The organism is Enterococcus sp. DIV1307a, from assembly GCF_050537425.1.
In the GTDB taxonomy this organism is placed as follows: domain Bacteria; phylum Bacillota; class Bacilli; order Lactobacillales; family Enterococcaceae; genus Enterococcus; species Enterococcus faecalis.
This window is the reverse complement of the sequence record NZ_CP172914.1, coordinates 115,344-173,014: the sequence shown is the minus strand read 5'-3', so window position 1 is coordinate 173,014 and position 57,671 is coordinate 115,344. Positions and strand designations below refer to the sequence as shown.

The following is a 57,671-nucleotide window of genomic DNA, read 5'->3' as shown; positions in this document are numbered from 1 at the left end:
CACCGCGCATTTTTCCGCGGAATTCACGACGGTGTTTTACACGTTTAGGTACTAACATGATTATTTCCCTCCTTTCTCAGTGTTTTTTTTCGTTGGAAGAATTTCTCCACGATAGATCCACACTTTAACTCCTAGTTTTCCGTAAGTAGTGTCCGCTTCTTCCCATGCGTAATCAATGTCCGCACGTAATGTGTGAAGTGGTACAGTTCCTTCTGAGTATCCTTCTGAACGAGCGATATCCGCACCGTTTAGACGACCTGATACTTGAGTTTTGATTCCTTTAGCGCCAGCACGCATTGCGCGTTGGATGGCTTGTTTTTGAGCACGACGGAAAGCAACACGGTTTTCTAATTGACGTGCAATTCCTTCGCCTACTAATTTTGCATCTAAATCTGGTTTTTTGATTTCAACGATGTTGATGTGAACTCGTTTGCCAGTTAATTTGTTTAATTCTTTTCTTAGGTTTTCGACTTCAGATCCGCCTTTACCGATAACCATACCTGGTTTAGCTGTGTGAATTGAAATGTTAACACGGTTTGCAGCGCGTTCGATTTCAATTGTAGATACAGCAGCATCAGCAAGTTTTGTTGCGATAAATTTACGGATTCTTAAATCTTCGTGTAAGAATTCAGCATACTCTTTTTCAGCATACCATTTCGCATCCCAGTCGCGGATGATGCCTACACGCATTCCAATTGGATGTACTTTTTGACCCACTGATTGTCCCTCCTCTTAAATGTTTAAGCTCTGTTTTCATAAAGAAAACAGTCTATTTCATGAGACTTATTTCTCTGTTACAACTACTGTGATGTGACTAGTACGTTTGTTGATTGGTGAAGCTGAACCTTTTGCACGAGGACGGAAACGTTTCATTGTTGGTCCTTCGTTAACAAATGCTTCAGATACGACTAAGCTTTCAACGTCTAAGTCAAAGTTGTTTTCTGCGTTAGCAACTGCTGACATTAAAACTTTTTCAATGATTCCAGCAGACTTGTTCGGTGTGAATTTCAAGATTGAAATTGCATCCGCAACGCTTTTCCCTCTGATAAGATCGATTACTAAACGTGCTTTACGAGGTGAAGTGCGAACTGTTTTTGCAGTTGCTTTAGCTGATGTAATTTGTTCTGACATTTGCATATCCTCCCCTCAAAATTAGCGTTTAGTTTTTTTATCGTCAGCAACGTGGCCACGATAAGTTCTAGTTGGTGCAAATTCACCTAATTTATGTCCTACCATGTCTTCTTGAATGTAAACAGGGACATGTTTCCGTCCATCATATACAGCGATTGTGAAACCTACGAATGATGGAAAAATTGTAGAGCGGCGAGACCAAGTTTTAATTACTTTTTTCTTTTCGGCACCTTGTTGTGCTTCGACCTTTTTCATCAAATGATCATCGACGAAAGGTCCTTTTTTTAAACTACGACCCATGGTGAACCTCCTCTCAAAATGTACGACACATGGTCAAAAAAATTATTTAGTACGACGACGAACGATAAGTTTGTCTGATTTAGCTTTTTTATTACGTGTTTTGTATCCAATTGCTGGTTGACCCCATGGAGATACTGGCGCTTTACGTCCAATTGGTGTTTTACCTTCACCACCACCGTGTGGGTGATCGTTAGGGTTCATTACGCTACCACGAACAGTTGGGCGTTTACGCATCCAACGAGAGCGGCCAGCTTTACCAATGTTGATTAATTCGTGTTGTTCGTTACCAACTGAACCGATTGTTGCACGGCAAGTTGCTAAGATCATACGAACTTCGCCAGAGTTTAAGCGGATTAATACGTATTTGCCTTCTTTACCAAGTACTTGCGCGCTTGTTCCAGCCGAACGGATTAATTGTCCACCTTTACCAGGTTTCATTTCAATGTTGTGGATAACTGTACCAACTGGAATGTTTTCCAATGGTAATGCGTTACCTACTTTAATATCTGCTTCTGGACCAGATACTAGGCGCATGCCTACTTCTAATCCTTTTGGTGCTAAGATGTATGCCTTAACCCCGTCTTCGTAATGAACTAACGCGATGTTAGCAGAACGGTTTGGATCGTACTCGATCGTTTTAACAACCGCTGCGACGTTATCTTTATTACGTTTGAAGTCAATCACACGGTATTGACGTTTGTGACCGCCACCTTGGTGACGAACCGTAATGCGACCGTTGTTGTTACGACCGGCATTGTTTTTTAATGGCTGTAACAATGATTTTTCTGGTGTTGAAGTTGTGATTTCAGCGAAATCAGAACTTGTCATGTTACGACGGCCATTTGTGGTAGGTTTGTACTTTTTAATCGCCACGTCTTATTTCCCTCCTACGTTGATATTGTTCAGGACTGCTTATTCAGCAGCTTCGAATAATTGAATTTCTTTTGAATCTTCAGTTAATGTAACGATCGCTTTGCGACGTTTTTTTGTATAACCTGCATATTTACCCATGCGTTTGAATTTTGGACGCACGTTTAAGATGTTTACGTTTGCTACTTTAACATCGAATGCTGATTCAACAGCTTGTTTTACTAAAGTTTTGTTTGCGCGAGTGTCCACTTCGAAAGTATATTTCTTTTCGTCCATAGCTAACATGGATTTTTCAGTGATCACTGGGCGTTTGATTACGTCTAGTAATTCCATTATGCAAGCACCTCCTCAATTTGAGTAAGAGCTGTTTGTGTTGCCAAGACTTTGTTAGCTGACACAACATCTAACACACTAACGTTATCAGAAGTTACTACAGAAACGTTTGGTAAGTTACGAGCTGATAAAGCTGCAAAGTCGTTACCATTTTCTAAAACAACTAATACTTTAGTATCGATAGACAAGTTAGCAAGAACTTGTTTGAATTCTTTTGTTTTTGGTGCATCGAAGCTTAAACCTTCTACTGCTACCAAGTTATTTTCAGCAACTTTGTCTGATAATACAGATTTCATTGCTAAGCGACGAACTTTTTTAGGAAGTTTGTAGCTGTATGAACGCGGTGTTGGTCCAAAGACTACGCCACCTCCACGCCATTGTGGTGAACGGATTGAACCTTGACGAGCACGACCAGTTCCTTTTTGACGCCATGGTTTGCGGCCACCGCCACGAACAGCGCTACGGTTTTTAACTGCGTGTGTTCCTTGTCTTAATGAAGCACGTTGCATGATGATTGCATCATAGACAACACTTTCATTAGGTTCGATTCCGAAGATTTCTTCATTTAAAGTGATTTCACCGTTTTGAGTTCCATCTTGTTTGAATAATGCTACATTCGGCATTCCTTAGTTCCTCCTTTCCCTACACTTATTTAGCTTTCACAGCTGATTTGATTGTGATTAAAGATTTTTTCGCTCCAGGAATGTTTCCTTTGATTAAGATAACATTTCTTTCTACGTCCACTTTAACAACTTCAAGGTTTTGAATTGTTACGCGGTCGCCACCCATACGGCCGGCTAGTCGTTTATTTTTAAATACACGGTTAGGCGCTACTGGACCCATTGACCCAGGACGACGGTGATAACGAGAACCATGAGACATAGGTCCGCGGCTTTGGCCGTGACGTTTGATTGCCCCTTGGAATCCTTTACCTTTCGTAGTACCTGTAACATCAACAACGTCTCCTGCTTGGAAAACATCTACTTTGATTTCTTTACCTACTTCATATTCTCCTAGCTCAACATTCTTGAATTCTTTAATGAAGCGCTTAGGAGCCGTGTTTGCTTTTGCAACATGACCTTTCGCAGGTTTGTTTGATAAAACTTCACGTTTGTCTTGGTAACCAACTTGGATAGCTTCGTATCCGTCAGTTTCAACAGTTTTTACTTGTAAAACTACGTTTGGCGTAGCTTCAACTACTGTTACTGGAATTAATTCACCAGACTCAGTAAAGATTTGTGTCATTCCCACTTTTTTCCCTAAGATTCCTTTGGTCATGAGTACACCTCCATCTTAATTTTATAGTTTGATTTCAATATTAACACCAGACGGTAAGTCAAGCTTCATTAGAGCGTCAACTGTTTTTGGTGTTGGGTTCACAATGTCAATTAGACGTTTGTGAGTACGCATTTCGAATTGTTCGCGAGAATCTTTGTATTTATGAGTCGCACGAATAACTGTGTAAAGTGAGCGTTCTGTTGGTAATGGAATCGGACCTGATACGTCAGCTCCAGTTCTTTTTGCTGTTTCCACAATTTTATCCGCTGATTGATCTAAAATACGGTGTTCATACGCTTTTAAACGGATACGAATTTTTTGTTTTGCCATCTTGTTCCCTCCTTCGCCTATTTTAAAAGTAGACATAGCTCCACGAAAATTTATCCGGCATGCTCGTTCATGGCAAAGCGTCCGAGCGTGTCGCAACCTCTCGCTTCACAGCCGGCAAATCAAATCGTTGATCTACCAATGCTTTTTACACTCCTGTAAACAGCACCTTTTTGATTATACTATGAAAGGATAGTGTTAGCAAGGATTTTCTGCGTTTTTTTGAAAGAATTTTTTCTTGTTTTGAAAAGCATTTGTTTTGTTTTTCAATTCTTTTCATTCTATTTTTATAAAAAAAGAATTTGAGATTCTTTTTTTTACCAGAATCTCAAATTCTTTCTTTTTTATTCTATTAACCAATCCGGCGCATTGGAATATCATTGTTATCTGGATGAACCAATAAATATTGAATAACATCAATATTGCTTGCTTGGAATGAGGCTGCACATGCTTGCAAATATAAGTCCCACATTCGATAGAAGCGCTCGCCTTTTTCGTCAACAATTTCTGCTTCTATATTATGGAAGTTTTTTGTCCAATGTTCCAGCGTCAATTGATAATCTCTGCGCAAACTTTCCAAGTCAATCACTTGCAAGTCGTTTTCTGTCATATGGCCGACTAGCTCAGTGACACCAGGAATATAGCCACCTGGGAAAATATAACGATTAATCCAAGCATTTTTAGCCCCACCTTGTTGGCGACTGATCCCATGAATCAACGCCGTACCTTTAGGCGCTAAATTCCGCTGAACGACATCAAAATATTCATGTAGATTTTCCGCACCGACATGTTCAAACATCCCGACACTCGTAATATGGTCAAAAGACTCTCCTTTTAAATCACGATAATCCATCAATTTGACAGTCATTCGATCTTGTAGACCTTCTTTTTCTATAATATGGCGAATATGATGAAATTGCTCTTCACTTAATGTAATCCCAGTTGCTTTGGCTCCATATTCTTTCACCACAGTTAAAATTAACGTGCCCCAGCCGCAGCCAATATCCAGTAAAGTGTCGCCCTCTTTGATAAACAATTTATCTAAAATATGATGAACTTTATTCACTTGCGCTTGTTCTAATGTATCTTCAGGCGTTTTAAAATAAGCACATGAATACGTCATTGTTTGGTCAAGCCATTTTTTGTAAAAATCATTTCCTAGATCGTAATGGCTGTGAATATCCTCTTGCGAACGTTTTTTTGAATGACTTTCTTTAGGAAGCCATTTAATAAATTTAGCATTGTGTAAAAAGCTATCCTTTTGGTTATACACATCATAAATCAGCGCTTGGATATCGCCTTCGATTTCAATTTTGCGATCCATGTAGGCTTCCCCTAAAGTTAACGAAGCGTTATTCAGTAAATCCTTCACAGGAATTTTTTCATTGAATACAATTTTAAAAACCGGATCCCCCGACCCTTGCCCATACTCTTTGACGGTACCATCCCAGTATGTGACTTGTGTCTTTTTTGAAAAAGACCATTTAAACAGTTGACTGTACGTTTCTTTTTCTAACATTGCATTCCCTCCATTAAATACCATTTGAAGCCAAAACAAAAAGAAGTCGCTTTCCGATAGTTCGTCAAAACAAACACCACAGTCCGTTCTAAACTGAAGCACAGAAAAGTTAACATCCCTTCTATGTTCCGCTTCTTTTTTGCAATTACAGTTCTATTCTACTCCTCTTTTAAAAATTTGAACATTCTTTTAACGTAATACCTACTATTGTTATTCTTTATCACAAAAAAACTAGAGCCAGTCCTTGACAGACTCCTCTAGTTCTAAACATTATGCTTCCTTACGCATCCGTTGTTCCGCATGGGTGTATGCACCATGCCACACGTGCCCCACATAAGGATTAACTTGAATACCGTGTTTAATCGCCGCTGCTACAAATTTTTTTGCTAACGTTACTGCTTCTAACACCGAATAACCTTTCGCCAAACCAGCTGTGATCGCCGCTGAAAAAGTACAACCTGCACCATGATTATAATCAGTAGGATATAATTCATTTTCCAAAAGATGCGCGGTGTGACCATCGTAAAACAAGTCCAGTGCTTTTTCACCAGCTAAGCGATGTCCCCCTTTAACCACGACATGTTTGGCTCCCATTTGTACAATTCGTTTTGCCGCTTCTTCCATCTCCGCCACGGAAGAAATTTCGCCTAAACCAGATAAGATGCCCGCTTCAATTAAATTAGGCGTAGCAACTAATGCTAATGGCAGTAAATCGTTTTTTAGGCCTTCCACACTTTTGGGTTGCAGAATTTGTGCCGTTCCCTTACAAGCAATGACTGGGTCAATCACGACTTTTTGAATTTTTTCTTGTTTAATGTATTTGCTAGCCATTTTAATATTTTGTTCATTGCCCATCATCCCTGTTTTCAAGGCCGCTACTGGACCGCCTGCAAAAACCGAAATCAATTGTTTTTCTAAGAGCGTTTCTGGCAATTCAGTTACTTCATGTGACCAGCCTGTCGTAGGATCCATCGTCACAATCGAGGTTAAACTTGAAAATCCAAAAACTCCATACTCTTCAAATGTTTTTAAATCTGCTTGAATCCCTGCCCCTCCAGTTGAATCGGAGCCTGCAATCGTCAATACTTTTTCCATTAAATCACCTAACCTTTTTCTCCAAGTATACGGAAGAAACAAGTCTGCTAAAACAGCCAATTGGCTTATTTTTTAGCCAGCCAATTTCTAAACAAAAAAAGACCAGAGAATAAATTCTCTGGCCTTACGTCCGAATACCCCAGTTTTTTACGCTGGTTAAAGCTATAGTTAAAAAGTTAATTATTTAACGATTTCAGTAACAACGCCTGAACCTACAGTACGTCCGCCTTCACGAATAGAGAAACGAGTTCCGTCTTCGATAGCGATTGGGTGAATTAATTCAACGTCCATAGCAACGTTATCACCAGGCATTACCATTTCAGTACCTTCTGGCAATTCTACAACACCAGTAACGTCTGTTGTACGGAAGTAGAATTGAGGACGGTAGTTAGTGAAGAATGGAGTGTGACGTCCGCCTTCTTCTTTTGATAATACGTATACTTCAGCTTTGAATTTTGTGTGTGGAGTGATTGTAGCTGGTTTAGCTAATACTTGTCCACGTTCGATATCTTCACGTGCTACACCACGTAATAAAGCACCGATGTTGTCGCCTGCTTCAGCGTAGTCTAATAATTTACGGAACATTTCAACACCTGTAACAGTTGTTTTAGATGTTTCGTCTTTAATACCAACGATTTCAACTTCGTCACCAACGCGAACTTCACCACGTTCAACACGGCCTGTAGCAACAGTACCACGTCCAGTGATTGAGAATACGTCTTCGACTGGCATCATGAATGGTTTGTCAGTATCACGTTCTGGAGTTGGGATATATTCGTCAACTGCAGCCATTAATTCTAAGATTTTTTCTTCATAAGACTCGTCGCCTTCTAAAGCTTTCAAAGCAGAACCTGCGATAACTGGAACATCATCGCCTGGGAAATCGTATTCTGATAATAAGTCACGAACTTCCATTTCTACTAATTCTAATAATTCTTCGTCATCAACCATATCCATTTTGTTTAAGAATACAACGATGTATGGTACACCAACGTTACGTGATAATAAGATATGTTCACGTGTTTGAGGCATAGGACCATCAGCAGCAGAAACTACTAAGATAGCTCCGTCCATTTGAGCAGCACCAGTGATCATGTTTTTAACGTAGTCCGCGTGTCCTGGGCAGTCAACGTGTGCATAGTGACGAGTTTCAGTTTCATATTCGATATGAGAAGTGTTGATTGTGATTCCACGTTCTTTTTCTTCTGGAGCGTTATCGATAGAATCGTAGCTTTGTGCTTCCCCGCCACCGTGTTTTGATAATACAGTAGCAATTGCAGCTGTTAATGTAGTTTTACCATGGTCAACGTGTCCGATAGTACCAATGTTAACATGGGATTTAGAACGGTCAAATTTTTCTTTTGCCATTTTGAATGTTCCTCCTAAAAATATAAATTTTATTGTTTGTTTTATATGTGATAGACGCTACTAAAAATCGTCTGATCATCATAAGCTATTTTACACGAAATCTTGAAAAAAGGATAGTTCTAAAAACAAACCTTTTATTCTCAAGGAAAATTATGCGTTGCCGCCGTTTTTCTTGATGATTTCTTCTTGAACAGACTTAGGTACGTCTTCATAGTGGTCAAATACCATCATAAATGTACCGCGTCCTTGTGTTGCTGAACGTAATGTTGTAGCATAACCAAACATTTCAGCTAAAGGTACCATCGCATTAACGATTTGAGAGTTACCGTGTGCTTCCATACCTTCAACACGTCCACGACGACTTGTTACGTGTCCCATGATATCACCTAAGTAATCTTCAGGAACAGTAATTGTAACTTTCATCATTGGTTCTAAAATAACTGGGTTTGCATTTTTAGCCGCAGCTTTCAATGCCATAGAAGCAGCTACACGGAAGGCCGTTTCATTTGAATCGACATCGTGGTATGAACCATCGTAAAGTTTTGCTTTGATATCAACTAATGGATAACCAGCAAGAACACCGTTGTTCATAGAGTCTTCTAACCCTTTTTCAACTGCTGGGATGTATTCACGAGGAACCACACCACCGACAATTGCGTTTTCAAACTCGAAGCCTTTACCTTCTTCATTTGGTGTAAATTCAACCCATACGTGACCGTATTGTCCTTTACCACCAGACTGACGAACGAATTTACCTTCTGCTTTAGTCGCAGCACGGAATGTTTCGCGGTAAGATACTTGAGGAGCACCTACGTTAGCTTCAACTTTGAATTCACGTTTCATACGGTCTACTAAAACGTCTAAGTGCAATTCACCCATACCAGAGATAACTGTTTCACCAGTTTCAACGTTTGTTTCAACGCGGAATGATGGATCTTCTTCAGCAAGTTTTTGTAGAGCCACGCCCATTTTATCTTGGTCAGCTTTTGATTTAGGTTCAACAGCGACTTGGATAACTGGGTCAGGGAATTCAATAGATTCAAGAATAACTGGTGCATCTAATGCACATAATGTATCACCAGTTGTTGTGTCTTTTAGACCAACAGCAGCAGCGATATCACCAGAGTACACTTTGTCAATTTCTTGACGAGTGTTGGCGTGCATTTGTAGGATACGACCGATACGTTCTTTTTTGCCTTTTGAAGCGTTCAATACGTATGAACCACTTTCAAGGACACCAGAATAAACACGGAAGAAAGTTAAACGACCTACGAATGGGTCAGTCATAACTTTAAATGCTAATGAAGCGAAAGGTGCTTCGTCATCAGCTGGACGAGTTGTTTCTTCGTCTGTTTTAGTATCGATCCCTTTGATAGCATCGATATCTAATGGAGATGGTAAGTAATCAAGAACAGCGTCCAACATTAATTGAACCCCTTTATTCTTGAATGCTGAACCAGCTAATACAGGGAAGAACTCAACGTTGATTGTTGCTTGACGGATACCAGCGACTAATTCTTCTTCAGTGATTTCTTCACCTTCAAGATATTTCATCATTAAGTCTTCGTCAGTTTCAGCAACAGCTTCAACTAATTTTTCGCGCCATTCTTGCGCTTTTTCTAAATAATCTTCAGGAATATCAGTTTCTTGAATATCTGTTCCCAAATCATTTGTGTAGATTTCAGCTTTCATTTTAATCAAGTCAATGATTCCAGTGAAGTCTTCTTCAGCTCCGATTGGAATTTGAATTGGATGAGCGTTTGCTTGTAAACGATCATGTAATGATTCTACTGAATAGAAGAAGTCCGCACCGATTTTATCCATTTTGTTACAGAATACAATACGAGGAACTTTATATTCAGTCGCTTGACGCCAAACAGTTTCTGTTTGAGGTTCTACACCTGATTGAGAGTCAAGAACTGTTACCGCACCATCTAATACGCGTAGAGAACGTTGTACTTCAATTGTGAAGTCCACGTGTCCTGGAGTATCGATGATATTTACACGGTAGCCTTTCCACTGTGCAGTTGTCGCAGCGGATGTAATCGTGATACCACGTTCTTGTTCTTGTTCCATCCAGTCCATTTGTGAAGCACCTTCATGGGTTTCACCGATTTTATGGATTTTACCAGTGTAGTACAAGATACGCTCAGTTGTTGTTGTTTTACCAGCATCAACGTGGGCCATGATACCAATGTTACGAGTTTTTTCAAGTGAAAATTCTCTTGCCATTTTGTATGTTTACTCCTCTCTTTATTTAAATCGATTGTAAATTGACTTTCTGCTGCCACTTTACGCGACAGACAGAGAGGATCTTACCAACGATAATGAGCAAATGCGCGGTTTGCGTCTGCCATTTTGTGTGTGTCTTCGCGTTTTTTAACAGAAGCGCCAGTGTTGTTAGCAGCATCCATGATTTCTTTCGCTAGACGTTCTTCCATTGTGTGTTCACCACGTAGACGTGCGTAGTTAACTACCCAACGTAAACCTAAAGTTGTACGACGTTCTGGACGAACTTCAACTGGTACTTGGTAGTTAGAACCCCCAACACGACGTGCTTTAACTTCAAGAACAGGCATAACGTTTTTCATTGCTTGTTCAAAAACTTCCAATGGATCGTTACCTGTAGATTCTTTGATGATATCAAATGAATTATAGATAATGTTAGCAGCAATCCCGCGTTTACCGTCAACCATTACACGGTTGATTAAGCGAGTTACTAATTTTGAGTTATAAATTGGATCTGGTAAAACATCACGTTTTGCAACAGGACCTTTACGAGGCATCCGTAACTCCTCCTTCCGAAATATGATTTTTCAAGTTGTTATTGTCTTATTATAATTAAGCTTTAGGACGTTTTGTACCGTATTTAGAGCGGCTTTGTTTACGGTCGTTAACACCGGCAGTATCAAGCGCACCACGAACGATATGGTAACGTACCCCTGGTAAGTCTTTTACACGTCCACCACGTAATAATACCACGCTGTGTTCTTGTAAGTTGTGACCGATACCTGGGATATAAGCTGTAACTTCGATTAAGTTTGACAAACGAACACGGGCATATTTACGTAAAGCTGAGTTCGGTTTTTTAGGTGTCATCGTACCCACACGTGTACAAACTCCACGTTTTTGCGGAGAGTTAACGTTTGTTTGAGTTTTCTTAAAACTGTTATATCCTTTGTTTAAGGCTGGTGAATCAGATTTTTCTACTTTAGATTTACGAGGTTTACGTACTAATTGGTTAATTGTAGGCATTCCTTGTTCTCCTCCTTCCTTACTTCGCTTCTAGTTCCACACATCCAGGTGGTTCTTTTTTCGCGATAAAAAATAATGCAATCTCTGCACTCTTTATCAAATATGCTTTGATAGACAGTCAGCACGTCCCTATAAGGAACCTGTAGATAAAGCACCTTTGTTAGGATACCACGATAAGTATCAGCTGTCAACCCTCTTCTTTCGCCTTTCGTAAAAAAGCTTTTCCTTCTATTTAAATGCACTTTTCCTTTAAAAATTTTTATGACTTTTTCAAAAACTTTCTATCTTTTTTAGTTAAATAACGGTACAATATCTTTGACTATTGAAGGGGGCGGAAAACAGCGATGAATCTGAAACAAATGGTAGGAATCGAAGCTGCAAAATATGTAGAAGACGGCATGATTGTCGGTTTGGGTACTGGCTCAACAGCAAAATTTATGGTAGACGAAATTGGTCGTCGCGTAAAAGAAGAAGGATTGTCAATCGTGGGGGTTACTACTTCAAAAGAAACAGAGAAACAAGCCTTAGCCTTGGGCATTCCTTTAAAGGGTATTGATGAGGTTCCGTATGTGGATCTTACGATTGATGGCGCCGATGAAATCAGCGCTGATTTTCAAGGAATCAAAGGCGGTGGCGCTGCCTTACTTTTTGAAAAAATTGTGGCCACTTATTCAAAGAAATGTATTTGGATTGTGGATAAATCAAAAATGGTGGACGATTTAGGGGCTTTCCCACTTCCAGTTGAGGTTGTTCCTTATGGCAGCCGCCAACTAGTGCATTTATTTGAAGAAAAAGGCTATCACCCAACACTTCGTTTAAACGCTGCTGGCGAAACATTAATAACAGATGGAGGCCACCATATCATCGATTTACATTTAGAAATAATTACAGATCCAGAAGCTTTAGGTTCTTATTTAGACAACTTGGTTGGCGTCGTTGAACACGGCTTATTTTTAAATATGGTTTCTATGGTAATCGTCGGTTATGAAGATGGACCGAAAACCTTACATGTTCCCGCACGTTAAGAATGTGTGAAAAAAGATTATTTATATAGGAAGGATAATATATGAAACGAATTGGTTATGCACGCACAACTATTATTGAAGACGATTTAAAAAATCAACTAACCACTCTCCAATCGTTTGGTTGTGATGATATTTTCCAAGAGACATTTGATCCTCAAGCGGAGATCAGTGTCTTAGACGAAGTCGAAAAACTTCTTTCTGCTGGGGATACACTTATTGTTTGTAAATTGCACCATTTAGGTAAAACAACCCGCCAATTAACAGACTTTATGAAAATGTTAAAGGAAAAACAAGTTGATTTTGTCAGCATTTCAGAAGGAATTGATACTCACCTTCCAACAGGTGAAGCCTATTTCCAATTAATGGAGAGCTTATCTGCTATGGAATGTGCACTAATTAAAGAACGAACACTCGTCGGGCTCCACAAAGCTCGTGAAAACGGAAAAGTAGGTGGACGTCCAAAAATCGATGGACGCACCGTCCGCAAAATCCGTGCATTATATTACGAAAACAAAGAAACAATCCAATTTATTTCTAATAAATGCGGCGTTTCGGTGGGCACTTGTTATAAGTACATCAATTTACCTGAGACAGATGTCGAGCGGCTGTATTCCTAAGAATAAAAAAGAAGTCCTTCAGATGGGGCTTCTTTTTTGATTCGATTTCACTCTGATTTTTCAGCAACTTTCACGTTTTTTTACTATTTTCCATTGGAAATCTTGCGCAAAACGGTGTACAATAAACGTGGAAATCTTATTTTCAGAAAACTAAACTCAAAGGAGAGCTTATACATGCCAAAATTAGTTTTTTCTCGTCATGGACTTAGCGAATGGAATGCCTTAAACCAATTTACTGGATGGGCTGACGTAGATTTAGCACCTGAAGGTGTTGAAGAAGCAAAAGAAGGCGGCCGTAAAATTAAAGAAGCAGGCATCGAATTCGACGTTGCTTATACTTCTGTTTTAACTCGTGCCATCAAAACTTGTAACTATTTACTAGAATACTCAGATCAATTATGGGTACCTCAAATCAAATCTTGGCGCTTAAACGAACGTCACTATGGTAAATTACAAGGACTAAACAAAAAAGAAACTGCTGAAAAATACGGAGACGAACAAGTCCACATCTGGCGTCGTTCTTACGATACTCTTCCTCCATTAATGGAAGCAACAGATGAAGGTTCTGCAGCAAACGACCGTCGTTATGCAATGTTAGACCAACGCGATATTCCTGGTGGCGAAAACTTGAAAGTTACTTTGGAACGTGCATTACCATTCTGGCAAGATGAAATTGCGCCAGCTTTAAAAGACAACAAAACTGTCTTAGTAGCGGCTCATGGTAATTCATTACGTGCTTTAGCTAAACACATCGAAGGCATTTCTGATGAAGATATTATGGATCTTGAAATCCCAACAGGTAAACCATTAGTTTATGAATTAAACGATGATTTAACTGTGAAAGAAAAATACTACTTATAAGAACTTGTTTCTTATTAACAAAAGCGGTTTGCCAAGGCAAACCGCTTTTTTATGGATTAAATAAATTGACTTTCGGTTAAACAATCTTTATAAATCGCTACTATGTCCGCTACATCCAATGGTACATAAGCCTTTTCGGCAATTGCACTATGGGCCACAGCTTGTTGTGCCATTTCTTCAAATTTATCTGCTTCGATGCCAACTTCTGGTAATGTCATTGGAATGCCACAAGCCACAAAGTAATCATACAATGCTTGAATACCTTTTTTCGCTGCTACTTCCTCCTCTTGTTCGACTATTCCCCAAACATTTCGAGCAAACTGTGCAAACTTGCCTACGGTTTGTTCAGACAAAACGTAATTCATCCAACGAGGCGTTAAAATTGCTAAGCCAATCCCATGCGTAATGTCATAAAACGCACTTAATTCATGTTCCATTGGGTGACAAGACCAAACACCTTGTTTGCCGCGCCCTGTTAACCCATTTAAGGCTAAACTACTTGCCCACATTAAATTAGCACGTGCATCATAATCTTCTGGATTTTCTAAAGCAATAGGACAATTTTTGATAACCGTTCGCATTAAGCCTTCTGACACAAAATCTTGGACGTCCGTGCCTGTCGAAATACTAAAATAGTTTTCAATCAAATGACTGAAAATATCCGCTGAGCCAGCTGCTGTTTGATTTTGAGGAACCGTAAAAGTATTCGTTGGATCCAAGAACGAAACTTTTGGAATCATATTCGGACCACCAAAGCCTAATTTTTGATTGGTTTCTAAGTTAGAAATGACAGCACCTGCGTTCATTTCACTACCTGTTGCTGCTAAAGTCAAGATGGTCACGATTGGTAAAGCAGGACCAGTATACCCTTTTCTGGCTGCAATGACTGTCCAGATATCTTCTTCCGAATAAAAGCCCGCAGCTATTGCTTTGGAACAGTCAATGGTTGAACCACCGCCAACTGCTAAAATAACATCGACTTGGTTTTCTTTACACAACTCAATTCCTTTTCTAACGGTTTCAATGCGCGGGTTTGGTTCGACACCGCTCAACTCAATCAGTGTATGCCCGTTTTTTTGGGCCAAATCAGTAATTTGTTGGTACAAGCCATTACGTTTGATACTACCGCCACCATAAACAAGTAAGACATTTTTGCCAAATTGATCTAACACAGCAGGTAATTCGTCTAAACGATCTTTCCCAAAACGGATGTCTGTTGGTACATAAAAATTAAAGTTTTCCATTCTTTCATCCTCCATTCAATGCTCTTACGCATTTATCATACTATTTTTTCAAAAATCCGCCAATAAAAAAGCCGAGCAAATGACAGTTGCTTTCACAACGACCGATTGACCCAGCTTTTGATTCTTTTTTATAACGAATCGCTTGTTTTGATTAACAAATAAAGAAAATAAGGCGCACCGATGATCGCAACAATAATCCCTGCAGGCATTTCTCCATTGCCAGGCAATAGCCGACCAATCGTATCACTAACCAATAAAAGTAAACTCCCAAACAACGCCGCCAATGGCAATACCTGTTTTTGTTGCGTAAAACCACATTTGCGAGCAATATGTGGCGCAAGTAAACCTAAAAAATTAATTCCCCCTGTAACGGAAATCGCTGATGCCGCCAACATCACCGCTAACAGCAACGAAACGATTCGTTCTTTTTTCACAGCAATACCTACAGAAATAGCTGTTTCGTCCCCCAATTGTAAAATATCCAACAGACGATGACGCTTCATCGCAAAAAAGAACCCGATGACTAGCCAAGGCAACAAAGCGCCCACAAAGAACCAATTACTGCCCCAGATACTGCCTGCTTGCCACATTGTAACAAAACGGTACTTTTCAGTGTCAATTTTTGATGTAATTAATAAGGTGAGTGCTGAAATACCCGTACTCAAAATGACACCCGCTAAGACCATTCGAACTGGCGTCAATCCTAAACGATGATGATACGCAATTACCAAAATCCCAACAGCCGCTAGCAAGCCGCCAACTAAGGCCACGAGCGGAAGTGCAAACGTCGTGATACTTGTCGTCTCAACAAAACTAATAAACAAAATCACTGCCAAACCAGCACCCGCATTAATGCCTAAAATCCCAGTATCTGCTAACGGATTCCGAGTAATCCCTTGAAGAATAGCGCCGCTTAAGCCTAAAGCTGCGCCCGCTAGGACCGCAAGCACAATCCGTGGTAACCGAAAATCCCAAACTAACAGTTGTTTGGCCTGACTTCCCTGTCCCAAAAGAAGGGCTTTTAAATCCATGAAGGAAACAGATAATTCCCCTTGCGTTAAACTGATACAAGCAGTTAGGATAATCCCAACTATTAAGATAGCCACCCAACGGGACACTTTTTTCTGTGTCATCCTAGTTGCCCTCCTTTACGAAATAAATAAAGAAAGAATGGGATGCCAATTAAGGCCGTGATAATCCCAAATGGTGTTTCAAAAGGCGGATTCACCATTCGAGCGATTAAATCTGCCACCAAAACGAGGAGCGCACCGCCTAACGCCGAGAACGGAATCAAGCGCCGGTAATTTTCTCCAGAAACTGTTCGCATCACATGAGGCACCACCAAACCAACAAAACTGACCGAGCCAACCAGCGCCACAGACAATCCTGATAAAAGCAAAATCGTTATACTGGCAAACAACCGAATACGCTGCGGATTTCGCCCCAAACCAATTGTTGCATCATCGCCAAACCGTAAAATAGTCACCGACGGACTAATCAGAACTGCTAATGCAAATGCGCCCAGAAAGATAGGAACGACTATTTTTAATTGTGCCCAAGAAATAACGCTGACACCGCCAAGAAACCAAAACGTTAACTCTTGACTCAAATTGAACTGAATGGCTAAGAATTGACTAAATGATAAAAAAAGGGCACTAATACCAGCTCCCACTAAGGTCAGACGCATGGGGCTTGCTCCTCGAATTGAATGATTAGAAAGATAATAAATCAGTGCCACACTCACGCCGGCACCAAGAAAAGAAACAACTAAAAGCCACCAATAACTTGCCTGAGGGAGGAAAGCAAAAACAAGCGCTAAGCCCAAGCCAGCCCCAGCATTGATACCCAGCAAGCCAGAATCTGCCAATGGGTTTTGCGTAATCCCTTGCGCTAACGCCCCACTCACTGCTAAACTTGCCCCCACAAAAGCGGCCCCTAAAATCCGCGGCAACCGAACCGTTTGGATGACTTGATGCGCTTGATTGGTCGCATCGAAGTGCGTAAATGATTCAATAATCGTTTGAATCGAAACCGACGTCGCACCAAACATCAATGACAGAAGCATTGTCCCAATTAGCAAAAAAAGACAGACAAGTAACACTTGCCATTGGTGTCTATAAAATCCGCTTATGCCTTTCATCCATCCAGCTCCATTTCCATCAACTCATAAGAAAGCACTAGTGGCCGCTGTGTCTGACTATGATAACTAATTTCTGCTTGAATAGCGAAAACATCTGCTAAGCCAGTAACAGTAATCACTTCTTGCGGTGTTCCCTCATTGATAATCTTTCCCTCTTTCATCGCAATCACGCGATCAGAAAAACGAGAAGCTAAATTAATATCATGAATCGTCATCACGATAGTTTTCTGATGTTCTTGATTAATTCGTTTTAACACATTTAAAATTTCTAGCTGATGCGCTGGATCCAAATAGGTGGTCGGTTCATCTAAAATTAAAATATCTGTATCCTGCACTAGCGCCATAGCAATCCAAACCCGTTGACGTTGTCCACCTGATAAAATCGCCACAGACTCTCTAGCTAATTCAGTTAAGCCTGTTAATTCTAATGCCCATTGTATGTACTCTTGATCTTCTGTGGTGACACTTTTCCAGCCCGATTGATATGGATACCGCCCGAAAGAGACGAGGTCAAAAACAGATAAATCGATTGTATTTTCTGGCGTTTGTGATAAGATCGCTAGTTCTTGCGCCACTTCTTTTGAAGAAAAATGTTGAAGTTCTTGGTTCTTAATGAACACCTTGCCTTTCTCAGCTGGCAAAATACGCGCAAGTGTTTTTAACAAGGTCGATTTGCCACAACCATTTGGTCCAATAATACTTGTAATAGTTCCCGCTTCAAATGAACAGTTCAGCGCTTCACTAATCACTTGACGACCATATCCTGTAGTTAAGTCCTCTGCCTCTAAATAATTCATAACCATTCCTCTTTAATTTTTCTGTCGTTATTTTACATTTATTGAGAATCGTTCTCACTCATTGTTCCTTGATTATAAAAGACCCTTCCTTAAAAAGCAATGTTTCTTCCAATCAAAAAAACGAATTATCTAAAAAATGCAACTTATTTGCTCAAAAAAGCAAGCGATGATTGACAAACGGTCGTTTTTAACTGATAATGAGAATCGTTATCAACTAAAAATAAAGGAGTTACACAATGAAACTTTTAAAAAAGACGGTCCTAATTGGTACAACCCTTCTTCTTGGTTCATTCTTACTCGCAGCTTGTGGTAATACGAATAAAGAAGCCAACAACGCTGACAAAACACATGAAGTAACAGATACCTTAGGCAATAAAGTAACCGTCCCCGCGAAACCCAAACGGATTATTGCGAGTTATTTAGAAGATTATCTAGTTGCATTAGGAGAAAAACCAGTGGCACAATGGACAGTTGGACAAGGCAGCATTCAAGATTATTTAGCGAAAGAATTGAAAGATGTCCCCACTATTTCCTATGACTTGCCATATGAAGCGGTTCTAAAATTTGAACCTGACTTATTATTAATCAGTTCATCTGCTCTAGTTGAAGGCGGTAAATACAAAGAATACAGTAAAATTGCGCCAACTTATGTAGTCAAAAACGGCGAAAATGTCACCTGGCGTGATCAATTGGAAGATATTGCCACTGTTTTAGATAAAAAAGAACAAGCGAAAAAAGTGTTAGAAGATTATGATACCTTAACCAAAGGCGTCCAAGAAGACCTCGGCAAAAAGGATGCTGGCAAATCTGCGGCAGTCTTATGGGTAACCAACAACCAAGTCTTTATGGTTAGCGATAATCGCTCAAGCGGAACCGTGCTCTATCAGGACTTAGGCCTCCAAGTTCCAAAATTAGTGGAAGAAATTTCTAAAAATGCTACTGCGGATTGGAATCAAGTTTCTTTAGAAAAATTAGCTGAGCTTGACGCAGACCACATTTTCCTTGTAAACAGCGATGAATCAGCACCTCTTTTCCAAGAAGCAATTTGGAAGAACTTACCTGCTGTGAAAAATAACCAAGTTCATACCTATGATAAAAAAAGTAGTTGGTTATACAACGGACCTATTGCGAATACTCAAATTGTTGAAGATGTAAAAAAAGCGCTCTTAAATTAAAAAAATGCTTGGATGAAAATAATCATCCAAGCATTTTTTTAATTAGCAATTGCCGTTTCTAAACCAACTTCAATCATTTCATTAAACGTCGTTTGGCGTTCTTCTGCCGTTGTTTCTTCGCCTGTCACCAAGCTATCACTCACCGTCATAATCGCCAATGCTTCTACATCAAATTTTGCTGCTAAATAATATAACATTGCCGCTTCCATTTCAATCGCTAATACCCCGTATCGACCTAAACGAAAGACATCATCTAAGCTATCTTTGTAAAAAACATCATCTGACAATACGTTACCAACATGGGTAGTAAAGCCTTTTGCTTTAGCAATTTCGTAAGATTTGAGTAAAAGGTCGAAGCTCGCAATTTGTGGAAAATCATATTTAGGAAAATCATTGCGAATCGCGGAAGAAGGTGTCGCTGCTGCTTGTGCGATAACTAATTCACGAACGTTGACTTTTTCTGAAATAGAACCACACGTACCAACACGAATTAACTTCTTCACATCGTAAGAGTTAATTAACTCATGGGCATAAATACCTGCTGAAGGCATCCCCATCCCTGTTCCTTGGACCGAAACACGCTGTCCCTTATATGTTCCTGTGTAACCTAACATCCCACGAACTTGATTATAGCAGACAGGATTCTCCAAAAAAGTTTCCGCAATATATTTTGCTCGGAGGGGATCCCCTGGTAGTAAAATTTTATCGGCAATTTCACCTGGTTTTGCTTCGATATGCACACTCATTCTGGTTTACTCCTTTTTTATAAAGCTGCTAGTGTTGCTTTCACTAACTCTTTGAATTGTCCTTTAACGCGTTCAGTTGTTTCAACTACTTCTGCATGATTTAAGCTACTTTGCATACCAGCTGCTAAATTCGTAATACAAGAGATGCCTAGTACTTTCATGCCACTATGCACAGCTACAATGACCTCCGAAACAGTTGACATGCCAACTGCATCTGCACCCATCGTCCGTGACATCCGAATTTCTGCAGGCGTTTCATATGTCGGGCCAGAAAAGCCCATATACACGCCTTCTTTTAAATCAATATTTTGTTCCGCAGCTACTTTTTTTGCCACTTCCCGATATTCTTGCGTGTAAGCATGACTCATATCTGGAAAACGCGGCCCGATTTCTTCATCATTTTCACCAATTAACGGATTATCGCCTGTAAAATTAATGTGGTCATTGATTAACATCAAATTCCCCGGTGTATATGTTTCATTTACGCCACCAGCTGCGTTGGTTACAATCATTGAATGAATGCCTAAAGCAGCCATCACACGAACGGGATAAGTGACCGTTTGCATCGAATGTCCTTCATAATAATGAAAACGTCCTTGCATCGCCAAAACTTTTTTTCCAGAAAGCGTTCCGTAAACTAATTGTCCAGCATGTCCAACGACTGTTGAAACAGAAAAATGGGGAATTTCAGAGAAAGGAATAGCAATCGCATCGGTTATTTCATTAGCTAATTCACCTAACCCAGAACCTAAGATTAGACCGAAGTCTGCTTGTTGCACCCCTTTTTCTTTCAAAAACTCAGTTGTTTCGTTTAAATGGTTCGTTAACGTTGTCATGTGTTGCCTCCTCGAATTATTGTAATTGATTTAAAAAGCTTTGACCGTTTTCCGTTGCAGGAACTTCAAAGTTTTCAGCAATCGTTGCTGAAATATCTGAATAAAATCCTTGTGGCAAGCTGCCTTGTTTTGTCATTTTTTTACTATAAGCCAATAAAGGCACATATTCACGTGTGTGGTCTGTTCCTGGGAAAGTTGGGTCATTCCCGTGATCTGCTGTAATTAAAAGCAAATCATCTTCGGCCATAGCTGCCATAATCTCTGGCAAACGACCATCAAAATCTTCGATGGCTTTTGCATAGCCCTTTACATCACGACGGTGGCCATACAGCGCATCGAAATCCACTAAGTTAGTAAAACTTAAACCTGTAAAATCTTTGTTCATGACCGTTAATAATTGATCCACCCCATCCATATTGCTCTTCGTGCGGATAGCTTCAGTAATTCCTTGTCCATTAAAGATGTCGTTAATTTTCCCAACAGCGATCACATCATTGCCGTTTTCTTTCAACGAATCTAAAACAGTATGGCCAAAAGGATCTAGAGCATAGTCATGACGGTTACTGGTTCGAGTGAAATTACCTGGTTCACCAACATACGGGCGAGCGATAATCCGACCAATCATATAAGGTTCGTCTTTCGTAATGTCACGAACATATTGACAAATTTTATACAATTCTTCTAATGGAATAATGTCTTCATGCGCCGCAATTTGTAAAACAGGGTCTGCTGAAGTATAAACGATTAGATCCCCAGTTTTCATTTGATGTTCGCCATAATCATCAATGACCGCTGTCCCGCTATATGGTTTGTTACAAACAACTTTTCGCCCAGAAAAATCTTCAATTTGTTTCAGCAATTCTTCAGGAAATCCGTTTGGGAATACCCGAAAAGGTTTTTTGATGTTCAAGCCCATAATTTCCCAGTGACCGGTCATAGTATCTTTTCCAACAGAAATTTCTTCTAATTTGGTGGCATAGCCATCGTGGTCTGCCACTGCTTTGACACCTGTTAAAGGAGCAATAGTTCCCAATCCAAGTTTTTCTAAATGAGGAATGGTTAGTCCCGCTTCTTTGGCAATATGACCCAGTGTATCACTGCCGACATCTCCAAATTTTTCAGCATCTGGTGCTTCACCAATACCGACTGAATCTAGTACGATTAAATGAACACGTTTAAACACACTTGCTTCCTCCTCTAAGGTCGTAAATACGTCAAGAATGACAATTATTTTACGCTAGCCTTTTAAATAGTCTCGAGAATCAAACAGAATAATCTATTTATTCTCAGCTCTTCAATTATACCATGAATCCGCTATTATTGCCTGAAAGAGCATTAAAATTTTCACTGATTCCTTCGATTTTAGCAGGGCTTAAAAACTGAAAGAAAAAAAGTCTCCCACCGTAATTAGGAAACTTTTTTATTGTTTTTTTCGAATAGCCTGCTCTTTAAAAAGAACACGACTCTTTATACAATCAAAACTTTTAACACTCCAAGCGGTCTCCCTCTTTTGGCACATTTAAATACCAGATAACCGCTTCTGATAAAATCACACCAATGCCAATGGGCGGATAAAAATAAATACCGATATATCCGATTGCGAAAAGACAAAGATGAATGATTTTTGTTGCCTTACTATAAGATTTCGATTTTCTTAACTTAGCTGCACCTTGTGGATCTTTCACTACATTGTCTTCATAAATGATCCTTGTTAGCAAGAAGTAGGCAAAATCCCAAACCGTATACACAACAAGATAAAAATAAACAGGTGCCCGCATCCACCAAAATTCACTCACCCAAGCAGTTGCTACCGGAATGAAGGCCATGGAGAATAACCAAAAATTATTTGCCCAAAACGCTTTTTTAGAAAACCAATGAGTTACGGACATTATGTAATGATGATTGTACCATGCGATACAGATAAAAATAAAACTGACAATAAACGATAAAAAATATGGGATATTTTCTATCAAACCTGCCAAAACACCCACTTGAGGGGTTTTAATTTCTAAAATCATGATGGTCATGATGATGGCAATGACTGCATCACTAAATGCTTCTACACGTGTTTTATTCATTGAACGTCCTCCACTTTTCCTATGCTTACTACAAACAAAAGTATAGCAGAAAAACCAACGATTTTTGAAAAAAAGCTGCTAGACCTGTTTGGTTTTTTTCAAAATTTCGACACTTCCTTCGAATTGTAAAAAACAGCCAAAAGAAAAGTTACCTTTATCAACTCGCTTTTTTGCAGTGAAGCAGTACCTAATGCCGCTTGTGTTCAACTGATTATCCTAAGAAAAGAAATGGCCCCCCGTCGCTTTGACGGAGGGCCCATTTCTTTTCTTATTTCGTTTTGACGTAATTTTTCCCGTTCGCTTTTGGTCCCGATGATTTTCCGAAGAACACAACTAGGACTAAAATGGTTAATACGTATGGTGCTGCTTGTAGATAAACTTTTGGAATTTCTGAAATAATTGGTAGGTTTTCCCCAGCAATACTCAAGTTTTGTGCAAAGCCAAAGAATAAGGCTGCGCCCATTGCCCCAAGTGGATTCCATTTACCAAAGATCATTGCGGCCATTGAAATAAACCCTTGTCCTGCAATTGTGGTAATCCCAAAACGACCCGCAATACTTTGAGCAAAGACAGCTCCGCCCATACCGCCTAAGAAGCCGGATAGCAAGACGCCAGAATAACGCATTAAGTAGACATTAATTCCCAATGTATCTGCCGCTTGTGGATGTTCTCCCACAGAACGTAACCGTAAGCCAAAACGTGTTTTATAAATGACAAACCAAGCTAAAATCGCAATCAAAATTGCTACGAAAGCTGGCAAAGAGGTTTTTGCAAAGAATAGTTCACCAATCACTGGAATTTTTGACAATCCTGGGAAAGAAAAATAGCCAAATGATTGTGTAATCATATCTGTTTGTCCTTTTTGATAAATAACTTTTACTAGGAAAACCCCTAGCGCCGGTGCCATCAAGTTAATGACAGTACCACTGATAATATGATCTGCTCGTAAGTTAATAGTTGCAACGGCATGTAAGAGAGAAAAGACAATCCCGACAACGCCTCCTACTAAACAAGCAATCCATGGTGTCGCCGCGCCAAATGTATCAGCAAACGTCAAGTTAAAAACGACCGAACTGAAAGCGCCCATTACCATAATACCTTCCAAACCAACGTTAACCACACCACTTCGTTCTGAGAACGTTCCGCCTAATGCTGTCAAGATGAGCGGAGTTGCATACACTAATGTTTGCGTGATGATTGAGGAAATTGTTGCTAAATCCATTAGATGTCTCCCCCCTCTTGATTGTTTTTGTCTGGCGCCGCTTCAATTGTTTCTACAATCGCTACTTCTTTTTTACTACCAGACGCTTTTGCTAACAAGAAACGAATTAAATAACTAATTCCCACAAAGAAAATAATTGCTGCAATAACAACATCAACTAATTCGGTTGGTACACCAGCTATCAACGGCATTCCTTGTCCACCAAGTTTTAACATTCCAAACAGTAATGCGGAAAGTAAAATCCCGATTGAGCTACCTGCTCCTAATAGAGACACAGCCATACCATCGAACCCAATGCTCAACGATGTGTTTTGAATAAAGAAGTTTTGGAAAGTCCCCAATCCTTGGACCGCACCACCTAAACCAGCCAGCGTTCCTGAAATCATCATGGATAAAATAATCGTTCGCTTGCTGCTCATTCCAGCATATTCAGAAGCAAATGGGTTTAACCCCACCGACCGAATTTCAAAACCAAGCGTTGTTTTTTTCATCAAGAACCACACAAGAATAAGGAAAATGAAGGCCAAGAAAATGCCGATGTTCAAACGAGAGCCATCACTGATACTTGTTAAAAACGGTGAGCGTAATGATGCATTCGCACCAATCATTTTGGTGATCCCTTTGTTCGCCATAATACTTGGTTTCATGACATTATTAGCAATATGATTTCCTGTGTACAATAAAATATAATTCAACATAATCGTAACAATAACTTCACTCGTCCCAAAATAGGCACGCAAGAAACCTGGAATAGCTGCTGCTAAAGCTCCTGCAACTGCCCCAACAATAATCGCCACCGGCAACGCAATCATCCGGGGTGCATCAGGCATGGATAAAGCGACCCAAATACTAGCCACCCAACCACATAAGGCTTGTCCAGAAAGCCCGATATTAAAGAATCCAGCCGAATTAGCCACTGAGAATCCTAAAGCGGTAAAAATCAACGGTGCTGCGGTGACAAAAATCTCACCAATACTTTTCTTTCCTTGGAAAGCTGTTTCAAACATCGCTTGATACCCAGCCACTGGGTCATAGCCAAAGATAACCATAATAATTGCCCCTAAGAGGAAACCCATAATAACAGATAACACAGGGACTAAAATATTTCTTATTTTTTCAGAACGATTATTCAACAGTTTCACCTGCCTCTACTTTTGATAACTCAGCACGGGCTTCTTCCAATGAGTAGCCAGCCATTAACAAGCCCAATTCATTTTCTGTCGTTTCTTTCGGATCAACAATTCCGACGATTTCCCCCGCATGAATAACAGCGATACGATCAGAAACATTTAAAATTTCATCTAATTCAAAACTTACTAATAAAACAGCTTTATTTTTATCTCTTTGTTCAATTAGTCGACGATGAATGTATTCAATAGCTCCGACATCTAAACCGCGTGTTGGTTGAGAAACAATCAACAAATCTGGATCGCGGTCAACTTCTCGGGCAATAATCGCTTTTTGCTGATTCCCACCTGAAAGCGCCCGAGCTGGTACTAATTCATTAGGAGTCCGTACATCATATTCTTCAATTAATTCACGGGCGTGTTTGTTAATCATTCGATAGTTTAAAATACCTGTTGAACTGTATGGTTTTTGGTAATACGTTTGTAGGCCAATATTTTCAGCCAATGTCATCTCTAATACTAAGCCATATTTATGTCGGTCTTCAGGAACGTGGGCGACACCCATTTCCGTAATTTCCCGAGGTTTGCGATTAGTAATCTCTTTTTCATTCAAATGAATGGACCCGTTTTCGACTTTGGTTAATCCTGCTAAGGCTTGGATTAATTCTGTTTGTCCATTGCCATCAATCCCCGCAATTCCAACAACTTCCCCTGCTCGGACATCTAAGCTAAGATTTTTCACTGCATCTAAGCCGCGGCTTTCTTTCACTACTAAATCTTTAATTGATAAAATTGTTTCTTTCGGTTGCGCTGGTTTTTTCTCTGTTTTGAAGGAAACAGAACGACCCACCATCATATCGGCTAACTGTTGCGAAGAAACATCTTTCACATTGACGGTGCCAATACTTTGCCCCCGGCGAATGACCGTACAACGGTCTGCTACTTTTTTAATTTCATCTAACTTATGTGTAATTAAAATGATCGATTTGCCTTCATCGGTTAGTTCTTTCAAAATAATCATTAATTCATCAATTTCTTGTGGCGTTAATACTGCGGTTGGTTCGTCAAAAATTAAAACGTTCGCACCACGATATAAGGTCTTTAAAATTTCAACCCGTTGTTGCATACCTACAGAAATATCGCGAATATAGGCATTGGGATTTACATCCAACCCGTATTGCTTAGACACTTCTTCAATCTCTTTTTTCGCTTTTTTCCGGTCTAAAATACCGCCATGGGTAGGTTCACTACCTAAGATAATATTTTCAGTCACAGTAAAGGCTTCAACTAACATAAAATGCTGATGGACCATTCCGATTCCTAAACGATTGGCTGCAGTAGGACTTGTAATGTTGACTTTTTCGCCATTCATATAAATCTCACCTGAGGTCGGTTCCAATAGCCCTGATAAGATATTCATCAAGGTCGACTTGCCTGCACCATTTTCACCTAGCAGTGCGTGGATTTCACCAGGTTTTACTTGTAAATCAATTTGGTCGTTGGCTTTGAACGTCCCAAATTCTTTGGTGATTTTACGCATCTCAATTACGTTTTCTTCTTGAGACAAGGTCTATTCACTTCCTAACAAAATTATATTGGCAATACTTTAGAGGGTAATTTTGACCCTTAACTAAGTAGTTGAAGAACCTCAACTATTTAGTTAAAAATCCAAACATCATAAAGGGTTTCCTTGGCAGCCGTCGCTGCCAAGGACCACTTTATTTTTAGAAGGAACAATAATGAGCCCTTCTTTTTTCATTTAGGAGCTTAAATTATTCTGGTTTTTCTGGGACTTTTACGTCACCTGAGATTACTTTATCTTTTGCTGTTTTAACAGCTTCTTTTGTTTTGTCGTTTAAATAGCCGTCTGTTAAGTCAACGCCACCATCTTTTAATCCATAAACTAAATGTTCGCCACCAGGGAATTTGTCTTCTAACGCACGGTTGGCAATATCTTGAACCGCTGTGCCGACACCTTTAAGCGTTGAAGTTAACGTGAAGTTGTCTTCTTTGCCGTCTTTTGTTTTGTACTTGCCATCAGCATCTTGATCGCGGTCAACACCGATTACCCAAACTTTGTCGCCAGAACCTGATTCATTCAAGTCTTTTGCTTCTTGGAAGACCCCTTGTCCAGTCGCACCAGAAGCATGGAAGATGATATCAACGCCGTTTTGATACATTGCAGCAGCTAAAGCTTTCCCTTTGGCAGGATCAGCAAATGAAGCCGCATATTTTGTATCAACAGTAATTTCTTTACCTAATTCTTTCGCAGCATCAGCCACACCTTTTTCAAAACCAGCTTGGAAACGGTCAATTACGACCCCTTCTTCACCACCAACAAAACCGACTTTGTTCGTTTTTGTTTCGTTTGCAGCAGCAACACCGGCTAAGTAAGCTGCTTCATTATCTCTAAATGTTGCAGAAACGACATTCTTTTTGCCATCGATTTGATCATCGATTAAAACAAAGTTTGTATCAGGGTTGGCATCTGCTGCAGAAGAAATTGCATCTTTTAGCAAGTAGCCAATACCAAAGATTGTGTTGAATTTACTTGATACCGCTTGGTCAATATTTGTTGTATAGTCAGCTGCATCATTCGATTGAATATATGCATACCCTTTTGAACCTTCTGGTAAATCATGTTCTTTACCCCAAGCTTGCAATCCTTCCCAAGAAGATTGGTTGAACGACTTGTCATCCACGCCGCCTGTATCTGTAATGATTACAGCACTATGCGCTGCATCCCCTTTGCCACCGCCGCTTTCAGCGGTTTTTCCTTTGCCACCACCACATGCTGCAAGTGAAACTGATAAACCTAATGCAATCAAACTAAAACCGAATAATTTTGCTTTTTTCATTTCTGTAAAGCCTCCTAAAAATAGTTTAATGTATTTAAACAACTAAGTTGTTTCTAAGGTTGGTCTGGGACTTTTACGTCACCAGAGATGATTTGTTCTTTGGCTTCTTTAACTGCCGTTTTGGCTTGATCGCTTAGGGCTTCTGTTGTTAAATCAACACCGCCATCTTTCAATCCATAAGTTAATTGTTCGCCGCCAGGGAATTTATCTTCTAATGCAAGATCAGAGATTTTTTTCACAGCAATATTTACACCTTTTATGGTTGAAGCTAACGTTAAGTTATCATCCTTGCCATCTTTGGTTGTATATTTACCGTCTTCGTTTTGGTCACGGTCAACACCAATCACCCAAACTTTATCTTTTGAACCTGTTTCATTTAGCGCTTTGGCTTCTTGGAAGATTCCTTGTCCTGTAGTCGCCGCTGCGTGATAAATAATGTCGGCACCTGCTTGATACATAGAAGAAGCTAAGGCCCGTCCTTTTGAAGCGTCTGCAAATGTCCCTGCATAAGTAGACGTAATTTGAATATCTTTGCCTAATTTTTTGCCAGCGTCTGCTACACCTTTTTCAAAACCAGCTTGGAAACGGCCAATAACGGGTCCTTCAACCCCGCCAATAAATCCTACTTTGTTGGTTTTCGTAGTGTTAGCTGCTGCCACACCTGCTAAATACGCAGATTCATTATCTCTAAATGTTGCAGAAGCGACGTTGTTTTTCCCATTAACTGTATCGTCGATTAGAACGAAATTCGTTTCTGGGTTGGCGTCCGCTGCATCTACTACTGCATTTTTTAGTAAATACCCAATGCCAAAAATCGTTTTAAATTGACTTGAAATGGCTTGGTCAATGTTTGATGTATAATCAGATGCTTCATTTGATTGAATATACGCATACCCTTGAGGTCCTTCTGGAAGTTTGTGCTCTTTGCCCCACTCTTGCATTCCTTCCCACGCAGATTGGTTAAAAGATTTGTCATCAATGCCGGCTGTATCTGTGACCATTACGACACTATGTTGTGGATCACCTTTTGTGTTGGCGTTCTTTTTGCTATTGCCGCCACATGCAGCTAACCCAATGGTTAAGGCAACTGCTGCCAATCCTAGACCTAAAAATTTTGCTTGTTTCACTTTCCGAAAAGCCCCCTACTATTTTATCTATTATTTCATTCGCATTTATGCTATTGAAATCTACTTTGAGCCCAACGAAACCTTATGTCCTTTTTTTAAAAATCTTTATCTGTAAATGAATAGGGCAATAATGCCTCAACTGTCATTGTTTTAGTCGCGCCATCTTTACCAACTAGCGTGACCGGCATTTGTGGATCAAAGAATTCAGCCATTACTTGACGACAAGCGCCACATGGAGAAATGGGTGCCTCTGTATTACCTGCTACAACTAAATGTTGGAAGGTCCGTTCATCTTCTGAAATGGCTTTAAAAATCGCCGTTCTTTCTGCACAATTTGTTAAACCAAAGGAGGCATTTTCAATGTTGACTCCTTGATACATTTTCCCGTCTGTAGTCACTAAGCAAGCGCCCACAGGAAAGTTAGAATACGGTACATAGGCGTGTGCCAATGCTTCTACGGCACAATCAAGCCATTCTTGTTTTACTGTCATCTTTTTCGCCACACCTTCGTTTAATTTGAAATACGAATTAATACCCTTCGCCAGTTGCGCCAGAAACAATTGCTACACCCGTACTTGCACCGATGCGTGTTGCCCCAGCTTCAATCATTGCTAACGCTTCTTCTGCATTATGCACGCCACCAGAAGCCTTAACGCCCATGTCAGGACCAACTGTCTCACGCATTAAACGAATGTCTGCTACTTTAGCGCCGCCTGTTGAGAAGCCAGTAGATGTTTTAACGAAATCGGCACCTGCTTCTTTGGCTAATTCACAAGCTTTAACTTTTTCTTCGTCTGTTAATAATGCTGTTTCAATAATCACTTTGACTAACGCTTTTCCTTTGGCTGCATCTACTACGCCTTGAATGTCTTGACGTACGTAATCGTATTGTTGTGATTTTAATGCACCAATATTAATCACCATATCCACTTCATTCGCACCATTTTTAATCGCATCAGCTGCTTCGTATGCTTTAACTTCTGGTGTATTTGCCCCCAAAGGAAAGCCAATAACGGTACACACAGCGACGTCGGTATCTGCTAATTGCTCGCTAGCAAAAGCGACCCAACAAGGATTGATACATACAGAGAAGAAGTTGTACTCCTTAGCTTCGTCAATAATTTTTTGGACAGCGGCTTCTGTCGCTTCTGGTTTCAAAATAGTGTGGTCAATCATGCGGTTTAATTCCATGATGAGAATTCCTCTTTTCTTTTTGTTTTATTCCGTAATAATATCGTGAATCAAAATAGGCTCTTCGCCGGTTGGTCCAATTTCAATGTTTTTATAAAGCAATTGTTCGACTTCTGTCACGTCTTCACGATTGGCATAAATAGTTAGTAATGATTCGCCTTTTTCAACTGGGCTCCCTACTTTTTTGTGAAGTTTCAAGCCAACTGCAAAATCAATCGTATCTTCTTTCGTAGCACGGCCAGCGCCCAGCAACATTGCGGCAACGCCAATTTCATTGGCAACGATTTTTTGTACCACGCCTGTTTCTTTGGCAGGTAAATCAAATTGATAAGTTGCGGTTAATAATTTTTCTGGCTGGTCAACAACGGAACTGTCGCCGCCTTGATTTTCAATCATTTCTTTAAATTTTGCGAGTGCTCGACCGCTTGCTAATGCTTCTTCTAATAAAGCCCGTGCTTCGTCTAACGTCTCGGCTTTTTTAGCTAAAACGACCATCTGACTTCCTAAGACATAGCACATCTCCACTAAATCTTCTGGCCCATTTCCTTGCAAGGTCTCGATTGCTTCAACGATTTCTAAACTGTTTCCGATGGCCTCCCCTAAAGGTTGTGACATGTCTGAAATCACTGCCATCGTTTGGCGATTTGCCAGTTTCCCAATGCGAACCATTGTTTCCGCTAATCGACGAGCACTTGCTAGGTCTTTCATAAAGGCCCCTTCACCAGTAGTCACGTCTAAGACAATCGCATCTGCCCCTGCGGCAATTTTTTTACTCATAATGGAACTTGCAATTAATGGAATTGAGTCAACAGTGGCGGTCACATCACGTAACGCATAAAGTTTTTTGTCTGCTGGTGCTAGATCACCTGACTGACCAATTACTGCCACTTTTGTATCGTTCACCAATTGAATAAAACGTTCTTCTGTCAATTCAACTTTAAAACCAGGAATCGCTTCTAATTTATCCAACGTACCGCCCGTGTAGCCTAAGCCACGACCAGACATTTTTGCTACATTGACCCCGACACTAGCAACTAATGGCGCTAAAATAAGCGTCGTAGTGTCGCCTACGCCACCTGTAGAATGCTTGTCGACTTTGATTCCTTCTATAGAAGAAAGATCCACAATTTCGCCTGAATGGACCATTGCTAACGTCATTTGTGTAATTTCTTCGTCTGTCATATCTTGGTAAAAAACAGCCATTAAAAAGGCACTTACCTGATAATCTGGAATTGAACCATCTGTGTATCCGTTGATAATAAATTGAATTTCTTCGCTTGTTAGTTGATGCCCGTCACGTTTCTTTTCAATAATGTCTACCATTCTCATGAATTCGTTCCCTCCGATTTCCCGATAATGTATTATACAACAAAATCGTTCAGCTTTAAACCATTTAGTAAACCAGTTTACTATTATTTTTTTCTTGTGAAAACGCAAACAACACGAACATTCTATTTCTAAGCTGTTTTTTAAATCGTTTTTGTGCTTTTTCTAGCAATAAACGTCGCATCGAAAACTTTATTCGGAACTTTCCCTGTTGGATCTGCAATAGCTTCCACCAAAAATTTTGCTGCATAATAGCCAATATCAAAACTCGGCTGATAGACGGTTGTTAAACTCGGCACCAAATATTCGGAAATTTCCAAGCCATCAAAACCAACCACCGAAATATCGTCAGGAATTTTCTTGCCCGCTTCTTCAATGGCTTGATAAGCTCCCATCGCCATTTCATCATTGCCACAAAAAATTGCTGTGATTTCTTCATTTTTCAAAACTTCTTTTGCCGCAGCATAGCCGCCATGCAAGTTCAATTCCCCAGCACAAACATAATGCGGACGAAAAGGTAAATTGTTGTCCTGTAACGCATGCTGATACGCCGTCACTCGTTCCGTTAAACGATAATAGCCGGCACTTTCACGCAACATGCCAATATGCTGATGCCCTTGTTGAATCAAATGATGGACCGCTTGATAAGCACCTTCGTACTCTTTAACGATTAATCGTCCACTATCTCGTGGATTAATCCCACGATCGACAAGAATGACAGGAATCGGATGTTCTCGTCGGTCTTTTAAAATATGATTTTCTGGCAAAACATTCGGCGTGGCAAAAATAATGCCATCTACCGACCGATGAATCAGCTCGCTAACATATTGCATCGCTTGCTCGGAATCATGCTTTGAATTGCATAACAAAATCATGTAGCCTAACGAATTTAAATATGTTTCTACACCTTCAATCACTTTTGAGAAAAAGAAATCCGTCACATCTGGCACAATCATACCAATGGTTTTGGAATGACGGTTGATTACATTCGAAGCAAAGTAATCTGGTTTGTAATGATTTTCAGCGACTACCGCCAACACCTTGTTGCGGGTTTTTTCACTGAAACGACTCCCTTTATTATTCAGAATTTGTGAGACGGTTGTGACAGAAACACCAGCCATATCAGCAATTTCTTTAATCGTTAGTTTCATCGCGCCCCTCCCAACGTCTCCTTTTGCATTGACAGACATTTGTAGACGTGTTACAGTCTTCAAAATACTTATCGAATCTTTTACATTTTAACAAAAAAAAGACAAAAGAAATAGACTAAAAAGATTAAAAAACAAAAGAAAATGGAGGCTATTTTTTTCATGGAAGAATCCCGTGTCCGTCAATTACCAAAAATCGAGCTGCACTGTCACTTAGATGGGTCGATTCGACCAACCACTTTACGCACCATTGCTGAAAAACAAAACATTCCATTACCCCAAGACGAACAAGCCTTGAAAGAGTTAGTGGTTGCCCCTGAAAAATGCACCGATTTGAATGATTATTTAACTCGGTTCGACTTCGTGCTAACCTGTCTACAAACGGCCGAAGCTTTGCAAGCAGCGGCGTATGACGTGATTAGCCAAGCTGCCGAAGATGGCGTGGCATACATAGAGGTGCGTTTTGCGCCTTCGCAACATACAGAAAAAGGCTTACGGTTACCTGAAATCGTGACCGCTGTTTTAACTGGCTTAAAACAAGGCGAAGAAGATTTTGGTGTAAAAAGCAATGCACTGTTATGCGGCATGCGGCATGACCAACAACAAGCCATAGAAAAAATCGTTCACTTAGCGCATGATTTCAGAGAGACAGGCGTTGTCGGCTTTGATTTAGCTGGCAATGAAGTCGATTTCCCTCCATACACATTTGAAGACGTATTAGCTTTAGCCAACCAATTGTCAATTCCATTAACACTCCACGCTGGGGAATGCGGCTGTGGCAAAAACGTCGCTGATGCTGTCACTTTAGGTGCTACTCGGATTGGTCACGGTATTGCTTTGAAAGATACACCCGAATACTTGGCGCTCTTAAAAGAAAAAAAGGTTCTTTTAGAAATGTGTCCAACTAGCAACTTCCAAACAGGCACCGTCAAAACATTGGCTGAATACCCTTTTCAACAATTTATAGAGGCTGGCTTAGCCGTCTGCGTCAATACCGATAATCGCACTGTTTCAGATACTACGTTAACGAAAGAATTCATGAAATTGGCCACTTGGTATCAATTAAGTTATGACGAAATGAAGCAACTCACTAAAAATGCGCTTGCAGGTGCTTTTTTATCGCCAGACGAAAAAAAACTGTTGAACCAAAAAATTGATCAAGCGTATCTATTCTAAAAAAGAACCGCCACTAAAGTGGCGGTTCTTTTTTACTCTGCTTCTTTAACACTTCGTAAAATATAATAGCCTTTGTCTTTTGTCACAATTTCAACATTGCCAAATACTTCAGCCATTTTCTTTTCTGCACTAGGTGCACCTTGTTTCTTTTGAATAACCACCGTTAGTGTGCCACCAACTTTCAACAACGGAAAAGCCCCTGTTAAAATGCCATGGACAACTTTTTTGCCTGCACGAATGGGCGGATTGCTAACAATCGCCGCGTAGGTCGTTTCGTTTAAGGTTTCATACACATTGGAAGAATGGATATCCACAGTAGTAATTTGGTTACGTTGGGCGTTCATTTGAGCTAGCCCAACCGCCCGTTGGTTGACATCCACCATTTCCACCAGTCGACCAGTCGCCGCTGCTAAGGACAACCCAATTGGTCCATAGCCACAACCAACATCTAACAAACGGCCTGCTGGTAAATTTTCCCATTCAAAGGCATCAATCAACACACGAGAACCATAATCCACTGTTCCTCTTGAGAAGACCCCGCTATCGGTCGTAAACTGAAAGGTCCGACCACGTAATGGAAAAGACCAGCTTTCTAAATCATGTGCTAATTCTGGATTTTCTGTATAATAATGATTCGCCATTTTGTTCTTCCTATCTATGCTTGTTTTGGTTTTAGTCTACCTTTTATTTCTCGAACAATCAAGGCACCTAATAATTCATAGCCCACTTGTGAAAAATGCAAACCATCCGCTTGTAAAAATTCATCCGTTCCAGGATAAACAGTCATCGCTTTATACAAATCAATAACTGGCAAGTTATGTGCCGCTCCGACTTCTTGTGCAACCTTGACCAATTCCTTGATACGCGTTTGTGGCCGTTCTGGACGTCTGCCACTATCCGCATATGGTGGCGTAATTAAAATCACCTTTTCTGAACCAATTTCGTGAATCATTGTTTCAAGGTTTTCTCTAAACGTGGCTACTGTTATATTTCGATCCAGTGACGCATCATTGGCGCCAAAGAAAATCACCACTTCATCAGGTTTCTCAATTAGTACTTCTTTATTTAATCGTTTTAAACCATCTTCTGTTGTATCGCCAGGCATTCCAGCATTAATGACAGCCACTTCTTCTAGACCCATCGCAGCAATATCCCGTTTCACTAAGTCAACAAGAACAGGTGAGACGGCTTCGTCTAAATAACCAGCAGTAATGCTATCACCAAATAATACAATTTTTCTCATGGCTTTTCCCCTCTTTTCTAACAGTTTTCTCTTTTCATGATACCATTTTCATCATAAATTGGCGAAGAAGGGAATTCTTTTGTAAAATCCTGTGTTTCCCTTGTGAAATTATGGTAAAATGTACAAAGATTGAACAGGGTTTGGTGGAGGAACAATGGACGATAAAATGAATTACTACCCAATTTCCAGAGAAGAATGGCATGGGTTTTATCATGACGGCAAAGCACCGTTAACCGAAGCAGAATTGGATAACATTAAAAGTGTGAACGACCAAATTTCACTAAAAGATGTACAAGAAATTTATGTACCCTTAACGCATCTTATTCATTTGTACATGAAAGAATTTGAATCGCTAACACTTAGCAAAGGATTATTCCTACATGAATATGTCTCTGTACCACCATTCATCATTGGAATTGCCGGCAGTGTCGCCGTTGGTAAAAGCACCACCGCTCGTCTTTTGCAAAGAATTCTGGCCCGAACGTTTAAACGAAGAAACGTTCAACTCATTACAACGGATGGATTTTTGTATCCCAATAAAGTGTTAGAAGAACAAGGAATTATGGACCGAAAAGGGTTTCCTGAAAGTTATGACATGGAGAAGCTAATTAATTTCTTAAACGAAGTCAAAAGCGGCAAAGACGAAATTAAAGCACCCGTCTATTCTCACAGTGTCTACGATGTTATCGAAGGCGAATATGAGTTGATTCAACAACCAGATATTCTGATTGTTGAAGGCATTAACACCTTACAGTTACCCGCCAATCAACAAATTTATGTGAGTGATTTTTTTGATTTTTCTATTTTTGTGGATGCCGATCCAGCCTTAATTGAAAAATGGTACCTAGAACGTTTTGGGGCCTTATTAGATACGGCTTTCTTAGATCCTAATAATTATTATTACCAATATGCAATTGGCAAACGAGAAGATGCTTTCGCCATGGCACGGAATGTTTGGAAAACCGTGAACTTACCGAACTTGGAGGAATATATCTTGCCAACGCGCGGACGTGCGGACATTATTTTGCATAAAACGGAAAATCATTTGATTGACCAAATCTATCTACGTAAATATTAAGGGTTGACGAGCTAAGAAATATCCTGTATCTTTTGTAGAAATATCCTTGAAAATTTTCAGCAGAATGCATGACTTTCAAGGAGTAAAATGTTTTAATAAGTATAGCTAGACAAAGAAGAGTACGGAACAAAAGTGAACCACTTTTTAACCGCCTGATTCTCGGCTGTTTAAAAGTAGCCCCTGCGGAATTAAGCCAAAATTTTCTAAAAATCGTAAAACAATTTTTGAAAATCCTTTCTTAATTCTTGGTGCTGACCACTTTTTAACCGCCTTTTCTTTAGATAAATTTAAATGGATAAGGGGTAATAGACGTGACTAACGTTGCCGATTTGACATCTGTCGAAAAAATTATTGTTTTAGACTTTGGTAGTCAGTTTAACCAATTGATTACTCGTCGTATTCGTGAATTTGGCGTATTCTCTGAGTTATTAAGCCACCGAACTACGGCAGAAGAAATTCGCAAAATCGCGCCTAAAGGAATCATCTTCTCAGGTGGACCAAACAGCGTGTATGACAAAGATGCTTTTAGCATTGATCCAGAAATTTATGAGTTAGGAATTCCCATTCTTGGCATCTGCTACGGTATGCAATTAATGACTCATAACTTAGGCGGAAAAGTAGAACCTGCCGCAAACCGTGAATACGGAAAAGCAGAATTAGAAATCCTTGGTGATGCGACATTATTCCAAGGAACACCTGCGAAACAAACCGTTTGGATGAGCCACGGTGATTTAGTAACAGAAATCGCTCCTGGATTCGAAAAAGTTGGGACAAGCAATGATTGTCCAATCGCTTCTATCGAAGATGCCAACCGCAAATTCTACGGCGTACAATTTCACCCAGAAGTTCGTCATTCAGAATATGGTAACGACTTATTACGTCACTTTGCTTTTGATGTGTGTGGCTGTACTGGTGACTGGAGCATGGAAAACTTCATCGATATGGAAGTCGCTAAAATCCGTGAACAAGTAGGCGATAAAAAAGTCTTACTTGGTTTATCAGGTGGCGTTGACTCAAGTGTTGTCGGCGTGCTTTTACAAAAAGCCATTGGCGACCAATTAACTTGTATCTTCGTTGACCATGGATTATTACGTAAAGGTGAAGCAGAACAAGTAATGGAAAGTTTAGGCGGTAAATTTGGCTTAAACATTATTAAAGTAGATGCGAAAGAACGCTTCTTAAGCAAATTAGCAGGCGTTTCTGACCCTGAACAAAAACGTAAAATCATCGGTAACGAATTTGTGTATGTTTTTGATGACGAAGCAACTAAACTTGCTGGGGAAGAAGGCGTTTCATTCCTAGCACAAGGAACTCTTTACACAGACGTCATCGAATCTGGTACAGAAACTGCGCAAACAATTAAATCACATCACAACGTTGGTGGTCTTCCAGAAGACATGCAATTTGAATTAATTGAACCTTTAAATACATTATTCAAAGACGAAGTTCGTGCCTTAGGAACTGAACTTGGCATGCCTGATGCAATCGTTTGGCGCCAACCATTCCCAGGACCAGGATTAGGTATTCGTGTGCTTGGTGAAATTACAGAAGATAAATTACAAATCGTTCGTGATTCAGATGCTATCCTACGTGAAGAAATCGCAGCAGCTGGCTTAGATCGTGACATTTGGCAGTACTTTACTGTCTTACCTGGCATCCGCTCAGTAGGCGTTATGGGCGATGGCCGTACCTACGATTACACAGTCGGTATCCGTGCTGTGACTTCTATCGACGGCATGACCGCTGACTTTGCCCGTATCCCTTGGGATGTTTTACAAAAAATCTCTGTGCGCATCGTGAACGAAGTTGCACATGTAAACCGTATCGTGTACGATATTACTTCAAAACCACCTGCAACTGTGGAGTGGGAATAATATATAGGTGAATCCAATCTTAGAATGTTGATTTAATAGACTTCTACTTGACTTTAAACTTGAAATCCCATTGAATTTCCACCTTTAATAAAATATATTGTAACCGCAAATGTAACCACGAAGTCAGTCAGAAATGACTGGCTTTTTTTAGACAATATCTATACTCGTCATCCTTTTTAACAACACAGAAAAAGACGCTCTAATGTAAACGTCTTAACTGAGTTATTCAAATTTATTTTTTATAACGTTTTATCTTCACTATACTTTATAAAATCATATGCACATAAAACTTTACGGTATTCAGTATCTTGTTTATTAGACAATTTCATAAGATACTGTTCAACATCTTCACTATCTAATTGTTCTTTTAAAATAGCATAAACTATGGAATTTGTTTTACCTGATAGAGGTACATTTTCATTTTTTGAAATTTGCTCAATTGTATTATCAGAAATTCGCTGGTTTTCAGGTATTCTTTCTAAAGTATTTCTTAGTTTTGTTTTTTGTTGTTCTTTTAGTTTGTCCATACATTTGATATTAGTGTTGATTTTTGAAAAAGCAAAAATCGGGAAAAATTGTTCTCTTTGAATAGTATATTTGTCAATTAATTGAAGAAGTTGAAAGTTATCCTCTTCAATTACTTTGAAATAGTTTTCCATCAATTCTCCAGTACTTTGATACTCGTAACTTATTCGATTTATATTTCCTATTGCTAAAACTTTTTCATCGTTTTTCAAATTGTTTACATCATCTACAATGCTTACTTGTATGTTTCCACCTTCATAAATCTCCTTAACAACACTTTGAACTTTTCTAATATCCATTGCTGAAACAGGTAATTGAATGGAAGCAAGCGAATTATAAATTTCCAAAAAGTTGTCGGTTTTGATTTTATTAACACGTATTGTGACCATATCTTCAAGAACTATATCATGGTCATGCACTTCTAAATTAGTTGAGTCTTCATCATACTCAATAACCAAAAAATTAGATTTAATTTTCTGAGCAACTTCAGAATTTGGAGGAACATACGTAAAAACAGTTTTTAATAATTTTCGTATGTTATCATCCCCTATATTGTATCCAATAAATATAATTGGATTATGAATGAATAGAGAAAGTAGTTGTGCTCGTATTAATTCGTATTTCTTATCAAACAAAGCATAGTCTTCATCTGTAATAATTATTTTGTCTGGCTCAGATACACAACCGTGTATTTTATACACTGAACCGTATGGATTACTCAATAAAATATCATTGCCAACAAGTGGACTAAATTCAAATAAACGTTCAATCAACCCATCGTAATTGGTTGTAATTGTGGAACCAATATTTTTTCTGACTTTCTTTAGCGCAGTTATTTCCTCTTGTTTATCTTTCCTAATACTCAAATCGCTTTGCAATTTAGATATATATATATCTTAAACCTGCTGAGGTTAATTCCCTCCTCCATATTTTCATAAAATATGTCATTAATTTCTTTAAATTTACCATCTCTGTCTTGTGAAAGACTATCATTAAATAACCTTTCAATGTCACTAGCTATCTTTTCATATGAAAATGTTCCATCAGAATTTTGCGATTTTGATTTTAAATCTAAAAACGTTTCATTGTTTCCCGTTAATTCATATGAAATGTGCTTCAATAAGCCTTCCCATGTATAAGAGTTCTCTAAATATCGCAGACTAAATCCAGCTCCAATGAATAACACAGGATGATTTACGAATCTATTTATAAACGAACCTACATTCATTATTCTTCCTCCTACGGTCTTGATATCAGATAATCTATACTACAAAATAATTATAGCGGATACTTTATCGAATAACAAGAAAGTTTCTTTCATAGCGCAAACGATTCTATATAAACTCAACTTTAACTTTTTAACTTTTTGATAATTATGTGTATTTCCCTTTTGGTAAAACCGACAATACCAGTTTGAACATAAATTCGTTGTGGCCTTAGCCGCCATATAAACTAGAGAAATAGCGTCTTGAAACTTTTTCAAAATAAATTCATTTTAACCCTATACATATACAGCGATCTGTGTATAATGTATTACACGGTCAACGTTTAAAGATGAATAACCAACTCCAAATCCTTTGAAAATAAAGTTTCTATCTATTAGAAGATGTTCTTAGGTCTGTTTAGTGATGTCATTTCCTCAAAAATTGTAACAAAATTGTAATATTTGAGATTTAACTATCTTCTATTGATACCTAAATCCATAAATGGTTGTGATTAGAAAATTTTAAGCTATATACAAAGAAACTCAGTAATATATAATTGATTTATAAGGTATCACTAAAAAGTCAAAAACTAAATAAAAGACCTTCAAAAAGGAGGCGAGAAGCTGTTAGAAGATAGTTCTGAGGCCTATTTAGTGACGCCCAAAATATAAAAATATGATAATGAAAGAGGTTTTACACATGAAAAAAGTACAACAAATTTTAACACTCCAAACAGGTATTATTGAAAATTGGCAACTAGAAGTTGCTTCACTACCAAAACAATCCGCACAGGCTACAGATGGGTTATGGTCAACGTCAGTAGTTATTCTGAAAGATATCAATCCTTATACAAGAGATACAGAAAAACCAGCCACAAACAAATTTGAAAAGTTCACAGTTAAAACTTCACAGAAACCAGATGTTGAGCTTGAAGATGAAATCAAAATTGTTGATGTGTCAAAAGCAGTCCCATATGCGAGCAGTAGTAATGGTTTTATTGATTCATTAAGTGTTACTGCTCACTCACTTGAAAGAATTGATTCCACTGTCCAAACTTTAAAAGAAAAATGTAGATTATTGGACTAGAGAAGAATTTGAACAAGTTATTAAACAAATTTGTATTGATGAATTTTATCAACATCTAAGTTTCATTATGTTATGGGTATATTTCACTACAGGAATTCGAGTAAATGAAGGCTGTGCTTTGTATTGGAATGATATCGACTGTAAAAAGAAAACAATGCGAGTTCATCACATGCTAGATTTCAAAAATAAAAATACTTGGACTCGGAAAAATTATACAAAAACAGATGCTGGTAAACGAATTATTTCATTAGATGATGACACACTTAAAATACTCACTGAATGGAAGAAGCGCCAAACAACACAATGCAAATCTGATTTCATTTTCAGCTATGATGGCAAACCTATGCAGAAGTCCACAATTGCTAGAATTATTGAACGCTATTCTAAACTTGCCGGTGTTCATAAGATTCAGATTAAAGCTCTCCGCCACTCTCATGCTTCATGGTTGATAAATGAGTTTAATGTAGATATCCTTATGCTAAGTCGCAGATTAGGACACTCAAGTCCAGAGATTACATTAAAGCATTACTCTCATATGTATCCTAATAGAGATTATGTTATTGCTGATAAAATCACTAGTAGCATAAAAATTGAAACCTCAAAAGAAAATCAAATTAATTTCACTGGCAATCAAAATATAAAATTTAATTAACAATAGTGTAGAAGGAGGAGTGTTGTTACTCTCCTTCTATTTTGATATACTTACATAATGTAAGACAAATTCATACTATTAGTATGAAAGGAGGATACTTATGAACCCATATACGACTAAGCCTTATGTATTTCCCCCTTACGAATCTTGTCCTTGTGAAAGTGGAAAAAAGTACAAGTTTTGTTGTTTCGCTAAAAGTAAAAACATAACTAATAATCAAAACTATAATGCCAAAAGACTCTATTCAGAAGCTCATAAGCACTTTAGAGATACAGATTTTAAAACGTGCTTTGGATTTGATACTAATTGTAACTATGGTTATATAGGTGCACATTCTTTACAAAATAACGGTGTTTTAAATCTAATTGCTGATGAAAATCATGTTTATATGTTAGAGATGAACTTTCAAGAAAATTCCTTAACTCCAAAATTAGAATTTAAAAAAGTTGGTAAAAAACAAGCAAGTGTCTTTAACGGTTTTTGTAAGTATCATGATGAAGAATACTTCAAAATAATAGAAGATGTTCCTTTCGAGGGAAAGGCGGAGCAAAATTATTGGTTCGCTTTTAGAGCACACTGTTTTGAAGCTCACAGAAAATACAGACTTAAAAAAAATTATTCTTCTTTCTTTAAGAGATCACCCGAAGCCACGAGAAACAAGCAAATATCGAATAATTATAGAGGAAACGAACTAAGTATAAGAGATATGGAAGTCGATTATAATCGATTTAAAAGTATTTTTGAATCCCGTGATTTTGATAGATTAGAAAATTTTGTTAAAGTTTTACCTTTTAAAACCGCATTTACCGCAACGACTGCTATTGCAGTATGTGTTGATATAGAAGGAAAGGCTACCGTTGATATTTATAATTATGACGAATCTATATATGTTCCAAGTATTTATTTATCTGTAATCCCTAAAGAAACTGAAACTATTATTATAGTTTCCAGATTTAAAGAAGATGAATGTTATGAGAACTTCATCAAATCTTTAGCCTCTTGTAAAGATGATGAAAAACTTTTCTCTTTCTTGACTTTTTGTTTAGCAGAGTATAGCGAAAACGTTTATTTCTCTCCCACACTAATTGATAAAATGTTAACTCTAAGCGAAAAAGAGCTAATTTCAACAGCTTTTTTAGGATGTATGAGCCCAAATCAAGAATTGAGATTCAAAAGTATGATTAGCACATTTACATTAGATTTATTTAAGTACAGACTATAATTATAATTTATTTCGATTTAATACTTGGTTTGTTACGTTTAAAAAGAGTAAGCTATTAATTTTTGTAACCCTCGATGTAACCTCATCTAAGAAAGTTTCATCTATATTCTCACACCTACTATCTATTTATTTATCTTGAAATAATGAATACAGTCAGGTAGAATTTAAAGTGTAATGTAACCCTCAATGTGACCGCTGAAAATTAAATATGACTCTAATATAACGCTACAGGCCTTTCTTTAAGTAGCGGATTGGTTAGAGTGGGAATAAAAAATATAATAAAATTGAAGTTTTTACGCTGATTTAATCGGATTTACGAGTTATAGGAAGGTATGTTTTGGCGGGAATTGGAATGATTCCCCGCCAAAAATCCCGCCAAGAGAAATGAATAAAAACTTGGAATTATAGGTATTTGCAATCTGTTTTCCTAGTTTTTTATTTATAAGCAACATAAAAATAAAGAATAATTAATAAAAAGCATTTTTAACGTTAGGAGAATTTTATGGTTATATTTATTATTATAAACTCAATTGTCTTATTTTTTTTAATGCAAATACTAGGAGTAAGAATATCCAATCTAGCAATCTTAGACGATTCTTATGACCAGTTTTCTTTTAATAAAAATGAGACAACATCTGGTTTTAATATAATTTATAACATGTTTTTACCTAATTTATACATGTTAATTATAAATGAATTTTTTCTAGGTTTTAAATTTAGTCACTATATGTACTATATAGTCATCGGTTATCTCCTAATACGTTATCTTGTCATTGGATTATTTCTTGGTAGAATTAGATTATTAAATGTTAAGTATGAGTTAACGTTAGTTTTTCTAACATTAACAGTAACATATATAGCTTTCTCTCAATTCATAAGTAAAAATATATCTTTTTTTATTCCAATAGAAGAATTCCGAAATGAGTTGTTTTTATTAATTATTCTATTTTTATATAGTATATTTAAAAATAGAATAATGAATTATTTTAATTCTAGAGAAAATACAAGCAATAGAAAAAAATACATTATATATCAATTCAATAAATTTTATAAAAAATACAATAAGCATATTCAATATGAATTTGAATTTATAGTTAGCCAAAAAAACATTAATAATTATATCGTTAAAAACAAAAAAAAACTGATTACCATTTTATATTCCATAATGATTTATGAAAATTACAGTAGACCTAAATTATTTAGATTTATTGAAAATATTCTTTATAAAAATTCAACAAAAATTCATTCAACAGGCATAATGCAAACTCAAAACTATAGAATTAATAACGATTTTGAAAGTATTACAATTGCGACAAGAAAAATTATTGATTATTCTCTCAAACAAAATAATGATGACTCAAGTCTAAACAGAACGCAAATCTTACAAATTGTTAACAACTATAATATTTCAGATGATTTTGAATACGGTCATGAAGTTCTTTATATTTATTCTATCTTGGAACAAGAAACTGAAAATAATGTATATTTTGAAATTGAATCAAAATTGTATAGTATTCTAGTTGATTTAAATGAAAAACAGAAACAGAAATTTGAGGAAGAGTTAGGCGCTTTTTTAAAGGAATGGAATAAAGATACCGACGGCTTCTAGATTTAAATGAAAAATAAATTAGATTTCCCTAACATTCAAACCCATATTATGTAACAATGTGTAGTTTTTAGTGAATTTCACGGATTAGTCACACAAAACTAAAATTACAACAAAAAATATGTTGATTTTTATTGAAATATACTTTTTATACTGACTTAATAAGAATATATATTATAGAGTTACCAATATATAAATACAAAACCGTTAAGGAAACGTTAACAAAAAATGAAGATTATTATTGATTTAAATATGGTAACATTATTGAATCAAAATCCCGATAAAGATTCATTGAAATATTTTGTTGTCGAAAAAGAAGTACATAACTTAGATTCTTTACATGATCTCGCAATTTCTGTTATGAAAGAATCAGGTGTGCAGGAATGTATAGATTATATTGATAATAACCCATCAACACCAGTTGTTATTTTCATAAAATCTGAAAAAACAGCAAATATACTTGATGCTTAGAAAAGTGAAACGCAGAGCTTTTTGGAGTAAAATATAGGATTAATTCAGCGGTAAAAGAATTAGAAAGAAAGGGCGAAAAGACAAACTCGGTAAACCTTTTTTATCCGCAAGAGAAGCCTATTTAGAGCTTACTCGTATTGTATTAAACGAGAATATCACAAAGCACACGCTTGTACGAACTATCACATGAACCATTATCAATTCATGACAGAACACTATATTCCAATTTATAAATCTTCTGTTGAAGCAAGTAACTTCGCTGTACGTGAAAAAACAGATGGACTTTTTGGAAATTAACATTTCCAAAAAGACAAAAGCAATTCCTAAAGGCAAAGCAATTGTTCCGTATTGGACTAAAAAAGAATTTGAAGCCATTATTTCACAAATTTGTATCTTGGATTTATATGAACACTTAAATTTTGTCATGCTATGGCTTTACTATATAACGGGTGTTCGAGTTAATAAAGGTGCTGCTCTTTGGTGGGATGATGTCGATTTCAAAAATAAACGTTTATAAGTTCATCATATGCTCATTCTTGAAAATTGTAAAGAATGGACTAAAAATGCTTATACAAAAACGATAGATGGCAGAAGAATCACTTCAATAGATGAGGATACAATCCGTATTTTAAAAAATCGGCAAAAACGTCAACAACCTATTGGACTTCGAAATAAAACAGATTTTATCTTTACTTATGATGGCTTGCCAATGATTAAATCAACACTTGCCAGAATTATGCAACCTTAACAGGTATCAAAAGGGTTCAAGCTTAAGGCATAGTAATACTTCTTACCTTATAAATGAATTTAATGTTTCTGTTTTAAGTTTATCTAAGCGTTTTGGGCATTCTAGCCCAGAAATTACCTTACAGCACTACGCTCATTTATGGAGTGGTGCAGATGAAAATGTTGCTGAGCTTATGGTTGGTAATATCAAAATTAATACAGTAGAAAAAACAAAAATAGTATTTAATAACAATCAAGCATTAAAGAAAAATACTCCGCCAAAATGGTACTCAATAAATAAAAAGCGTGTTGTATCAAGATATTAATGAGCGTTTATTTTTTATTGGTCACAGTTTGGTCACACTTTCCTCCCACCATTCTCCATTTTTCCTTTGCTCCACCGCCCTCAAAGTCCTATAATTTAATCATAAGAATAGTGGCTATTAATAAAATTCATCAATTAAAAGGAAGCGATTTCAACATGTCAAAAAAAACTTTTCTTAAGTATGGTTTTGTTGTCCTCTTCATAGGAATTTTTTTACTTCGTGCCCAAAAATTTATTTCTGAGCCCCTTTCGTACCTTTTTTCGGGTATTCTTTTGCTTATTGTTGCGTATTTAATACTCGTGAAAAAAATGAACTTTTTCTCAAGTTTGCTCACTGTTACCAATCAACCTTCTTCTACCCAACAACGATTAGGTCAAATCTCTGGTCTTGTCAGTTTATTGATTGGTTTACTTTTGGTAATTCTTAGCTTCATTTTCTTTCTCCAACCTTGATTCCCCCTTGACTCTCCCTTCACTCTTGGCTATGATTACCTTAGCAAGTACAATGGTGTACTGTGAACAGTCGAGCAACGGCGCTCAAAAAGATTGGCTTTCGTGCATTCTTTTTGAGGGCTTTTTATTTTTAGAAAGTAGGGAAATTGAATGGAAAAAATGTACCGCAGTCCGTATGAAGCGTACCCGTATCTATCTTCTAAACCAGAAGATTTACGATGTGATTTTGAATTAATGACTGATGAATTGGCCTCGATGACAGGCCTTCTACGAGGATATGTGCAACAATTAGACGTCCCTGAACAGCCTGCACTAACAGAAGAACTAGCCAAAATTTGCGAGTTAATCTACCATGTCAATCCAACGACCCGAACAAAATTAACAGTCACAGAGGAAGAAATAGCCTGGCTTTTGGAACATGTCAATGCTATGAATGAACTGACATACGAAGAAAATCGTCCTTTTGTTTTACCGATGGGCACAATCTGTTCCTCTTATGCACACATTTTAAGAGCCAAAGCCAAAGATATTGTTCGTTTACTTTATCGCATGGACTATGGTGGTAAAAAAATTGATCCGCAGCTGTATGATGTAGTCAACTTACTCTCAGGTTACTTTTTCATGTTAGCTTTGTATCTAAATCAGCTCGAAAATGGTGAAGAAGTTCCCTTTGTTTCTCGCAACTATTCTATTTAAAAAGTACACCGACCGCTAACGACGAATTGCTAGCGGACGGTGTACTTTTTATACAGGCAAGTAAGCTTCTCCTTTTGCAAATAGTTTAGCAGTGCCACCAATAATGACTCGATTTTCTTTCACTTCACAAGTTAAAAAGCCGCCTCTTGGGGACACTTGATAGGCCGAAAGGGTCGTTTGATTGAGCCGTTTTCCCCAATAAGGAATTAAATTGGCGTGCGCAGAACCACAAACTGGATCTTCGTTAATTCTTAGTTTCGGGAAAAAAGTTCGTGAAACAAAATCCACCGAGTCTCCTGATGCCGTTACAATGACTCCTACTCCTAAATCCAATGCTTTTAATACAGAAAAATCTGGTGTGATTTTTGCCACTGTCTCTTCGTCTTTTAAGACAAAAAATAAATCGCGGCCTAAATACGCTTCATAAATTTTCACGCCTAAAGCGGCTTCATACTCTGGCAAAATTGGAATCCTTTCCGGTAGGATATAAGGAAAATCTAGATAATAGTATTCCTCTTTTTTGGTCACTGCGAGCGGTCCACTTTGACTAGTAAAATGAAGCGTTTCTTCCGCAACGGAATAATAGTTAAATAACACAAAAGCCGTCGCTAATGTAGCATGCCCGCAGAGATCGATTTCTCGTTCCGGCGTAAACCAGCGCAGGGCGTAACTTTTTCCCTCTTTGACTGTAAAAGCAGTCTCTGACAAATTATTTTCAATCGCAATGTTTTGCATCACCGCTTCTGGCAACCATTTTTCCAAAACATAAACAGCGGCGGGATTGCCTTTAAAAACTTCCTCCGCGAAAGCATCGACAATATAATAGGGATAACTCATTTTAATTCTCTCCTTGTATTTTTTGATAAATGTATTCCGCGCAACACAAATCCTCAACTGCTAAGCCAACCGCATCAAAAATCGTGCGGTCTTTCTGCTCCGCCTTTAGTTTAACTTTGCCAGTGACTAATTCGCCGAGAGAACCTACAATTTTTTCAGCTGAAAAGGCACCTTCTGAAATCGGAATTAAAAGATCCCCGCTTTCTTTTAATGCAGCCGCGTACTCATCTACAAACACTTGACTGTTTTTAACAAGGTCGCTTGTTAATTCTCTGGAAGTCGGCGTGAATGTACCAATTGCATTGATATGGGCATTCGGCAAAACGTCTTTTTCTTCTAAAAATGCGTCCTGACTGGAAGTTAGTGTACAGATAATTTCCGCTTCCTGGACGGCTTCTTGGACAGAAGAACAACCAATAAAGGTACATTCGGGGTAATTGTGCTGTTGCTTAGCGATTAATTTTCGTGCGCGTTCTGCTGTGCGGTCATATATAAAAACCTTTTCAATCGCCCGAACGCTTTGTAGCGCTGCGAGATGAGATGAAGCTTGTTGACCTGCACCAATCAAAGCGATACTTTTTGCCTTTGGAGCTGCTAAATAATCGGTTGCCAAAGCAGAAACAGCTGCCGTGCGAAGCCACGTAATCGCATTGGCGTCCATCATCGCGACTGGTCTTCCAGTAGAACTATCAAACAATAAAATTTGACCAAGATGCGAGGCCAAATTTTTTTGTGGATTTTCTGGAAAAGCTGTAATGATTTTTGCCCCAAAAAAGCGATTTTTTCCTAAGTAAGCAGGCATTAATGCAAAAAGATTCTGATTTTCCCCATCTGGTAAAACCTCTACATGGCGCTCACTTTGCGAAATTTTTCCTTTTTGCAACTCTGCAAAGCAACGTTTCATCACTTGAATTGCTTCGGAAAACGACAATTGTTGAATAACCCTCTCATAAGAAATAATGTCCATCTGAATTCCTCCCTTTGCGCTATCATAAACCAGACAAACAATACACTCAATGTTATAATTGTATGGAATACAATTTTATAGAAAGGAAGTTCCCCTCATGCCGATTAATTCCTATGAGAACTATGCGTTGTCATGGTGCCCTGTTAAAGAACGTTTAACAAGACCTTATTACCAATCATTGGTTCAACAATTAGAAGCGGATATCTTATCTGGTGCACTTCAAAAAAATGTGAAATTGCCTTCGCAAAGAGAATTAGCTGATTACTTGGATCTGAATTTCACGACGATTGGTCAAGCCTATAAACACGCTATGGAAAAAGGCTTACTTTATACCAACATCGGTAGCGGCACTTTCGTTTCTCCCAACGCGTTTCACTCAATTACAATCTCTACCAACCAAGTAGCGGACCATCTAATTGATTTAGGGCTGGTTAGTTCCTTTGATATGTGTAATCAGCGGATTTTACCTTTTATTGAATCCGTTAGTAAAAATGCGGCCCTTAACAGTTTGCTAAATTATCGCGATCCTTTAGGTACGCACTTTCAACGAGCAACCGCTGCCGAATGGCTTCAGACACAAGGCGTTCGGACCAATGCCGAAGAAGTTGCCATTGTATCTGGTGTCCAGAATGGGCTGGCCGTGACGTTAGCCGCCGCTTTTTCTCCAGGTCAGCGGATTGCCGTAGATCGATACACGTATTCAAATTTTATTGAACTCGCCCAGCTTTATCATTTAGAAATCGTCCCGATTGGCTATGATTCCGAGGGGATGGACCCAGAGCATTTACTGCAAGAATGCAAAAAGAAAAAAATACATGGTATTTTCTTAATGCCCGCATGTAATAACCCGATTGGTTTCCAAATGTCTAGCGCCCGCCGAATGACTTTAGCTGAAATCATTCAGCAAGAACACTTATGGGTAATTGAAGATGACATTCATTCTTTTTTAACAACTTATGCACAGCAAGCAGTTTTACCAACGTTTCAAGAACTCTTACCTCAACAAACGATTTACTTAGCGGGGATGACAAAATTTGTCTGCACAGGCTTACGCATTGCGTACCTTGTTTTCCCTCCGCTTCTTCGCCAAGAAATAGAGCGTGCGATTTTTAACATTAACGTTAAAACTTCTGGCTTTGATGCTGAAATTGTCACCCAAGTCTTACGCTCACCAGTTGCAGAAGAATTAGTGATAGAAAAATTGGCTTTAACAAAACAAGCCAATGACTTATTTGATACCATTTTTGGGTTAGCTAGACCTAGCAATCCTTTGCCGTACTACCGAACTATTCCCCTTTCTACCGAAAAAACGGCGCCGCAAATTGAACAAGAATTTCTCCAAAATGGGGTACGTCTTTTTCACTCGAGCCGCTTTACTGTGCAAAATCAGCCAGATACTTTTTTACGAATTTCCTTGGCCTCCAATCAGCTTGAGGTATTGGCGAAAGGATTAACCATTATCCAAGAACTCTTACCGACATTAAACGAAAAGAAAGGACATTCCCTATGAATTCATTGCCAATACTTGAAAAAGCAGTGGGCGCGATCACCCTGCTTTCCGAAGAAAAACAAAATGCCGAATATGAAGGCTTTTTATGTCAAGTTAATGAATCGCAACAACTTATCCGCAGTCGCTTAGCCAAAAAAACGCCGAAAAAAGAAGGCTATTTTGTAGCCTTCTGGGAAAAAAATCAACAAAATCAGAACGAAGCCTTTGATGCAACGGAAGCCCCTGAAATGTTAGCAATTGTCATTGACGATCAAGAAAAGCAAGGTCTCTTTCTTCTGCCGAAAGAATGTTTAATCCAACAAAAAATTCTCAAAACGCACCAACAAAAAGGCAAAATGGCGGCCCGTTTTTATCCTTCTTGGTGCCAAAACCTTAATCAAACCGCGAAAAAAACACAAAAATGGCAACTAACTTACTTTACTGATTTATCTAAATACTAAAAACGTCAGTTGGCTTCAGAAGCCAGCTGACGTTTGTTTATTTTACTGTTTAGCCAATTGGTGGCGTACCTTCTGCGTTCCCAGCAATCGCTTCGATTTGAATCTGGGCACCTTTTGGTAAATCCGTCACACCAATCACTCTTCTGGCAGGCGTGCCTTCAGGGAAGTACGTTTGGTAGACGTCATCTACTACCGCCAGCTCTTCAATCTCTTTCACAAAAATATTCACTTTCACCAGATCAGCTAAGCTGTGATCCACACTTTCAATAATCGCTTTGATGTTTTCTAAACATTGCGTCGTTTGTTCCTTGATTCCGCCAGCGACTAACGCATTTGTTTTAGGGTCCAATGGTAGCTGAGCTGATAGATGGTTGTAATGAGAAAAAGCAACAGTTTGTGTCGAAAATGGACACTTCGGTGCGTGATCTGTATTATTTGCTTCAATAATTAATCCATGTCGATCTTCAATCGCTTGTGGTGGCGTACCATCCCCATGAGAAACCACCGCTTCTACTTGAACCGCCGCGCCCATTGGTAAATCAGCAACAGCAATCACTGTTCGTGCTGGCATGTAATTGACCGTACGCGCAATTCCTGAATCTGGGAAAAAAGCGGCATATACTTGATTGACAGCTTCCAGCTTAGATAAATCTTTTAAATAAATGTTGACCTTCACAATATCATCAAAAGGCACATCAATACTGGTTAAAATGGCTTTTATGTTTTTCAAACATTGTTTTGTTTGCGTTTTAACACAGCCAGCCACAACTCTGCCCGTTTGAGGATCTATAGGCAATTGTGCAGACAGATTGTTATAATGAGAAAACGCGACCGTTTGACTGGCTAGAGCATCAATTGGTGCCTGAACAGTCTGATTTGTTAATTTAATTAAATCCCCAGCTTGAGGTGCATTAGGGATAGTTCCTTCCCCATTTGAAACAAGTGCCTCCATTTGAACAGAAGCGCCTAACGGCAAATCTGCGACGGCGACCACTGTTTTAGCAGGATAATAATAGGTAAACAAGGCCGCATAGACCTCCTCAACTGCGGCAGCATCCCGCATATCTTTGACAAAAATGGTCATTCTGACAATGTCACTCATCACATGGTTGATACTTTCAACAACCGCTTGGATATTTTTCAAACATTGTGTCGCTTGGGCCCGAATGCCACCTTCTACCAATTGTCCAGAGGTTGGCTCAATAGGTAACTGTGCCGACAAATGATTATAGTGGGAAAATGCGACTGTTTGGGCTGCGAGAGGATGCTTTGGTGCACGCTCTGTATTTCTTGCTAAGACGATATTTTCATTACTCATAACTCTACTCCCTTTTTTAGCATTTCAACAAAAATGATTCCGCTTACATTTCCAAGCATTAAACTTCCAACAAGATCCTTTTTATTTTCCTGCTTTTCTATTAATGGTGATAGCTTTCCACCACCACTTCTTTCAGTCTACAATAAGAACAGGAACATTTCAATAAGGCATTCCTAAATTGATTGTTGGCCCTCAAACAAATCTTCTTCCGTTAAAGAAGACTGGCACGAATCAAGCTTGATTCGTGCCAGTCTTTATAGATAACTCGTTAGCTTTAACTAGTTTTATTTAACCACCATATACTCACGATAATTTTCCGAGAACGTATCCATTAGCGTATAAATTCGTTCAAAATCATAGTCACGACGAGGGTCATCATACCAAACACATTGAATACTTCCAATAATTGGAAGATTTGGGCTACCTGCTGGCACATCTGTAAATGCTTTTTTCGACATATTTGCTAAAGCATCGTCATATTGATAAATGCCAGAATCAACATTGCCAGCGACCCAATACCACGCATCATTGGTATTAAAAATTTTGTGTCCTTTTTGAACAAAGTACTCAGGTTTGGCTACGTCATACCCACTCCAACCGGCTGTCCAATAAGAAATAATAATCTCTGGGTCAAATGTACCGAAAGAATCGTCGCTGTTGTAATAAATGCCATCATTAAAGCTCATTGGCTGCATGCCCGCATCTTTAATTATTTTAGCTAAATCATTCGCATAAGCGACAAAATCCTTGTAGCGCCCAGAAGATTGCAGTTTCGCCCAACCGCCTGTGTCGACATCATTTGCATACTCATCGCCACCAAAATTGAAAATTTCACTATGCGCGGAAAAATAAGCCACGTACTTACTGATAATCGCCTTTGTGAAATTCACTGCCTTTTGGTTCCCTAAATCTACTGTTCGTTTTGAGCCATCAAAAGCGGGATTTTTAATCGCTAGTTTTTCCATGGCCACTAACAACGCATCCATATGTCCTGGACTGTTAATCACGGGAATGATGTTGATGTTGCGCGCTTTCGCAAAAGCCAACAACCGATCCATTTCTTTTTGTGTTAACGCGTTGCCATTAGGATCATTGTAATATGCGTTGTTGCCTCGTTGGATTGCTTTTGAAACCCGGTTGTGGTTGTATTTTTTACCATTCACATTGACCGACATATCATCCAAAATAAACCGTAAGCCATCATTTCCTAAAATTAATTGGACATCTGTGTACCCATTTTGACTGGCTTTGGCCACTAATTCTTCCAGTTGTTCCACGGAAAAATATTTTCTTCCCGCATCAATGGAGAAGACACTTTTTAAAGGTTGTGTTTGTTTCTCTTTTAAATTATCCAAAGCTGTTTGGACCTCCGTTTGCCAAGTAGTCACTTGCGCGGCTGTATACGTTTTTCCCGCAAGTTCTGTTGCGACTGTCTCTTTTGTTGTTTGTAGTGCTTGAATCGTTTCTGGTGTATAACTTTCTGCCTTTTCAATGGCTGTAACTGCTTGATCCAACGCACGATATAAAGTGGTTAAGTCAATGGCTAACAGGCCTTTTTCTAATTCAGCATCATAGGTGTTTGAAAGCCCTTGGCCATAATCGCCACCTAAAATAGCTTTATTCACATCATAAAGCGTTGTTGCTTGTGTCACTGCTTCTGCGGCTTTATTTTGTGCTTCAAGGTCTGTGTTGGCGTAGCTAATTCGTTTTAAATAGTGTTGCGCAGCCGCTTTCATCTCTGCAAGAGAAACGCCTTTACTCTCTGCAATGGCCGTTTTTGTCCAAAGTAAATTAGAAGGTTTTATCTGATTTAAATCGTCTTCATTATAGGTGCGACCATCGCGATCTAAGGCATAGAGGAACATGCCCCCTAAATTATTTTCATAAGAATAACGAGCTACTTTATACATGTTACTTTCCATATACGGCTCTTTTGTGTCATACCAGCGGTTGCGATCTTGCTCTTCTGGGAAAGTTAATCCTGGAACAAATCGTTCCCCATTGAGAACCGGACTTAAATTATTTAATGCTCGTTGCGTGCGTTGGTCATCGCTACCATACTGTTGATACGCGAGAAAATCGAAACAGTCACTGACATCTTGTAAAGGTGGTAAATATTCTGCATTGGTATCATACAAAAATGGACGATCCGTTCCCGACTTCGGTCCAATGTATTTTGATAATGCACGAATGACACCATTAGATAGAACAATATCTTTTTCACTTGGACGAGTTTCCATGTCAATATCTAACCCATCAATTCCTAAATCATCGACAAATTTGGTTAACAACTCTTTCGCATAAGCATCAAATTCTGCTTCTGTAGGCGTTGTTCCTGCGTAAGGAACTTTTAATAGCTCGCTGTAATCAATCCCACGAACTAAACGAACACCTCGTGCATGCAGTGCTGGCGCATACTCATTTTTTAACGTATCATAAAATGGCTGTGCAAGTGCTTCTTGTCCTTTTGGCACATAACTAAAGACATTCACAATGTCAATACCATAAGGAATATCGTGCATCGTTAGCCAATTTTCATCTGGCAATGTTGTATTAACTCCTTGCATCGTTTTGTCACGCCAAGCCCGATAATAAACCATAAAATGTTTCTCTTGGGTCGGCTCATTGGCTTGGCTGATCATTGGTTGATGAAACAGACTAAATAAGATAAACGCCAAGCCAACCAATAACGAAAGACCCAGCCAACTGACAATTGTTTCTCTGTTTTCTCCTTTTCTTGTCGATAAATTGTTCCCCACTTTGAACACCATTCCTTTCTGCACTCCGTTCATTTTTGTGTATCCGCCTAAAAAGAAAGCGCATACACAACCATCAATAGAATAACAAAAAATAACGAATTTGCAAAATAGAAACTGGAAAAATGAGGATTTTCTATAAAAATCTTTTCCCGCCTAAAATCACTTTCGTTAGGCGGCGTTTAAATGGTAAACTTTGAGACTTGCAAGAAAAATGGGCCTATTTTTCTTGCAAGTTTCCTTTACTTAGTCGTGATTAACATCGGCGATTTTCACAACAATTTTCCCTTGCGCTCGTCCTGTCAGTGAATAGTCCACCGCTTCTTGAATTTGGCTAAAAGGTATGACTCGGTCAATTATCGGCTGTAATTTTCCCTGTTCAATGAACTCAGTGAGTAAAGCTAATTGCTCGCCATCGGGACGCATAAACAAAAAATGATAACTAACATCTGTGGCTTGCTCCAATCGATGAATCTTGCGGGTAGCTATTTTAAAGGCCCATTGTTTCCAAAGCGGCAAGCCATACTCTTTAGCAAAACGTTCGTTGGGAATGCCTGACAATGTAACAACTTTTCCCTGAGGTTTAACCACTGAAAAAGCTTTTTCTAAGATTGTCCCCCCCATTGTATCAAACACATAATCATAGTCGGATAAAACTTCTTCAAAATTTTGTGTCCGATAGTCAATCACTTCATCTGCTCCCAACGCTTGAACCCATTCTTTATTTTTACTACTCGTGGTGGTGGCAACGTAAGCGCCCGCTAGTTTTGCTAATTGAATCGCAATGGTTCCAATCCCTCCTGAACCTGCTTGAATCAGGACTTTCTGGCCTGGCTGCACATTCATAATATCATGTAGCGCTTGATAACTTGTCAAACCGACTAACGGAATGGCCGCAGCTTCTTCAAACGTTAAATTTTTCGGCTTCATAGCTACAGCCGCTTGATCCACTGCAATATATTCAGCAAAAGTTCCCACGCGATTTTTGGGTACTCGCCCGTAAACTGCATCGCCCAGCCTAAAATTTTGAACTTTTTTTCCAACAGAGACAACAATCCCAGCAAAATCACTGCCTAAAATCAGTGGCATTTGATAATTTAAAAGCATCTTTACTTTGCCATCTTTTGTTTTTAAATCAATCGGGTTGATACTGGCAGCGATAATTTTGACCAAAACATCGTTGTCATGAATGGTGGGTAAGGGCACCTCCTCGATTGCTAATTCTTTTTGTCCGTATTTATGAATTAAAGCGGCTTTCATCATTGAATCTTTCCTCTCTTTCTATCCTTTTTATCGGTTTAAAAGTTTAAACCTTTAATCAATTAGTATCTTAACGAAGAATGGGATCCACGTCAAGTTTCAGCCCTCAGCGTATTTCATTGACAAAAAACAAGAAAAATGGTTTAATCGTTTAAAAATACGAACCAAAGAGGCGAAAGAATATGAAAGAATTAGAAGAAATTCAAACAGAATTTACTGCGCTTAGTGATTTTTTAATCGCATTAGGTGATGAAAAACGCCAAGCAATTATTATTGCACTGTTAGAAGACCAGGCCTGTGTTGGCCGCCGTGTCACTGAGTTAACAGAGGCGACACAACTCTCACGCCCCGCTGTTTCTCACCACTTAAAAATTTTGAAACAAGCCAAATTAATTGATTGTCGCAGTGAAGGAACTAAAAATTATTATTCACTTTCTCACGATACCACCAAAATTGAGCAACTCCAACAACTATTGACCCACATTACGTCGATTATGCCAGGGAGGAAGCAAGCATGAAAAAAATTCTCGTGGTCCTCACAAACGTCTCCCGTTATCACGGCACCGAAGAACCAACGGGCCTCTGGCTAGGTGAAGCCACGGAGTTCGTGGAAGAAGTAACCAAAGCAGGATTTTCAGTTGACTATGTTAGTCCCCAAGGAGGCTATGTCCCTTTGGATCCCCGGAGTATGAAATATGTAGATTCATCCATTATGGCGGTTTATGAAAGTGCCGATTTTCAAGAACGAGCGCTAGCGCATTCCCTCTCTCTTGAAGAAATTGAGCCAGATGAATACGCAGCAATTTACTTTACAGGAGGCCATGGCGTTATGTGGGACTTTCCTGATAATCCTCAGTTGCAAGCAATCACTCGTAGCCTTTACGAACAGGGCAAATACCTAACTTCTGTTTGTCACGGAATTGCTGGTCTTTTAAATGTCAAAGATGCGTCAGGAAATTATTTGATTGCAGATAAAACCATTACTGGCTTCACAACTGCAGAAGAAATTTTAGCCATGAAAAAAGCAGTTGTTCCTTTCTTAAACGAAACAATTGCTAAAGAACATGGTGCTACTTTTGCGAAAAAGCGTCCCTATAAAGAATTTGCGTATCAAGATGGCCGTATAATCACTGGGCAAAATCCTTTTTCTGTCCGCGCTGTCGCAAGATTGTTAATTCAACAACTATCAAAATGAAACAACAGCGACTACTTTTAGGTAGTCGCTGTTGTTTCATTGCTTCTTCTTTTTTC

At 38.6% G+C, this 57,671-nt stretch carries 58 protein-coding genes and 2 pseudogenes (1 of these 60 only partly in view); 19 read left to right on the top strand and 41 right to left on the bottom strand.

Translation table 11 applies throughout. The annotated features are described in order from the left end of the window. The 15 genes from rplP to rpsL all read right to left on the bottom strand — a co-directional run. Positions 1–58, bottom strand: partial view of a 50S ribosomal protein L16 gene (gene rplP, locus IGL90_RS00800; RefSeq protein WP_002356208.1) — the 5' portion only. 377 nt of this gene lie to the left of the window's left edge; the window shows 58 of its 435 coding nt (coding positions 1–58); its start codon is at positions 56–58; its stop codon lies beyond the left edge, outside the window. 2 nt (positions 59–60) lie between these two features. After that, complete coding sequence (rpsC, locus tag IGL90_RS00795) at positions 61–717, bottom strand: 30S ribosomal protein S3 (RefSeq protein ID WP_002356207.1); 657 nt, start codon at positions 715–717, stop codon at positions 61–63. A gap of 66 nt (positions 718–783) precedes the next feature. Beyond that, positions 784–1,131: a 50S ribosomal protein L22 gene (gene rplV, locus IGL90_RS00790; protein ID WP_002356206.1), complete on the bottom strand. Its 348-nt coding sequence runs from the start codon at positions 1,129–1,131 to the stop codon at positions 784–786. Positions 1,132–1,152: 21 nt separating this feature from the next. Beyond that, positions 1,153–1,431: a 30S ribosomal protein S19 gene (rpsS, locus tag IGL90_RS00785; protein WP_002356205.1), complete on the bottom strand. Its 279-nt coding sequence runs from the start codon at positions 1,429–1,431 to the stop codon at positions 1,153–1,155. A gap of 42 nt (positions 1,432–1,473) precedes the next feature. Continuing rightward, entirely contained in the window at positions 1,474–2,304 is an 831-nt protein-coding gene (gene rplB, locus IGL90_RS00780; protein WP_002356204.1) for a 50S ribosomal protein L2, read from the bottom strand. 39 nt (positions 2,305–2,343) lie between these two features. Further along, the gene (locus IGL90_RS00775; protein WP_002356203.1) at positions 2,344–2,634 is read right to left on the bottom strand and encodes a 50S ribosomal protein L23; all 291 of its coding nucleotides are present in this window, start codon (positions 2,632–2,634) and stop codon (positions 2,344–2,346) included. Next, complete coding sequence (gene rplD / locus IGL90_RS00770) at positions 2,634–3,257, bottom strand: 50S ribosomal protein L4 (RefSeq protein ID WP_002356200.1); 624 nt, start codon at positions 3,255–3,257, stop codon at positions 2,634–2,636. The genes IGL90_RS00775 and rplD overlap by 1 nt, the downstream gene beginning before the upstream one ends. Before the next feature lie 25 nt (positions 3,258–3,282). Beyond that, positions 3,283–3,912 (bottom strand): 50S ribosomal protein L3, encoded by a 630-nt coding sequence (rplC, locus tag IGL90_RS00765; protein WP_002356199.1) that lies wholly within the window; start codon positions 3,910–3,912, stop codon positions 3,283–3,285. 21 nt (positions 3,913–3,933) lie between these two features. Beyond that, positions 3,934–4,242 carry a 30S ribosomal protein S10 gene (gene rpsJ / locus IGL90_RS00760; RefSeq protein WP_002389727.1) on the bottom strand — a complete coding sequence of 103 codons (309 nt, stop codon included), beginning with the start codon at positions 4,240–4,242 and terminating at the stop codon, positions 3,934–3,936. 349 nt (positions 4,243–4,591) lie between these two features. Further along, positions 4,592–5,758, bottom strand: a complete 1,167-nt coding sequence (locus IGL90_RS00755) for an SAM-dependent methyltransferase (RefSeq protein WP_048738121.1) — start codon at positions 5,756–5,758, stop codon at positions 4,592–4,594. 270 nt (positions 5,759–6,028) lie between these two features. Then, positions 6,029–6,853 (bottom strand): bifunctional hydroxymethylpyrimidine kinase/phosphomethylpyrimidine kinase, encoded by an 825-nt coding sequence (thiD, locus tag IGL90_RS00750; protein ID WP_048738118.1) that lies wholly within the window; start codon positions 6,851–6,853, stop codon positions 6,029–6,031. A 180-nt stretch (positions 6,854–7,033) separates the two neighbouring features. Next, complete coding sequence (tuf, locus tag IGL90_RS00745) at positions 7,034–8,221, bottom strand: elongation factor Tu (RefSeq protein ID WP_002356194.1); 1,188 nt, start codon at positions 8,219–8,221, stop codon at positions 7,034–7,036. A 150-nt stretch (positions 8,222–8,371) separates the two neighbouring features. Further along, positions 8,372–10,453 carry an elongation factor G gene (gene fusA, locus IGL90_RS00740; RefSeq protein ID WP_002356192.1) on the bottom strand — a complete coding sequence of 694 codons (2,082 nt, stop codon included), beginning with the start codon at positions 10,451–10,453 and terminating at the stop codon, positions 8,372–8,374. An 83-nt stretch (positions 10,454–10,536) separates the two neighbouring features. Next, positions 10,537–11,007, bottom strand: coding sequence for a 30S ribosomal protein S7 (rpsG, locus tag IGL90_RS00735; protein ID WP_002356191.1), 471 nt, complete (start codon positions 11,005–11,007; stop codon positions 10,537–10,539). Positions 11,008–11,062: 55 nt separating this feature from the next. After that, on the bottom strand, positions 11,063–11,476 hold the full coding sequence (rpsL, locus tag IGL90_RS00730; RefSeq protein ID WP_002356190.1) for a 30S ribosomal protein S12: 414 nt from the start codon (positions 11,474–11,476) through the stop codon (positions 11,063–11,065). A 344-nt stretch (positions 11,477–11,820) separates the two neighbouring features. Between rpsL and rpiA the strand changes: the two genes are divergently transcribed. The 3 genes from rpiA to gpmA all read left to right on the top strand — a co-directional run bounded on the left by rpiA (position 11,821) and on the right by gpmA (position 13,979). Further along, positions 11,821–12,501, top strand: a complete 681-nt coding sequence (gene rpiA / locus IGL90_RS00725) for a ribose-5-phosphate isomerase RpiA (protein WP_048738117.1) — start codon at positions 11,821–11,823, stop codon at positions 12,499–12,501. A 41-nt stretch (positions 12,502–12,542) separates the two neighbouring features. Continuing rightward, positions 12,543–13,118 carry a recombinase family protein gene (locus IGL90_RS00720; protein WP_002356188.1) on the top strand — a complete coding sequence of 192 codons (576 nt, stop codon included), beginning with the start codon at positions 12,543–12,545 and terminating at the stop codon, positions 13,116–13,118. 174 nt (positions 13,119–13,292) lie between these two features. After that, entirely contained in the window at positions 13,293–13,979 is a 687-nt protein-coding gene (gpmA, locus tag IGL90_RS00715) for a 2,3-diphosphoglycerate-dependent phosphoglycerate mutase (RefSeq protein WP_002359343.1), read from the top strand. 56 nt (positions 13,980–14,035) lie between these two features. On the opposite strand, the gene IGL90_RS00710 is transcribed toward gpmA, so the two are convergent. The 4 genes from IGL90_RS00710 to IGL90_RS00695 form a co-directional block, all read right to left on the bottom strand. Beyond that, positions 14,036–15,238: an iron-containing alcohol dehydrogenase gene (locus tag IGL90_RS00710; protein ID WP_002386357.1), complete on the bottom strand. Its 1,203-nt coding sequence runs from the start codon at positions 15,236–15,238 to the stop codon at positions 14,036–14,038. Positions 15,239–15,351: 113 nt separating this feature from the next. Then, positions 15,352–16,356 carry a FecCD family ABC transporter permease gene (locus IGL90_RS00705; RefSeq protein ID WP_002392918.1) on the bottom strand — a complete coding sequence of 335 codons (1,005 nt, stop codon included), beginning with the start codon at positions 16,354–16,356 and terminating at the stop codon, positions 15,352–15,354. Continuing rightward, a complete protein-coding gene (locus IGL90_RS00700; protein WP_002388739.1) occupies positions 16,353–17,363 on the bottom strand; it encodes a FecCD family ABC transporter permease in 1,011 nt (336 codons plus the stop codon). Before IGL90_RS00700 ends, IGL90_RS00705 begins: the two co-directional genes overlap by 4 nt. Then, positions 17,360–18,166 (bottom strand): ABC transporter ATP-binding protein, encoded by an 807-nt coding sequence (locus IGL90_RS00695; protein ID WP_002356183.1) that lies wholly within the window; start codon positions 18,164–18,166, stop codon positions 17,360–17,362. Before IGL90_RS00695 ends, IGL90_RS00700 begins: the two co-directional genes overlap by 4 nt. Before the next feature lie 230 nt (positions 18,167–18,396). Between IGL90_RS00695 and IGL90_RS00690 the strand changes: the two genes are divergently transcribed. Further along, positions 18,397–19,335 (top strand): iron-hydroxamate ABC transporter substrate-binding protein, encoded by a 939-nt coding sequence (locus tag IGL90_RS00690; RefSeq protein ID WP_002361532.1) that lies wholly within the window; start codon positions 18,397–18,399, stop codon positions 19,333–19,335. A gap of 38 nt (positions 19,336–19,373) precedes the next feature. Here IGL90_RS00690 and deoD read toward each other — a convergent pair whose 3' ends face one another. The 13 genes from deoD to IGL90_RS00625 form a co-directional block, all read right to left on the bottom strand. After that, a complete protein-coding gene (deoD, locus tag IGL90_RS00685; protein WP_002359338.1) occupies positions 19,374–20,081 on the bottom strand; it encodes a purine-nucleoside phosphorylase in 708 nt (235 codons plus the stop codon). A gap of 17 nt (positions 20,082–20,098) precedes the next feature. Continuing rightward, a complete protein-coding gene (locus tag IGL90_RS00680) occupies positions 20,099–20,917 on the bottom strand; it encodes a purine-nucleoside phosphorylase (RefSeq protein ID WP_002356180.1) in 819 nt (272 codons plus the stop codon). Positions 20,918–20,933: 16 nt separating this feature from the next. Further along, complete coding sequence (gene deoB / locus IGL90_RS00675) at positions 20,934–22,100, bottom strand: phosphopentomutase (protein ID WP_002356179.1); 1,167 nt, start codon at positions 22,098–22,100, stop codon at positions 20,934–20,936. Between the two features lie 301 nt (positions 22,101–22,401). Next, positions 22,402–22,995 carry a TMEM175 family protein gene (locus IGL90_RS00670; protein WP_002367631.1) on the bottom strand — a complete coding sequence of 198 codons (594 nt, stop codon included), beginning with the start codon at positions 22,993–22,995 and terminating at the stop codon, positions 22,402–22,404. 268 nt (positions 22,996–23,263) lie between these two features. Next, positions 23,264–24,217 carry an ABC transporter permease gene (locus tag IGL90_RS00665; RefSeq protein ID WP_002356172.1) on the bottom strand — a complete coding sequence of 318 codons (954 nt, stop codon included), beginning with the start codon at positions 24,215–24,217 and terminating at the stop codon, positions 23,264–23,266. Then, positions 24,217–25,350 (bottom strand): ABC transporter permease, encoded by a 1,134-nt coding sequence (locus IGL90_RS00660; protein WP_002356171.1) that lies wholly within the window; start codon positions 25,348–25,350, stop codon positions 24,217–24,219. Before IGL90_RS00660 ends, IGL90_RS00665 begins: the two co-directional genes overlap by 1 nt. After that, entirely contained in the window at positions 25,343–26,911 is a 1,569-nt protein-coding gene (locus tag IGL90_RS00655) for an ABC transporter ATP-binding protein (RefSeq protein WP_002381361.1), read from the bottom strand. The genes IGL90_RS00660 and IGL90_RS00655 overlap by 8 nt, the downstream gene beginning before the upstream one ends. A gap of 205 nt (positions 26,912–27,116) precedes the next feature. Beyond that, positions 27,117–28,202, bottom strand: a complete 1,086-nt coding sequence (locus IGL90_RS00650; RefSeq protein ID WP_002356169.1) for a BMP family lipoprotein — start codon at positions 28,200–28,202, stop codon at positions 27,117–27,119. A 53-nt stretch (positions 28,203–28,255) separates the two neighbouring features. Then, positions 28,256–29,329, bottom strand: coding sequence for a BMP family lipoprotein (locus tag IGL90_RS00645; RefSeq protein WP_048738116.1), 1,074 nt, complete (start codon positions 29,327–29,329; stop codon positions 28,256–28,258). A gap of 95 nt (positions 29,330–29,424) precedes the next feature. Continuing rightward, positions 29,425–29,889 carry a cytidine deaminase gene (locus tag IGL90_RS00640; RefSeq protein WP_002383839.1) on the bottom strand — a complete coding sequence of 155 codons (465 nt, stop codon included), beginning with the start codon at positions 29,887–29,889 and terminating at the stop codon, positions 29,425–29,427. Then, positions 29,858–30,520, bottom strand: coding sequence for a deoxyribose-phosphate aldolase (gene deoC, locus IGL90_RS00635; RefSeq protein WP_002356166.1), 663 nt, complete (start codon positions 30,518–30,520; stop codon positions 29,858–29,860). The genes IGL90_RS00640 and deoC overlap by 32 nt, the downstream gene beginning before the upstream one ends. 27 nt (positions 30,521–30,547) lie before the next feature. Further along, on the bottom strand, positions 30,548–31,849 hold the full coding sequence (locus IGL90_RS00630) for a pyrimidine-nucleoside phosphorylase (RefSeq protein WP_010714988.1): 1,302 nt from the start codon (positions 31,847–31,849) through the stop codon (positions 30,548–30,550). A 140-nt stretch (positions 31,850–31,989) separates the two neighbouring features. Then, the gene (locus IGL90_RS00625) at positions 31,990–32,997 is read right to left on the bottom strand and encodes a substrate-binding domain-containing protein (protein WP_010777346.1); all 1,008 of its coding nucleotides are present in this window, start codon (positions 32,995–32,997) and stop codon (positions 31,990–31,992) included. Between the two features lie 141 nt (positions 32,998–33,138). Here IGL90_RS00625 and add point away from each other — a divergent pair, with 141 nt between their 5' ends. Further along, positions 33,139–34,170, top strand: a complete 1,032-nt coding sequence (gene add / locus IGL90_RS00620; protein ID WP_033594613.1) for an adenosine deaminase — start codon at positions 33,139–33,141, stop codon at positions 34,168–34,170. A 32-nt stretch (positions 34,171–34,202) separates the two neighbouring features. Here add and IGL90_RS00615 read toward each other — a convergent pair whose 3' ends face one another. Both IGL90_RS00615 and IGL90_RS00610 read right to left on the bottom strand, forming a co-directional pair. Then, positions 34,203–34,811 carry a class I SAM-dependent methyltransferase gene (locus tag IGL90_RS00615; RefSeq protein WP_002356162.1) on the bottom strand — a complete coding sequence of 203 codons (609 nt, stop codon included), beginning with the start codon at positions 34,809–34,811 and terminating at the stop codon, positions 34,203–34,205. A gap of 14 nt (positions 34,812–34,825) precedes the next feature. Then, positions 34,826–35,413: an SGNH/GDSL hydrolase family protein gene (locus IGL90_RS00610; RefSeq protein WP_002356161.1), complete on the bottom strand. Its 588-nt coding sequence runs from the start codon at positions 35,411–35,413 to the stop codon at positions 34,826–34,828. A gap of 154 nt (positions 35,414–35,567) precedes the next feature. Between IGL90_RS00610 and coaA the strand changes: the two genes are divergently transcribed. Further along, entirely contained in the window at positions 35,568–36,491 is a 924-nt protein-coding gene (gene coaA, locus IGL90_RS00605) for a type I pantothenate kinase (protein ID WP_002356160.1), read from the top strand. A 311-nt stretch (positions 36,492–36,802) separates the two neighbouring features. After that, positions 36,803–38,365 (top strand): glutamine-hydrolyzing GMP synthase, encoded by a 1,563-nt coding sequence (gene guaA / locus IGL90_RS00600; RefSeq protein WP_002356158.1) that lies wholly within the window; start codon positions 36,803–36,805, stop codon positions 38,363–38,365. Between the two features lie 239 nt (positions 38,366–38,604). Here the strand turns inward: guaA and IGL90_RS00595 are convergent, their stop codons facing one another. Beyond that, the gene (locus IGL90_RS00595; RefSeq protein WP_202574149.1) at positions 38,605–39,756 is read right to left on the bottom strand and encodes an SIR2 family NAD-dependent protein deacylase; all 1,152 of its coding nucleotides are present in this window, start codon (positions 39,754–39,756) and stop codon (positions 38,605–38,607) included. After that, positions 39,753–40,118, bottom strand: coding sequence for a hypothetical protein (locus IGL90_RS00590; protein WP_202574148.1), 366 nt, complete (start codon positions 40,116–40,118; stop codon positions 39,753–39,755). The genes IGL90_RS00595 and IGL90_RS00590 overlap by 4 nt, the downstream gene beginning before the upstream one ends. Positions 40,119–40,794: 676 nt before the next feature. Here IGL90_RS00590 and IGL90_RS00585 point away from each other — a divergent pair. The 8 genes and pseudogenes from IGL90_RS00585 to IGL90_RS00550 all read left to right on the top strand — a co-directional run bounded on the left by IGL90_RS00585 (position 40,795) and on the right by IGL90_RS00550 (position 47,332). Beyond that, positions 40,795–41,181, top strand: a complete 387-nt coding sequence (locus IGL90_RS00585; RefSeq protein WP_048738113.1) for a hypothetical protein — start codon at positions 40,795–40,797, stop codon at positions 41,179–41,181. Further along, positions 41,156–41,833 (top strand): annotated as a pseudogene (locus tag IGL90_RS00580) (site-specific integrase); the annotation flags it as partial. The gene IGL90_RS00585 and the pseudogene IGL90_RS00580, both read left to right, overlap by 26 nt. Positions 41,834–41,933: 100 nt before the next feature. After that, positions 41,934–43,055, top strand: a complete 1,122-nt coding sequence (locus IGL90_RS00575) for a YecA family protein (protein WP_048738110.1) — start codon at positions 41,934–41,936, stop codon at positions 43,053–43,055. Positions 43,056–43,557: 502 nt separating this feature from the next. Next, positions 43,558–44,664 (top strand): hypothetical protein, encoded by a 1,107-nt coding sequence (locus IGL90_RS00570; RefSeq protein WP_048738107.1) that lies wholly within the window; start codon positions 43,558–43,560, stop codon positions 44,662–44,664. Positions 44,665–44,889: 225 nt separating this feature from the next. Beyond that, positions 44,890–45,132 (top strand): hypothetical protein, encoded by a 243-nt coding sequence (locus IGL90_RS00565; protein WP_048738106.1) that lies wholly within the window; start codon positions 44,890–44,892, stop codon positions 45,130–45,132. Between the two features lie 46 nt (positions 45,133–45,178). After that, positions 45,179–46,184 (top strand): annotated as a pseudogene (locus IGL90_RS00560) (tyrosine-type recombinase/integrase); the annotation flags it as partial. A 110-nt stretch (positions 46,185–46,294) separates the two neighbouring features. Next, the gene (locus IGL90_RS00555) at positions 46,295–46,636 is read left to right on the top strand and encodes a hypothetical protein (RefSeq protein WP_048738149.1); all 342 of its coding nucleotides are present in this window, start codon (positions 46,295–46,297) and stop codon (positions 46,634–46,636) included. A gap of 150 nt (positions 46,637–46,786) precedes the next feature. Next, positions 46,787–47,332 (top strand): ATP:cob(I)alamin adenosyltransferase, encoded by a 546-nt coding sequence (locus IGL90_RS00550; RefSeq protein WP_048738104.1) that lies wholly within the window; start codon positions 46,787–46,789, stop codon positions 47,330–47,332. Positions 47,333–47,380: 48 nt separating this feature from the next. On the opposite strand, the gene IGL90_RS00545 is transcribed toward IGL90_RS00550, so the two are convergent. Next, on the bottom strand, positions 47,381–48,169 hold the full coding sequence (locus IGL90_RS00545; protein ID WP_048738102.1) for a PhzF family phenazine biosynthesis protein: 789 nt from the start codon (positions 48,167–48,169) through the stop codon (positions 47,381–47,383). A 1-nt stretch (position 48,170) separates the two neighbouring features. Continuing rightward, positions 48,171–49,136, bottom strand: a complete 966-nt coding sequence (locus IGL90_RS00540; RefSeq protein WP_002379243.1) for an ornithine cyclodeaminase family protein — start codon at positions 49,134–49,136, stop codon at positions 48,171–48,173. A 97-nt stretch (positions 49,137–49,233) separates the two neighbouring features. Between IGL90_RS00540 and IGL90_RS00535 the strand changes: the two genes are divergently transcribed. Together IGL90_RS00535 and IGL90_RS00530 are read left to right on the top strand one after the other, a co-directional pair. Further along, positions 49,234–50,646 carry a PLP-dependent aminotransferase family protein gene (locus IGL90_RS00535; protein WP_048738099.1) on the top strand — a complete coding sequence of 471 codons (1,413 nt, stop codon included), beginning with the start codon at positions 49,234–49,236 and terminating at the stop codon, positions 50,644–50,646. Next, complete coding sequence (locus IGL90_RS00530) at positions 50,643–51,086, top strand: MepB family protein (RefSeq protein WP_010707963.1); 444 nt, start codon at positions 50,643–50,645, stop codon at positions 51,084–51,086. The genes IGL90_RS00535 and IGL90_RS00530 overlap by 4 nt, the downstream gene beginning before the upstream one ends. Positions 51,087–51,135: 49 nt before the next feature. On the opposite strand, the gene IGL90_RS00525 is transcribed toward IGL90_RS00530, so the two are convergent. From IGL90_RS00525 to IGL90_RS00515, 3 genes are all read right to left on the bottom strand, one after another. Then, the gene (locus IGL90_RS00525; protein WP_048738097.1) at positions 51,136–52,404 is read right to left on the bottom strand and encodes a RidA family protein; all 1,269 of its coding nucleotides are present in this window, start codon (positions 52,402–52,404) and stop codon (positions 51,136–51,138) included. A gap of 284 nt (positions 52,405–52,688) precedes the next feature. After that, positions 52,689–55,196, bottom strand: coding sequence for an EndoS/ChiA family endoglycosidase (locus IGL90_RS00520; RefSeq protein ID WP_002381355.1), 2,508 nt, complete (start codon positions 55,194–55,196; stop codon positions 52,689–52,691). A 210-nt stretch (positions 55,197–55,406) separates the two neighbouring features. Then, positions 55,407–56,423 (bottom strand): NADP-dependent oxidoreductase, encoded by a 1,017-nt coding sequence (locus tag IGL90_RS00515; protein ID WP_048738095.1) that lies wholly within the window; start codon positions 56,421–56,423, stop codon positions 55,407–55,409. Between the two features lie 179 nt (positions 56,424–56,602). Here IGL90_RS00515 and IGL90_RS00510 point away from each other — a divergent pair, with 179 nt between their 5' ends. Then, entirely contained in the window at positions 56,603–56,938 is a 336-nt protein-coding gene (locus tag IGL90_RS00510) for an ArsR/SmtB family transcription factor (RefSeq protein ID WP_002356136.1), read from the top strand. Continuing rightward, entirely contained in the window at positions 56,935–57,615 is a 681-nt protein-coding gene (locus IGL90_RS00505) for a type 1 glutamine amidotransferase domain-containing protein (RefSeq protein ID WP_002359260.1), read from the top strand. Before IGL90_RS00510 ends, IGL90_RS00505 begins: the two co-directional genes overlap by 4 nt. Positions 57,616–57,671: the final 56 nt, after the last annotated feature.

Coding starts and splice junctions, on each gene's coding strand:
- rplV (WP_002356206.1), bottom strand. CDS start 1,131: ATGTCAGAACAAATTACATCAGCTAAAGCAACTGCAAAAACAGTTCGC.
- rpsS (WP_002356205.1), bottom strand. CDS start 1,431: ATGGGTCGTAGTTTAAAAAAAGGACCTTTCGTCGATGATCATTTGATG.
- IGL90_RS00775 (WP_002356203.1), bottom strand. CDS start 2,634: ATGGAATTACTAGACGTAATCAAACGCCCAGTGATCACTGAAAAATCC.
- rplD (WP_002356200.1), bottom strand. CDS start 3,257: ATGCCGAATGTAGCATTATTCAAACAAGATGGAACTCAAAACGGTGAA.
- rplC (WP_002356199.1), bottom strand. CDS start 3,912: ATGACCAAAGGAATCTTAGGGAAAAAAGTGGGAATGACACAAATCTTT.
- rpsJ (WP_002389727.1), bottom strand. CDS start 4,242: ATGGCAAAACAAAAAATTCGTATCCGTTTAAAAGCGTATGAACACCGT.
- IGL90_RS00755 (WP_048738121.1), bottom strand. CDS start 5,758: ATGTTAGAAAAAGAAACGTACAGTCAACTGTTTAAATGGTCTTTTTCA.
- thiD (WP_048738118.1), bottom strand. CDS start 6,853: ATGGAAAAAGTATTGACGATTGCAGGCTCCGATTCAACTGGAGGGGCA.
- tuf (WP_002356194.1), bottom strand. CDS start 8,221: ATGGCAAAAGAAAAATTTGACCGTTCTAAATCCCATGTTAACATTGGT.
- fusA (WP_002356192.1), bottom strand. CDS start 10,453: ATGGCAAGAGAATTTTCACTTGAAAAAACTCGTAACATTGGTATCATG.
- rpsG (WP_002356191.1), bottom strand. CDS start 11,007: ATGCCTCGTAAAGGTCCTGTTGCAAAACGTGATGTTTTACCAGATCCA.
- rpsL (WP_002356190.1), bottom strand. CDS start 11,476: ATGCCTACAATTAACCAATTAGTACGTAAACCTCGTAAATCTAAAGTA.
- rpiA (WP_048738117.1), top strand. CDS start 11,821: ATGAATCTGAAACAAATGGTAGGAATCGAAGCTGCAAAATATGTAGAA.
- IGL90_RS00720 (WP_002356188.1), top strand. CDS start 12,543: ATGAAACGAATTGGTTATGCACGCACAACTATTATTGAAGACGATTTA.
- gpmA (WP_002359343.1), top strand. CDS start 13,293: ATGCCAAAATTAGTTTTTTCTCGTCATGGACTTAGCGAATGGAATGCC.
- IGL90_RS00710 (WP_002386357.1), bottom strand. CDS start 15,238: ATGGAGGATGAAAGAATGGAAAACTTTAATTTTTATGTACCAACAGAC.
- IGL90_RS00705 (WP_002392918.1), bottom strand. CDS start 16,356: ATGACACAGAAAAAAGTGTCCCGTTGGGTGGCTATCTTAATAGTTGGG.
- IGL90_RS00700 (WP_002388739.1), bottom strand. CDS start 17,363: ATGAAAGGCATAAGCGGATTTTATAGACACCAATGGCAAGTGTTACTT.
- IGL90_RS00695 (WP_002356183.1), bottom strand. CDS start 18,166: ATGGTTATGAATTATTTAGAGGCAGAGGACTTAACTACAGGATATGGT.
- IGL90_RS00690 (WP_002361532.1), top strand. CDS start 18,397: ATGAAACTTTTAAAAAAGACGGTCCTAATTGGTACAACCCTTCTTCTT.
- deoD (WP_002359338.1), bottom strand. CDS start 20,081: ATGAGTGTGCATATCGAAGCAAAACCAGGTGAAATTGCCGATAAAATT.
- IGL90_RS00680 (WP_002356180.1), bottom strand. CDS start 20,917: ATGACAACGTTAACGAACCATTTAAACGAAACAACTGAGTTTTTGAAA.
- IGL90_RS00670 (WP_002367631.1), bottom strand. CDS start 22,995: ATGAATAAAACACGTGTAGAAGCATTTAGTGATGCAGTCATTGCCATC.
- IGL90_RS00665 (WP_002356172.1), bottom strand. CDS start 24,217: ATGGATTTAGCAACAATTTCCTCAATCATCACGCAAACATTAGTGTAT.
- IGL90_RS00650 (WP_002356169.1), bottom strand. CDS start 28,202: ATGAAAAAAGCAAAATTATTCGGTTTTAGTTTGATTGCATTAGGTTTA.
- deoC (WP_002356166.1), bottom strand. CDS start 30,520: ATGGAATTAAACCGCATGATTGACCACACTATTTTGAAACCAGAAGCG.
- IGL90_RS00630 (WP_010714988.1), bottom strand. CDS start 31,849: ATGAGAATGGTAGACATTATTGAAAAGAAACGTGACGGGCATCAACTA.
- IGL90_RS00625 (WP_010777346.1), bottom strand. CDS start 32,997: ATGAAACTAACGATTAAAGAAATTGCTGATATGGCTGGTGTTTCTGTC.
- add (WP_033594613.1), top strand. CDS start 33,139: ATGGAGGCTATTTTTTTCATGGAAGAATCCCGTGTCCGTCAATTACCA.
- IGL90_RS00615 (WP_002356162.1), bottom strand. CDS start 34,811: ATGGCGAATCATTATTATACAGAAAATCCAGAATTAGCACATGATTTA.
- IGL90_RS00610 (WP_002356161.1), bottom strand. CDS start 35,413: ATGAGAAAAATTGTATTATTTGGTGATAGCATTACTGCTGGTTATTTA.
- coaA (WP_002356160.1), top strand. CDS start 35,568: ATGGACGATAAAATGAATTACTACCCAATTTCCAGAGAAGAATGGCAT.
- IGL90_RS00590 (WP_202574148.1), bottom strand. CDS start 40,118: ATGAATGTAGGTTCGTTTATAAATAGATTCGTAAATCATCCTGTGTTA.
- IGL90_RS00585 (WP_048738113.1), top strand. CDS start 40,795: ATGAAAAAAGTACAACAAATTTTAACACTCCAAACAGGTATTATTGAA.
- IGL90_RS00575 (WP_048738110.1), top strand. CDS start 41,934: ATGAACCCATATACGACTAAGCCTTATGTATTTCCCCCTTACGAATCT.
- IGL90_RS00570 (WP_048738107.1), top strand. CDS start 43,558: ATGGTTATATTTATTATTATAAACTCAATTGTCTTATTTTTTTTAATG.
- IGL90_RS00565 (WP_048738106.1), top strand. CDS start 44,890: ATGAAGATTATTATTGATTTAAATATGGTAACATTATTGAATCAAAAT.
- IGL90_RS00550 (WP_048738104.1), top strand. CDS start 46,787: ATGGAAAAAATGTACCGCAGTCCGTATGAAGCGTACCCGTATCTATCT.
- IGL90_RS00545 (WP_048738102.1), bottom strand. CDS start 48,169: ATGAGTTATCCCTATTATATTGTCGATGCTTTCGCGGAGGAAGTTTTT.
- IGL90_RS00540 (WP_002379243.1), bottom strand. CDS start 49,136: ATGGACATTATTTCTTATGAGAGGGTTATTCAACAATTGTCGTTTTCC.
- IGL90_RS00535 (WP_048738099.1), top strand. CDS start 49,234: ATGCCGATTAATTCCTATGAGAACTATGCGTTGTCATGGTGCCCTGTT.
- IGL90_RS00530 (WP_010707963.1), top strand. CDS start 50,643: ATGAATTCATTGCCAATACTTGAAAAAGCAGTGGGCGCGATCACCCTG.
- IGL90_RS00525 (WP_048738097.1), bottom strand. CDS start 52,404: ATGAGTAATGAAAATATCGTCTTAGCAAGAAATACAGAGCGTGCACCA.
- IGL90_RS00520 (WP_002381355.1), bottom strand. CDS start 55,196: ATGAACGGAGTGCAGAAAGGAATGGTGTTCAAAGTGGGGAACAATTTA.
- IGL90_RS00515 (WP_048738095.1), bottom strand. CDS start 56,423: ATGATGAAAGCCGCTTTAATTCATAAATACGGACAAAAAGAATTAGCA.
- IGL90_RS00510 (WP_002356136.1), top strand. CDS start 56,603: ATGAAAGAATTAGAAGAAATTCAAACAGAATTTACTGCGCTTAGTGAT.
- IGL90_RS00505 (WP_002359260.1), top strand. CDS start 56,935: ATGAAAAAAATTCTCGTGGTCCTCACAAACGTCTCCCGTTATCACGGC.